45 protein-coding genes and 1 pseudogene are annotated in these 49,679 nt (G+C 70.3%); 29 read left to right on the forward strand and 17 right to left on the reverse strand.

Annotation, left to right across the window (positions count from 1 at the left end; translation table 11 throughout):
* Positions 1 to 42: 42 nt before the first annotated feature.
* Positions 43 to 249, reverse strand: a complete 207-nt coding sequence (locus FE633_RS39120; RefSeq protein ID WP_138049926.1) for a hypothetical protein — start codon at positions 247 to 249, stop codon at positions 43 to 45.
* A 230-nt stretch (positions 250 to 479) separates the two neighbouring features.
* Between FE633_RS39120 and FE633_RS39125 the strand changes: the two genes are divergently transcribed.
* Positions 480 to 1,019 carry a VanZ family protein gene (locus tag FE633_RS39125; RefSeq protein WP_138049927.1) on the forward strand — a complete coding sequence of 180 codons (540 nt, stop codon included), beginning with the start codon at positions 480 to 482 and terminating at the stop codon, positions 1,017 to 1,019.
* 46 nt (positions 1,020 to 1,065) lie between these two features.
* Here the strand turns inward: FE633_RS39125 and FE633_RS39130 are convergent, their stop codons facing one another.
* Positions 1,066 to 1,302 (reverse strand): hypothetical protein, encoded by a 237-nt coding sequence (locus FE633_RS39130; RefSeq protein ID WP_119104152.1) that lies wholly within the window; start codon positions 1,300 to 1,302, stop codon positions 1,066 to 1,068.
* A 180-nt stretch (positions 1,303 to 1,482) separates the two neighbouring features.
* On the opposite strand from FE633_RS39130, the gene FE633_RS39135 reads away from it, so the two are divergent.
* From FE633_RS39135 to FE633_RS48915, 3 genes and pseudogenes are all read left to right on the forward strand, one after another.
* A complete protein-coding gene (locus FE633_RS39135) occupies positions 1,483 to 2,520 on the forward strand; it encodes a PHP domain-containing protein (protein ID WP_138049928.1) in 1,038 nt (345 codons plus the stop codon).
* 99 nt (positions 2,521 to 2,619) lie between these two features.
* Positions 2,620 to 3,285, forward strand: a complete 666-nt coding sequence (locus FE633_RS39140) for an HAD family hydrolase (protein ID WP_138049929.1) — start codon at positions 2,620 to 2,622, stop codon at positions 3,283 to 3,285.
* Positions 3,286 to 3,379: 94 nt separating this feature from the next.
* Positions 3,380 to 3,789, forward strand: a pseudogene (locus tag FE633_RS48915) (aromatic acid exporter family protein); the annotation flags it as partial.
* 380 nt (positions 3,790 to 4,169) lie between these two features.
* Here FE633_RS48915 and FE633_RS39150 read toward each other — a convergent pair.
* Positions 4,170 to 5,144, reverse strand: a complete 975-nt coding sequence (locus tag FE633_RS39150) for a phosphotransferase family protein (protein WP_138049930.1) — start codon at positions 5,142 to 5,144, stop codon at positions 4,170 to 4,172.
* 186 nt (positions 5,145 to 5,330) lie between these two features.
* On the opposite strand from FE633_RS39150, the gene FE633_RS39155 reads away from it, so the two are divergent.
* A complete protein-coding gene (locus tag FE633_RS39155) occupies positions 5,331 to 5,690 on the forward strand; it encodes a hypothetical protein (RefSeq protein ID WP_138049931.1) in 360 nt (119 codons plus the stop codon).
* Between the two features lie 36 nt (positions 5,691 to 5,726).
* Here the strand turns inward: FE633_RS39155 and FE633_RS39160 are convergent, their stop codons facing one another.
* The gene (locus FE633_RS39160) at positions 5,727 to 6,569 is read right to left on the reverse strand and encodes a DUF3626 domain-containing protein (RefSeq protein ID WP_138049932.1); all 843 of its coding nucleotides are present in this window, start codon (positions 6,567 to 6,569) and stop codon (positions 5,727 to 5,729) included.
* Between the two features lie 65 nt (positions 6,570 to 6,634).
* On the opposite strand from FE633_RS39160, the gene FE633_RS39165 reads away from it, so the two are divergent.
* The 4 genes from FE633_RS39165 to FE633_RS39180 all read left to right on the forward strand — a co-directional run bounded on the left by FE633_RS39165 (position 6,635) and on the right by FE633_RS39180 (position 11,124).
* Entirely contained in the window at positions 6,635 to 7,129 is a 495-nt protein-coding gene (locus tag FE633_RS39165) for an FBP domain-containing protein (protein ID WP_119104160.1), read from the forward strand.
* Between the two features lie 144 nt (positions 7,130 to 7,273).
* Positions 7,274 to 8,536, forward strand: coding sequence for an aromatic acid exporter family protein (locus tag FE633_RS39170; RefSeq protein WP_138049933.1), 1,263 nt, complete (start codon positions 7,274 to 7,276; stop codon positions 8,534 to 8,536).
* A 58-nt stretch (positions 8,537 to 8,594) separates the two neighbouring features.
* Positions 8,595 to 9,698 carry a hypothetical protein gene (locus FE633_RS39175; RefSeq protein ID WP_138049934.1) on the forward strand — a complete coding sequence of 368 codons (1,104 nt, stop codon included), beginning with the start codon at positions 8,595 to 8,597 and terminating at the stop codon, positions 9,696 to 9,698.
* Between the two features lie 187 nt (positions 9,699 to 9,885).
* Positions 9,886 to 11,124 (forward strand): lactonase family protein, encoded by a 1,239-nt coding sequence (locus FE633_RS39180; RefSeq protein ID WP_138049935.1) that lies wholly within the window; start codon positions 9,886 to 9,888, stop codon positions 11,122 to 11,124.
* Here FE633_RS39180 and FE633_RS39185 read toward each other — a convergent pair.
* Positions 11,092 to 11,817 (reverse strand): DUF2470 domain-containing protein, encoded by a 726-nt coding sequence (locus FE633_RS39185; protein WP_138049936.1) that lies wholly within the window; start codon positions 11,815 to 11,817, stop codon positions 11,092 to 11,094. The two genes, FE633_RS39180 and FE633_RS39185, sit on opposite strands and share 33 nt — an antisense overlap.
* An 81-nt stretch (positions 11,818 to 11,898) precedes the next feature.
* Positions 11,899 to 12,735 (reverse strand): pentapeptide repeat-containing protein, encoded by an 837-nt coding sequence (locus FE633_RS39190; protein WP_138049937.1) that lies wholly within the window; start codon positions 12,733 to 12,735, stop codon positions 11,899 to 11,901.
* Between the two features lie 207 nt (positions 12,736 to 12,942).
* On the opposite strand from FE633_RS39190, the gene FE633_RS39195 reads away from it, so the two are divergent.
* Entirely contained in the window at positions 12,943 to 13,152 is a 210-nt protein-coding gene (locus FE633_RS39195) for a DUF5999 family protein (protein ID WP_138049938.1), read from the forward strand.
* A 21-nt stretch (positions 13,153 to 13,173) separates the two neighbouring features.
* Here FE633_RS39195 and sigJ read toward each other — a convergent pair whose 3' ends face one another.
* From sigJ to FE633_RS39245, 10 genes are all read right to left on the reverse strand, one after another.
* Positions 13,174 to 14,088: an RNA polymerase sigma factor SigJ gene (gene sigJ, locus FE633_RS39200; RefSeq protein ID WP_138049939.1), complete on the reverse strand. Its 915-nt coding sequence runs from the start codon at positions 14,086 to 14,088 to the stop codon at positions 13,174 to 13,176.
* Between the two features lie 60 nt (positions 14,089 to 14,148).
* A complete protein-coding gene (locus tag FE633_RS39205) occupies positions 14,149 to 14,892 on the reverse strand; it encodes a PIG-L deacetylase family protein (RefSeq protein WP_138049940.1) in 744 nt (247 codons plus the stop codon).
* Positions 14,893 to 14,957: 65 nt separating this feature from the next.
* Complete coding sequence (locus tag FE633_RS39210; protein WP_138049941.1) at positions 14,958 to 16,259, reverse strand: alpha/beta fold hydrolase; 1,302 nt, start codon at positions 16,257 to 16,259, stop codon at positions 14,958 to 14,960.
* A 55-nt stretch (positions 16,260 to 16,314) separates the two neighbouring features.
* The gene (locus FE633_RS39215; RefSeq protein ID WP_138049942.1) at positions 16,315 to 17,340 is read right to left on the reverse strand and encodes a LacI family DNA-binding transcriptional regulator; all 1,026 of its coding nucleotides are present in this window, start codon (positions 17,338 to 17,340) and stop codon (positions 16,315 to 16,317) included.
* A 76-nt stretch (positions 17,341 to 17,416) separates the two neighbouring features.
* A complete protein-coding gene (locus tag FE633_RS39220) occupies positions 17,417 to 18,844 on the reverse strand; it encodes a BNR repeat-containing protein (protein ID WP_138049943.1) in 1,428 nt (475 codons plus the stop codon).
* Between the two features lie 85 nt (positions 18,845 to 18,929).
* A complete protein-coding gene (locus FE633_RS39225) occupies positions 18,930 to 19,250 on the reverse strand; it encodes an L-rhamnose mutarotase (RefSeq protein WP_138049944.1) in 321 nt (106 codons plus the stop codon).
* 29 nt (positions 19,251 to 19,279) lie between these two features.
* The gene (gene rhaS, locus FE633_RS39230; RefSeq protein ID WP_138049945.1) at positions 19,280 to 20,362 is read right to left on the reverse strand and encodes a rhamnose ABC transporter substrate-binding protein; all 1,083 of its coding nucleotides are present in this window, start codon (positions 20,360 to 20,362) and stop codon (positions 19,280 to 19,282) included.
* 105 nt (positions 20,363 to 20,467) lie between these two features.
* Positions 20,468 to 21,457 carry an ABC transporter permease gene (locus FE633_RS39235; protein ID WP_138049946.1) on the reverse strand — a complete coding sequence of 330 codons (990 nt, stop codon included), beginning with the start codon at positions 21,455 to 21,457 and terminating at the stop codon, positions 20,468 to 20,470.
* Positions 21,450 to 22,490 carry an ABC transporter permease gene (locus FE633_RS39240; RefSeq protein WP_138049947.1) on the reverse strand — a complete coding sequence of 347 codons (1,041 nt, stop codon included), beginning with the start codon at positions 22,488 to 22,490 and terminating at the stop codon, positions 21,450 to 21,452. Before FE633_RS39240 ends, FE633_RS39235 begins: the two co-directional genes overlap by 8 nt.
* Complete coding sequence (locus FE633_RS39245) at positions 22,487 to 24,004, reverse strand: sugar ABC transporter ATP-binding protein (protein ID WP_138049948.1); 1,518 nt, start codon at positions 24,002 to 24,004, stop codon at positions 22,487 to 22,489. The genes FE633_RS39240 and FE633_RS39245 overlap by 4 nt, the downstream gene beginning before the upstream one ends.
* A 311-nt stretch (positions 24,005 to 24,315) precedes the next feature.
* On the opposite strand from FE633_RS39245, the gene rhaI reads away from it, so the two are divergent.
* The 14 genes from rhaI (at position 24,316) to FE633_RS39315 (ending at position 43,636) form a co-directional block, all read left to right on the forward strand.
* Entirely contained in the window at positions 24,316 to 25,476 is a 1,161-nt protein-coding gene (gene rhaI, locus FE633_RS39250) for an L-rhamnose isomerase (protein WP_138049949.1), read from the forward strand.
* 149 nt (positions 25,477 to 25,625) lie between these two features.
* On the forward strand, positions 25,626 to 27,665 hold the full coding sequence (locus FE633_RS39255) for a bifunctional aldolase/short-chain dehydrogenase (RefSeq protein ID WP_138049950.1): 2,040 nt from the start codon (positions 25,626 to 25,628) through the stop codon (positions 27,663 to 27,665).
* Between the two features lie 5 nt (positions 27,666 to 27,670).
* Complete coding sequence (locus FE633_RS39260; RefSeq protein WP_138049965.1) at positions 27,671 to 29,107, forward strand: rhamnulokinase; 1,437 nt, start codon at positions 27,671 to 27,673, stop codon at positions 29,105 to 29,107.
* Between the two features lie 115 nt (positions 29,108 to 29,222).
* Positions 29,223 to 29,978 carry a (Fe-S)-binding protein gene (locus tag FE633_RS39265; RefSeq protein ID WP_138049951.1) on the forward strand — a complete coding sequence of 252 codons (756 nt, stop codon included), beginning with the start codon at positions 29,223 to 29,225 and terminating at the stop codon, positions 29,976 to 29,978.
* A 28-nt stretch (positions 29,979 to 30,006) separates the two neighbouring features.
* Complete coding sequence (locus tag FE633_RS39270) at positions 30,007 to 31,494, forward strand: LutB/LldF family L-lactate oxidation iron-sulfur protein (RefSeq protein WP_138049952.1); 1,488 nt, start codon at positions 30,007 to 30,009, stop codon at positions 31,492 to 31,494.
* Positions 31,491 to 32,159, forward strand: coding sequence for a LutC/YkgG family protein (locus FE633_RS39275; RefSeq protein ID WP_138049953.1), 669 nt, complete (start codon positions 31,491 to 31,493; stop codon positions 32,157 to 32,159). The genes FE633_RS39270 and FE633_RS39275 overlap by 4 nt, the downstream gene beginning before the upstream one ends.
* Before the next feature lie 164 nt (positions 32,160 to 32,323).
* A complete protein-coding gene (locus FE633_RS39280) occupies positions 32,324 to 33,283 on the forward strand; it encodes a lytic polysaccharide monooxygenase auxiliary activity family 9 protein (RefSeq protein ID WP_138049954.1) in 960 nt (319 codons plus the stop codon).
* 113 nt (positions 33,284 to 33,396) lie between these two features.
* Positions 33,397 to 34,245: an SAM-dependent methyltransferase gene (locus tag FE633_RS39285; protein WP_171060304.1), complete on the forward strand. Its 849-nt coding sequence runs from the start codon at positions 33,397 to 33,399 to the stop codon at positions 34,243 to 34,245.
* A 252-nt stretch (positions 34,246 to 34,497) separates the two neighbouring features.
* A complete protein-coding gene (locus FE633_RS39290) occupies positions 34,498 to 34,779 on the forward strand; it encodes a hypothetical protein (RefSeq protein ID WP_212747330.1) in 282 nt (93 codons plus the stop codon).
* 245 nt (positions 34,780 to 35,024) lie between these two features.
* Positions 35,025 to 38,228, forward strand: a complete 3,204-nt coding sequence (locus FE633_RS39295) for a glycoside hydrolase (protein WP_138049955.1) — start codon at positions 35,025 to 35,027, stop codon at positions 38,226 to 38,228.
* A 178-nt stretch (positions 38,229 to 38,406) separates the two neighbouring features.
* On the forward strand, positions 38,407 to 39,609 hold the full coding sequence (locus FE633_RS39300; RefSeq protein ID WP_138049967.1) for a GDSL-type esterase/lipase family protein: 1,203 nt from the start codon (positions 38,407 to 38,409) through the stop codon (positions 39,607 to 39,609).
* A 181-nt stretch (positions 39,610 to 39,790) separates the two neighbouring features.
* Positions 39,791 to 41,449 (forward strand): cellulase family glycosylhydrolase, encoded by a 1,659-nt coding sequence (locus FE633_RS39305; protein WP_138049956.1) that lies wholly within the window; start codon positions 39,791 to 39,793, stop codon positions 41,447 to 41,449.
* A 117-nt stretch (positions 41,450 to 41,566) separates the two neighbouring features.
* The gene (locus FE633_RS39310; RefSeq protein ID WP_138049957.1) at positions 41,567 to 42,295 is read left to right on the forward strand and encodes a GAF and ANTAR domain-containing protein; all 729 of its coding nucleotides are present in this window, start codon (positions 41,567 to 41,569) and stop codon (positions 42,293 to 42,295) included.
* 279 nt (positions 42,296 to 42,574) lie between these two features.
* On the forward strand, positions 42,575 to 43,636 hold the full coding sequence (locus FE633_RS39315; RefSeq protein ID WP_138049958.1) for a hypothetical protein: 1,062 nt from the start codon (positions 42,575 to 42,577) through the stop codon (positions 43,634 to 43,636).
* A gap of 486 nt (positions 43,637 to 44,122) precedes the next feature.
* Here FE633_RS39315 and FE633_RS39320 read toward each other — a convergent pair whose 3' ends face one another.
* Complete coding sequence (locus FE633_RS39320) at positions 44,123 to 45,166, reverse strand: alpha/beta fold hydrolase (RefSeq protein ID WP_138049959.1); 1,044 nt, start codon at positions 45,164 to 45,166, stop codon at positions 44,123 to 44,125.
* 367 nt (positions 45,167 to 45,533) lie between these two features.
* On the opposite strand from FE633_RS39320, the gene FE633_RS47925 reads away from it, so the two are divergent.
* The 5 genes from FE633_RS47925 to FE633_RS39345 form a co-directional block, all read left to right on the forward strand.
* Entirely contained in the window at positions 45,534 to 45,743 is a 210-nt protein-coding gene (locus FE633_RS47925; protein ID WP_138049960.1) for a hypothetical protein, read from the forward strand.
* Between the two features lie 131 nt (positions 45,744 to 45,874).
* The gene (locus FE633_RS39330; RefSeq protein WP_138049961.1) at positions 45,875 to 47,269 is read left to right on the forward strand and encodes a dicarboxylate/amino acid:cation symporter; all 1,395 of its coding nucleotides are present in this window, start codon (positions 45,875 to 45,877) and stop codon (positions 47,267 to 47,269) included.
* Entirely contained in the window at positions 47,266 to 48,075 is an 810-nt protein-coding gene (gene cuyB / locus FE633_RS39335) for a cysteate racemase (protein WP_138049962.1), read from the forward strand. Before FE633_RS39330 ends, cuyB begins: the two co-directional genes overlap by 4 nt.
* Positions 48,039 to 48,722: a GntR family transcriptional regulator gene (locus tag FE633_RS39340; RefSeq protein ID WP_138049963.1), complete on the forward strand. Its 684-nt coding sequence runs from the start codon at positions 48,039 to 48,041 to the stop codon at positions 48,720 to 48,722. The genes cuyB and FE633_RS39340 overlap by 37 nt, the downstream gene beginning before the upstream one ends.
* Before the next feature lie 107 nt (positions 48,723 to 48,829).
* Positions 48,830 to 49,679: hypothetical protein (locus FE633_RS39345; RefSeq protein WP_138049964.1), on the forward strand; the 850-nt coding region annotated here is incomplete at its 3' end.

A 49,679-nucleotide genomic window follows, 5' to 3' on the forward strand; every position in this document is an offset into this window, starting at 1 on the left:
CTCCCCCGGCCAGCGCGACCGTCGCCGTGACGGTCCAGCCGTTCACCGCGCGCCCGCCGCCCGGCGCGCGGCACGCGCCGCGACCGCGCCCACCAGGGCGACGGCGGCGCCCAGCACCAGTTCCAGGGCGTCCACCGCCGAGATGAACACCAGCCAGAGGACGGCCAGGACGGCCCACCACGCGAGGACTTCGAACAGCGCGAGGAGGAAGTCGGACAAGGCGTGGAGGAAAGCCGTACGCCGCGTCATGCGCCACCTCCGAAGCTCTGACCTTTTTCAGTCGATATATCCGATACGTCATCCAAACACCGTCCGCCGGCCGTCCGGCGGCGGCGCGCGACACGTATCCGCCCGGAGTGCCCCGCTGTCGCCCGGGAAAACCGGCCGTCCTCGTGTCGGACCCGTCGGTCGTGGGCATCGACGTCCGGTTCGGGGGTAACCATCCTTGACAAGGCGTCAGTTGAACGCTGGAGGGTTGTATGGCCCGTGTCTCGACGTCACGCTCGCGTACGGCGAAGTCGGTCCGTCGGCGGACCGCAGCACCGCCCGGCCGACGACCACTTCCCTTTCTCGTTCGCCTGCTGGTGCTGCTGGTCGCCGTCGCGGCCATGGTGGCGTTCGCCGCCGCGCTGGCCCGGCTCACGCTGCAGCCGTCTCCGGCCTCCGAGTCGCTGACGCACAGCAATCTGCGCCCGGGACATTCGCTGCGGGCCTACCTGGACCAGCCCGAACTCCGCGACGCGGTCAAGCAGATCGGCGGGAATCTCGTCCTGGGCATCCCCTTCGGGATCCTGTTGCCCGTGCTGCTGCCCGGGGCCCGCCGGTTTCTGTGGGTGGTCGCCCTGACCGCGGTGGTGATGCTGCTGGTCGAGCTGGTGCAGGGTGCGCTGATCACCGGGCGCGCCTTCGACATCGACGACGTGCTGCTCAACATCACCGGGGCGATCGTCGGTCATCTGCTCCTGGGCAGGCGGCTGGGCCGGGCCGTGCATCCACGCAAGCGCCGCGGCGCGGCCTGAGCACGGCGGCTCGGGCGCAACAGCCGCCCCGGTTCCGACACGGGCCCTAGTGGACCGTCCAGGTGAGCTTGTCGCCGCCCACCCAGCGGACGACTTCCGGGTCGTCGGCGTCGTGCACCGGGATGCCGTACGCCGCGGCGGCCATCAGGACGTCCGTCAGGGCCTTGGCCTCGCCGATGACATAGCCGTCGATCTCCACGATGCGGAAGGGCGGATTCCCGGGCTGGACGCCCAGCACGGTGATCCGCGGGTGCGAGATGTAGGGGCTTGCGCTTTCGGTCATGATCCCACCGGTTCCACATGCATGCCGCTGGTAAGCCTGCCAAGGCGGCGATGTCAGTCGTCGTGGCCCAGGCCGCGCCGACGTGGTCGGCACCCGAAACGAGGGGCGCACTTCATGGTGGCACAGGGAGGATCAGGTGGCTGCCGCGCGGCCCGGTCCGAGCCGCGCGAAGGTGGAGGCATGGACCCGATCGAGGCCCTGGACCGGATCGCCTTCCTGCTGGAACGGTCGCAGGCCCCCACCTATCGCGTACGGGCGTTCCGTACGGCGGCGGCCGCGGTGGCCGCGCTGCCGGACGACGAGCTGACCCGACGGGCGGCCGCCGGGTCGCTGGAGTCGCTGAGGGGCATCGGGCCGAAGACCGCGCAGGTGGTGCGCGAGGCGCTCGCCGGGCAGCTGCCGGGCTATCTGGAACGGCTGGAGCGGGAGAGCCCGGATCCACTGTCTCAGGGCGGTGAGGGGCTGCGGGCGCTGCTGCGCGGCGACTGCCATCTGCATTCGGACTGGTCGGACGGCGGGAGCCCGATCGAGGAGATGGGGCGGGCGGCGGCCGGGCTCGGACACGAGTGGGCGGTGCTCACCGACCACTCGCCGCACCTCACGGTGGCAAACGGGCTGACCCCCGAGCGGCTGCGGGAGCAGCTCGCCGTGGTGGCGGAACTCAACGCCCGATGGGCTCCTTTCCGGCTGCTGACCGGCATCGAGTGCGACATTCTCGACGACGGCTCGCTCGACCAGGAACCGGAGCTGCTGGAACAGCTCGATGTCGTGGTCGTGTCGGTGCACTCCAAGCTCCGCATGGACGCGGCCGCCATGACGCGCCGCATGGTCGCCGCCGTACGCAACCCGCTGTCCGACGTGCTGGGGCACTGCACGGGCCGGCTCGTCGGCGGTCGCGGGCGGCCCGAGTCGCAGTTCGACGCGGACGCGGTCTTCGCGGCCTGTGCCGACTCGGGAACGGCCGTCGAGATCAACAGCCGTCCGGAACGGCTCGATCCGCCGCGCCGGCTTCTGCGCCGGGCGGTCGACGCGGGCGTCCTGTTCTCCTTGGACACCGACGCCCACGCGCCCGGCCAGCTCGACTGGCAGGGGTACGGGTGTGCGCGAGCCGAGGAGTGCGGGGTACCCGCCGGGCGCGTGGTCACCACTTGGTCGGCGGACGAACTGCTGGCCTGGGCGCGGCATCGCGAGACGCCGCACGGCGTGCGCGGTCCGTGACGACCTACGCGGGATACGCGGGTACGCGGGTACGCGGGTACGCGGGTACGCGGGTACGCGGGTACGCGGGAAGTCTGGCGAGCGGCGAAGGGACAGCCCATGGAACGAGCGGCGGTGTTCGATGTCGACGGCACACTCGTCGACACCAACCACCTTCATGTGACGGCCTGGTGGGAGGCCTTCCGGCAGGCCGGGCACCGGGTGCCGATGCACGCCATCCACCGGGCGGTGGGCCTCGGCGCCCACGACCTCGTCGCGCATCTGCTGGGCGAGAACCGGGACACGGACGAGGACGACACGCTCAGCGCCGCCCACAAGACCCTCTACGGCACGTACTTCGACCGGCTGCCACCCCTGCCCGATGCCGGGGACCTGCTGCGACGCCTGGACCGCGACGGCTGGAGTGTCGTGCTCGCCACCTCCGCCGGCGGGCCGGAGCTCGCAGCGCTGCGCCGCGCCCTCGACGCCGACGAGGCCATCCGGGCCACGGCGAGCGCCGACGAGGTGCGGGCGGGCAAGCCGGCGCCCGAGCCGGTGGAGCGCGCCCTGGAACTCGCCGGGGCACCCGCCGAGCGATCGGTGTTCGTCGGCGACACGGTCTGGGACATGCGCGCGGGAAGCCTGGCGGGTGTCCTCTGCGTGGGCGTCCTGTGCGGCGGCATTCCTCGCACCGACCTGGAGGAGGCCGGAGCTCGTGCCGTCTACCGGGATCCGGGCCATCTGCTGGCGTCGCTGACCGACAGTCCCCTGGCATCGGGCGACTGAGCCGCACCGACCGCTCGGCGACTACTGGGGGTCCCACTACGCGCAATCGTGCCGGGAGGCATGAACCCCCCGTTTCTCCGGCCACCCGCCCCGCATGAACCGTGTGCGTCAGGTCGGGGACCGGGTGCGGGACGAGGCGCGGGCCGTTGTCGGTGCGGCGCGACGGGCCGGGGGTGGACCGGGCAGGGAGCAGGACGTTTTCGTGCAGTCACTCAAAGCCGCCGCGGCGGCTCTGCTCGCATGGACGGCGGCGAGTCAGTGGCTGGGTGGTCCGCTGGCGCTGATGGCGCCCTGGGTGGCGGTGGTGCTGGTGCTGGTGCAGGCCACGGTCTACGGCTCGCTGCGTCAGGCGGGCCGGCAGTTCGCGGCGATCTGCCTCGGCACGCTGCTGGCGTCCGCGGCCCAGGTGGTCACCGGCAACGCGCTTCTCGCTCTCACGCTGTCCGTCCCGGTACTGATGATGCCGGCAACTGGCCTCGCCTCGGCGACCAGGGCATCCACGCCGAGGACGAGCGGTGGAGCCGGATCACCGGGCATGTGGCCGCGCTGCCCCGTGCCCTGACGGTCGCGGTCGACGGCAGCCGGACCGCCGATCCGCAGGGCGCAGGCGGCGATGCGGGAACTGCACAGGACCCTGCAGACGAGCCCGCGCGACCACGCCGGCCTCAGCGCCGCCCGCACGGCGGTCCCGGGCACCTTGCTGCTCCAGGCTTGTGCGGTGCGCGCGGCGCCGGTCGTGACACGGCTCACGGTTGGACGGTCCGGGCCTGGGAACACCCGTCGGTAATTTACCGTTGAATCAGAAGGCCCCGACCGTGATTCCCCCGTCCGGTCGGGGCCTTCTCTCCGCGTGCGGCCCGTCGACGCCTTCCCATGCCACAGATTCACGCCTCGAGTTCGTCCAGGGCAGCCGTGAGTTCCGGGGCGACGGCTTCGTGGAGCCAGGACTCGTGGTCGGTGCCCGACTCGCGCGGGACTGTTTCGGTGAGCATGATCAGGTACAGGTAGCTGCGGTAGAGGGCGAGGCGTCGGCGGGCCGCCGGGGTGAAATCGGCCTGACCGCCCGCCTCTTGATAGCCCGTCAGAAAGGCCTCGTCCTGTTTGATGTCGCCGAGCAGGGCCAGGGAGACGAAGTCCGCCAGTGGATCACCCCAGAACATGCGCTCGCCGTCGATCAGACCGCCGATCCTGGGCGGCCCGGTGCCCTCCGGGCGCTCGACGAGGATGTTCCCCCGCCACAGGTCGAAGTGCACGAGGCAGGGGGCCACAACCTCGTCGAGGGCGTCGTACGCGGACTTCGCGGCCCGTGCCACCTCGTCCACCGGGATGGGCAGCCAGGCGCGATAGCGGCGGGCGTCGTCCAGGACGGCGTCGTAGATCACGGTGAAGGCCGTACGCCAGTCGGCGGCCAACGGCCCGAGCGCGCCGGAGGGATAGCCGAATCCGGGTCCGGACACTCGGTGCAGGCGGGCCACCTGTCGCCCCAACTCCTGGCGGAGCTCGGCCTGTTCGGCGTCCGGGAAGGAACCCCACGGATCGCCCGGACAGGCCGTCATCAGAAGATGACGGCCGGTGGCAGCGGACGCGTCGAGGCAGAGGGCCACGACACGCGGCACGGGCACGTCGACCGTGGCGGCCGCGCGGTAGAACTCCGCCTCGGAGACAAGGAGTTCGCGCTCATGGCTCAGACCGGGCGCGGTGGGCGGGGGCGGGGTCTTGAGTATGTAGCGGCTGCCGTCGGTGAGGACGAGCTCCTCGACGCCGTTGTACGTCCCGCCGCCCAACGGACGGCAGTGGGCCGGCCGCTCCGACGACAGCCCGGCCGCTTCGAGGATCCGTCGGACCCGCTCCTGAGGCATCCCGCGCCCACCCCGTTCCGTTCATCGCCGTGACTGCCCACCTGAACCGATTCAGCGTACGAGAGACACCACACACGCCGCGGGCCGTTCGCGAACACCGTCCGCCGCGCGGAGCCACACGGCCGGCCCGCCGCCACCCGCACCGTTGTGCAACCGGACTTCACGCCGAGCGCTTAGGCTCCGCGCATGGAACAGAGCGAGATCATCCTGCGCGCGATCGGCGTCCTGACCGAGACCCAGGAGATGGTGCGCAGGCTCAACGGGGACGCGGACGTCGACGCGGACGTCGGTGACGCCCAGCTCGGCAGGCTGGTCACGGAGGTGTTCCCGCCGGTCGAGGTGCCTGTCGACGCGACTCCGGCCGAGGCGGGCCAGGCCGTCGTGGACGCACTGATGCCCGCCGCGATCTCCCTGGTGGGCGCCTTCGCGTTCGTCTTCTCCGAACTCGCCGAGGTGCACGACACGGGCCGGTCCGACATCACGAGCACCGAACTCCTGCGGACCCTCGCGCTTCGTCTGTCGAACAGGGACAGCGACGACGAATAGAAGGGAGGGAAAGGGAGGAGGAGCAGCCGGCCGCCATCAGACGGCAGGGGCCCCGAAGCGCGCGAGGCAGTGCCACACCTTCTTCAGGTCCTGCGGGTCGTGGCGGCCCGTGCGGGCGGCGTCGCCGATGATCCGTGGGTCGAGGTGGCCGTCCTCGGAGATCCGCGCGCCCAACTCGACGTACTCCGGACCGCGGAAGTCCGGGTGGCGCCGCAGTTCCTCGACGGAGAGCCGGTATCCGGGATGCCACTCGACCGGGCACGGCAGCAGCTTGGCCGCGGCCTCCACCGGGGTGCCGCGGTAGCAGGGGTCGAGAACCAGGGCCTCCGCGTCTCGGTCCAGTACGACACGTCCGTGCACCTGAGCCTCGATGTAGTCGTCGAGGGCGTCCCGGTCGTCCTCCTCCGCCAGCGGTATGAGGGACATGCCGTCGGCGACTCCGAACGCCGTCGGATCGACGGAACTGTCGGGGTAACAGAACGTGGCACGCCGCAGCACGTCTCCGGTCAGCCGGAAGTGCGCGGAGCCGAACCTCGGTGCGGCGCCCACCACTTGCCGCCGGAAGTTCAGCGCGCCGTACACCGGACGCTCGTGCGCGGCCGCGGCGTCGTACGCCCCGGCGAAGATCCGGCTCTCCCAGCGCCGGCGGTCGCCGCCGGGATGTGCCGTCAGCCCGCCGTTGCTCGTGCCGGTGACGAACTGCGAGTGGTACGTGCCGTCCTCGGCCAGCGCCTCCAGGATCGGCAGCCCGCGCACCAGGCGGTCCGGGTGGAGATTCAGGGTCACCCGTAGTGCAGGATCCACGGCAGGCCCGGACGACATGGTCGCCACATGGCGCAGCGCACGCTCCCGCGGTGAAGGGGTGTTCCCGAAATCCATTCGATCTCCTTCGGCTGGCTAGTTAGCCTAGACGCAAAACTAGAGCCTCTAGGATCGGTTACAAGATGAGAGCACTCACCGAGCAGGACATCCGTAACTCATTTGTCAACTGCTCCAAGGGAGAGGCCAAACGCCTAGCGATACCGCGCGACCTGGCCGAACGCCCCTGGGACGACCTGGACTTCCTCGGCTGGCGCGATCCGGGCGCGCCCGACCGCAGCTACCTCGTGACCGAGCGGGGCGACGGCCTCGTGGGCGTCACCCTGCGCTTTCCGTCCTCGCGGCGCGGCTTCCTGCACCGCAGCATGTGTTCGCTGTGCCTGACGACGCACCCGGGCAACGGCGTCTCCCTGATGACGGCACGCAAGGCGGGTGCGGCCGGCCGCGAGGGCAACTCCGTCGGTGTCTATATGTGCACCGACCTCGCCTGCTCCCTGTACGTACGCGGCAAGAAGACGCCCGAGTCGGGGTCCCGCATGGAGGAGAGCCTCACGACGGAGGAGCAGATCGCCCGGACGACGGGCCATCTGTCCGCCTTCCTGGACAAGCTGTACGCCTGAGCCCACCCGCAGGCCAGGGGGTCGTCGTGACCTTCTCGGCCGTGTCAGACTGACCGCTCGGCCTGTGCGTCCTTGCCGTCGTCTCGGGTGAGCTGCGCCGACTGGACACGTTCGGTGCGGCTGTGAAACGGGAAGTGCCCCAAGATGCGCGATGTACGTGAGACGTGGGCCACCGGTGTGGCCCAGGCCCGGAAGTGGCGCCAGGATCCCGTCGTCGTCCAGTCGGTGCGGTCGGCGGCGGCCGCGACGATCGCGTACGTCGTGGCACTGCAGTTCAGCCCCGAGGCCGCCCCGCTCACCGCTCCGCTGACCGCGCTCCTCGTCGTGCAGGTCACCCTCTACGCCACGCTGACCACCGGCATACGCCGGGTGAACGCGGTGGTGGCCGGTGTCGTCATCGCCATCGGATTCAGCGTCCTGGTCGGACTGACCTGGTGGAGCCTGGCCCTGCTCATCCTCGCGTCGCTGGCCGTCGGGCATCTGGTGCGGGTCAGCGAGTTCGTGCCCGAGGTGGCGATCAGCGCGATGCTCGTCCTCGGCGTCACCAGAGTCGGCGACACCGCCTGGGCCCGGGTGCTGGAGACCTTCATCGGAGCCGTGGTCGGGCTCGGCTTCAACCTGCTCTTCGCTCCTCCGGTGTGGGTGGGCGTGGCCGGTGAGTCCATCGAGGGTCTGGCGCGCCGGATGCGCCAGCTGATGCTGCTGCTCGGCGAGGAGGCGGGCGGTCGCGCCCCCGTGGTGGCGGACGCGACCGAGCGGCTGCACGAGGCGCGCCGCCTCGACCACGACATCGTCGAGGTGGACGCGGCCCTCAAACAGGCCGAGGACAGCCTGCGCCTCAATCCCCGCGTACGCGAAGGGCTGCTGCACCGGGTCGTCCTGCGCACCGGCCTCGACACACTGGAGATCTGCACGGTGGTCCTGCGTGTCCTCGCGCGCACCCTCACCGACCTCGCCAAGGAGCGCGATCCGCAGCCGCTGTTCGAGCGGGAGATCGGCGCGGCACTGGAGCGGCTCCTGGGCGAGGTCGCCGACGCCGTGGTCAGCTTCGCCGTGCTGGTCACCACCGACGTCAGCCGCAGCGCGGAGTCCGCGGAGGCCCGGCTCGCCTCCGAACTGGCCGCGGCGACCGCCACCCGCGACAAGCTGGCCCAGTTGCTCCTCGACGAGGTCCAGCGGGACGTGCGCTCGTGGCAGCTGCACGGCGCGGTCCTCACGGAGGTCACCCGGATCCTCGACGAACTCGACATGGAGCACCGTTCCCAGCGACTCCTCGAGGAACTGGACCGGTGCACGCGGGAAGAGCGCGAACGCATGCCCCGGCTGACCCGCCTGCGCCAGGGGCTGAGCCGGCGAAGGCCCTGGTCGCGGCGGAACCGTCCCACCCCGTCGAATCGTGCTACGTGACGAACACGACAACGGCGCGGGACCGCACGACGAGAACGCCCGGACAAGAGGAGTGCGCATGACCGACAGCACCGTGCGGATCGACGGGAACACGCTGCGGCTGCCGGGCGGCGTGCTGGTCCGGTTCATCCGTACCCTGCGCCTGCCCGAGACGGGAACCCATCCGCTGCCGCCGGGCCTCGGCGAGTTCCCGATACGGCGTGTCGAGGACTTTCCGGACACGGTGCCCCCGGAGTGGCTGGCACGCGGCGGTGTGATGCTGCCGGTGTATCTGCGTGAGGCCATGTGGCTGAGCTTCGCCGGTACGTCGGAGCCGGCCGCCCTGCAGGTGGGCGTCGGCAAGGTGTGCGCGGTCTCGGGAAAGCCGTGGAGCTCCCGCCTGGTGCGGGATCCGCAGAACTATGTGGTGCTGCCGCGCCAGCCGTGGCTCGACGGCATCAACTCCGGGAAGGGCACGGTCCGTCAGTTCGTGGCGGTTCCGCTCGGGCTCGGCGCCACGGTCGAGGGACAGGTCACCGGCGAGGAGGTGTGGGGCGGCGTACAGCTGCAGTCGTTCCCGCTGAATGACACCGCCCTGGCCGCATGGCGGGAGGCGCAGCGGCGTGCGGCGGAGCAGGCGGCACGGCGGCGGAGCATGACGGCGACCGGCGGTTATGGAGCCGCGCTCCCCATGGCCGCGCCCGGTTCTCCTCCCCCGCCTCCGATGGGCGCTCCGATGCCCGCCTGGGCGGGCGGCCCGCAAGGGCCGGCATCCCCTGCGGGCGGCTCGCCGCGGCCCGCGGCGGCGATGGGACTCGGGGTCGGTGGTTCGATGCGCCAGGAGGTCTACCGCGACGACCGCCCCCTCACGGACTGGGCGCAGACGGCGGCGGGGCGTGTGTTCGTGCACCTGGTGACGCCGCCCGAGTGGCGGCGCATCACCGGCGAGGCGGCGCCGCCCTCGCCCGTCGATCGCGCGGCCTACACACGGGCCGGGTTGCCGTGGTTCGACTACTACGACCAGGACGCCGCCGATCTGTCCCCCACGGACGCGCTCGGCTCGGTGAAGCCGGTCGGCGACTGGCTGGGCGACGACCACACTCCCTGGGAGCCGCCGTCGCCCCACCAGGTGAAGCCACTCGGGGACGCACCGGGGAAACCGGTCGGGGACGGGGACTGGTAGCCGCCGGAGACGGAAACTGGTAGCCGCCGGAGACGGGGACTGATAGCCCCCGGAGACGGGGACTGATAGCCGCCGTTGCACTGTGCGCACCTGCCCATGCGATGTTTGCTCTTCACCACCGCGACTTGCCAAGGTGGGGGTCTCGGCTGAGATCGCAGCTGGGGCGACCGACACCAGAGGTGCAGGCATGAGCAGTGGTGAGGAACCGTCGCGGGGAGCGCGCGACGGCGGCTGGAGCAGGCGCCGTTTCTTCGGCGCGCTCGCGGGCGCTGCCGCGGTGACGACGGTACCGGCGTGCGCGGCGTCCGAGACCGACTCCGCGGCCACGTCCACTCCGACGGCGGCCACCACCCCGACGGCGGCCACCCCGACGCCGCCCCGCCGCACCGGCCCCCGCCCCCTGTTCCTCGGCACGTACACCTCGGTCGAGGGCGGCGGCACGGGCATCGGCCTCGCGACCTACGACAGCACGACGGGCCGGATCACCGGGAAGGGAACGCTCACGGGCGTCGGCGACCCGTCCTATCTCGCCGTGCATCCGAACGGGCGCGCGCTCTACGCCGTCAACGAGCGGGAGGACGGCGGCGTGACAGCGGTCCGGCTGTCGACCAGCGGGCGGCACAAGGTACTTGGTACGCGCGGTGCGGGAGGTTCCGGTCCCTGTCATCTGTCCGTACACCCCAGTGGACGCTGGCTGCTGAGCGCCAACTACGGCTCCGGCAGCGTGGCCGTGCATCCCATCGACGCCTCGGGCGCGCTCGGCGAGCGGACGGATCTGGTGACGCATTCCAGCCCGTCACCCGGTCCGGGCCAGGAGGGGCCGCACGCACACCAGTTCATCACCAGTCCGGACGGCGGCCATGTGCTCGCGGTCGATCTGGGGACGGACACCGTCTACACGTATCGTCTGGACGCGTCCGCGGGCACGCTCAGCCCGGTCTCCCAGGCACACACGCGTCCGGGCGCGGGCCCGCGCCATCTCACCTTCCACCCCGGGGGCCGCTTCGCCTATCTGGCGAACGAGCTCGACAACACGGTCACGGTGTGCGCCTACGACCCGGCCACCGGCCGTCTCACGCCGGGCGATCCGCAGCCGACCGGCACGGGCGAGGGCACGAATTACCCGGCGCAGCTGGTCGTCACGCCCAAGGGCTCGTACGCGTATCTCGCCAACCGTGGACACAACAGCCTGACCCGGTACGCCGTCGAGGCGGACGGGCGCCGGCTGCGCCTGCTGGACACCGTGCCGGTGGAGGGCGACTTCCCGCGCCAGATCGCTCTCTCGCCGGGCGGGAACCTGCTGTTCGCGGCGAACCAGAAGTCGAGCACGGTCAGCGTCTTCCGTGTCGACCAGAACTCCGGCGAACTCCAGCTCGCGGACAAGCCGTTCGCGTCACCCGTCGCCGTCTGTGCGCTGCCTCTGTAGCGCGCGGGGGCGGTTGGCGGCGCTCGCCTGGGCGAGCAGGACGTGCATGCGCTCCGACAGTTGCGAGACGTCGTCGGCGGGCCGGTGGAAGGGCAGTCGTACGTCGCCGTGGGTGCGAGCCCGCTCGATGCGCAGCGTCAGTCCGTGCCGGTCGACGGCGAGCGGCTGGACGCGTACCGCGCCGTGCAGGCTGTCGGGCTCGACGAGACGGGTGAGCCGTTCGACCGCGTCCGGGTGGGCGTCGGCGAGATGGGTGAGCAGTCGGGACTCGGCCGTGGCCAGCGGGTCGGGGTCGGCGCCGGCGAACTCGTCGAGGTCGACCACGACCGCACCGCCCGCCTCGCGCAGCACGATGCGCGTCGCCCGGAAGGTCAGATCCCCGCTCTCGGGCGCGAACCAGCCGGCCAGCCAGAGCCGGGCGCGGATGCGGTTGCGCACGGGGACGGGTGCGACGTCCGCGAACTCGAGGACGGCGGACGGCTCTCCGCGCGGCGCGCAGACCGCGGCCGCGGCGAGCAGGCTGTCGTCCGGCAGACGCAGCAGCACGCGGCCGTCCTCGGCGACGGTGTGCGCGCCGATGAACTCCTCGCGACCGCCTTCCGCGGTCACCGCGCAGGACCATGCCGTGGCCAGCACGGTGCGGGCACGCTGCGCCATGGACGGCACGGCGGTCCAGGTGTGACGGTCACCCATCAAAACCTCCCTTAGGTAAGCCTTGCCTAACCTATCGAAGATCAGGGCTCACGCCAACCAGGAGGCCTGCCTCGTGGCCCACTAATTCCAGTGGGCCGGACGCGTCAGTGACGGCGGCAGCCTGGTGCCGGGGCTGCCCTTGGCGGCGTTGAGCTGAGGCTGGGTGAGGAAGATGACGTCGGTCAGGTCGGCGTCCGTGAGGTCGGCGTCGCGCAGGTCGGCACCGATCAGATCCGCACCGCGCAGGTCGGCACCCGTCAGATCGGCGGCGATGAGGTAGGCGCCGCGGAGGTTGGCGCCCTTCAGGTCGGCGCCCTTGAGCCGGGCGCCCATGAGGTCGGCGCCACGGCGTTCCTTCTTCTTGCCCCGGCCGATGCCGGCGCGGGCCAGTTCACTGGTCCGCAGCAGCAGAACGTTGACGTCGGCGCGGACGGCGGACACGTCCAACTCGGCCAGTTCGTCCGGGGTGCCGCGCGTGAGCGCCTCGGTCCTGTCGAGCGCGCGGCGCAGCTCGGAGTGGATCGGGCGAGCGGCGGGCAGCTCCAGGGCCTCGGTGAGATACCAGAGCAGTTCGTGGAGATGGCGAACGACCGGGAACACATCGAACATCCGCCGGGCGTCCGCGCGCGAGCCCGACCGCCAGTCCTCCCCGCCGAAGGTGATCCGCGAGACCTTCTGTCCGGCGCCGAAGCAGTCGTAGACGGTGCAGCCGGTGAACCCTCGCTGCCGCAGCTCCGTGTGGATGCCGCACCGGGAGTCCCTCCGCAGGTTCGGACACGGCTTCCCCGCATCCTTGTCGATCGCGAAGTCCGCCGAGGCGGAGAAGGGCAGCGCGACACAGCACAGCCCGAAGCACCGGGTGCAGTCGGCCCGCAGATCGGTTCGGTCGGGGACGGCCGTGCCGGGTTGTTCTCGCATGCCGTCCACTGTACGCAGCGGGCTCCCCTACACCGGCGGCGGTGTGACGGGCGCTTGGGGCCCTTCAGCGCCCAACTCCCCTGCGAGGAAAGAACTCACCGATGAGTTCGCGCCCCCGGAGGGGTCACTAATACAGCCGAAAACAAACCGAAAACAGACTGCGCTACCACTGAGGAACAAGCCCCGACGCAGCCCAGGAGAGACATCATGTGCACTCACCGGCCGCCGTGCCCGATCGCCGACAGCCCCGACCACCACGCCGCGGTGATCGTGTCCGCCCACCCGGAACAGGGCTGGTATCTGCTCTGCAACGGCACCATCGCGTTCGACGACACGGGCGAACTCCTCCCGGACGGACGGATCGTGAGCCCGCAGCGCACGAGCCCCGCGGCCCGCCCGGAGCTTGTCGCCGCCTGAAGCCCCACCGGGTCAGCTGAGTCAGCTCACGAACTCCGCGAAGTCCAGCCGGGCGAGCCGCTCGGGGTCGGCCAGGATGTCCATGCCGACGATCTTCCCGTCCGCGATCGTGAGCCCCGTGACGGACATCGGCCGACCGTCGACCACCGTGACGACACCCACCGAGCCGTTGACGAGCGCGGGCCGGGCGTACGCGGCGAACTTCCGGAACATGAAGGCGCTTTCCGCCACCGACACGGCGCCACGGACCAGCTTGGACGTGGCCGTGCCGCGGCCGACGAGGGCACCGGCGTCGGCGCGCAGCACGACCTCCGGGTCGAGGACCGCGAGGAGCGCCTCGAAGTCGCCGCCGCGCGAGGCGGCGAGGAAGGCGTCGACGACCTTGCGCTGCTGGGCGAGGTCGGGGTCGGGCGCCGGGGCGGCGCCGCGCACCCGGCGGCGGGCCCGGCTGGCGAGCTGCCGGGTCGCGGCCGAGGAGCGGTCCACGATCGGTGCGATGTCGTCGAAGGGCACCGCGAACATGTCGTGCAGGACGAACGCGAGCCGCTCCGCGGGCTCCAGTGTCTCCAGGACCACGAGGAGCGCGAGCCCCACCGAGTCCGCCTGCAGCATCTCCTGTTCGGGATCGATCCGGTCCAGGGAACCGACGACCGGGTCGGGGACGTACGTGTCCATCGGCTCCTCTCGCCGTGCGGTGCGCGAGCGCAGCATGTCCAGGCAGACCCGGCCGACCACGGTGGTCAGCCAGGCGGCCAGGTTCCTGATCTCGTCCGCGTCGGCACGGCTGAGCTTCAGCCAGGCCTCCTGGAGCGCGTCATCCGTCTCGCTCAGCGAGCCGAGCATCCGGTACGCCACCGCCCTCAAATGGCCGCGATGCTCCTCGAATCGGTTCGCCAGGTCCTCCAGCTGACGTCCGTTCCCGTCCATCCCCGTCATGCCTCTCTACCTTGTCCCTCGTACCGTCATCGGTCATCGGTCGTCGGCGCTCAGCGCGGTCTAGCGGCTGAAGAGCTCAAAGGCCACGGCGGGCTTCCCGCCGAAGCGTTCGCCCGTGGTCTGCGCGTAGCCGGTGAGGAAACCGCGGACGTACGTCTCCGGGTCCTGGTCCGTCAACACCTCGATGTAGGTGCGGTGTTCCAGCAGGGAGCGCACGGCCCGCTCCAGCCCCGGCGTGGCGTCCACCGCGTGTGTGGGGGTCGCCGAACCGGCGACGGCGACCCACCGGACGCCGTTCCAGGGTTCGAGCCCCTGGTCGGCCAGCTCCGGAAAGATCCACCGGTTCCCCGCGTCTCCGGCCGCGTCGAGCGTGGCCCGTCCCACGGCGACGTGATCAGGCGTGTTCCACGCGACTCCGCCCCAGGTGTCCCGGTGGTTGAGGGTGATCACCAGCTCGGGCCGGTGGCGGCGGATGGCCGCCGCGATGTCCCGCCGCAGCGCGGTCCCGTACTCGACGACACCGTCCTTGTGGTCGAGGAACTCCACCTCGGACACCCCGACGACGGCCGCGCTCGCCCGCTGTTCCCGCTCCCGCAGCGGGCCGCACCGGGACGGCTCCAGCGTGTCGATCCCCGCCTCGCCACGGGTCGCCAGCACATAGGTGACCTCCCGGCCGGCGTCCGTCCATGCGGCGATCGCCGCCGAGCAGCCGTACTCGAGGTCGTCCGGGTGCGCCACCACCGCGAGAGCTCGCTGCCAGTCGTCGGGCATGGGCTCGAGCTGGTCTTTCGTCGCCTCCGTCATGGTCCGCACCTTAGTGCGAGCCCGTCGTGCCCGCAGAGCAATAACCGGGGCTGAGCGTCGACCCTTCAGATCTCGTCCCGCGCCAGGGCGATCAGCCGGTCCAGTACGCGCGGACCGCCCGCCCGTACCCCGTCGTGCTCGAACTCGTCCGTGACCCATGTCCGCAGTCCCCGGATGCCGCGAGCCGTCCGCAGCGCGTGCTCCGTGTCGACGTACATGTCGTCGTGGTAGACGGCCGCGGCGACCGGGACCTCGTTGGCGGCGAGGCGGACGGGGTCGTACAGCGGGGCCCAGTCGTCGCGTTCGGCGAGGAGGTCCGCCGTCGCGCGCAGCGGCCGAAGCGCCGGGTCGCAGTCGAAGGTCCACGGGTGCACGGACTCGCCGGTGAACAGCACGGGCCCGTCGCCGGTGAGGGCCTTGGCCGCGTCGAACTGGGGGAACTCGGCGCGGACCCGCTCCGCGGACCAGGCGGTGGGGCGGTCGCCCTGGCCGTAACAGGCCTCGTGCACCAGCGCGTACAACGGGTGGCCCGCGTACGAGAGAACGGACCGGACGTCCTCCTGGAAGGCGTCGGAGAGGGCCGGGCCCTGGGGGGTGCGGACGAAGGCGTGTTCCAGGAGGTAGTGCAGCCGGTGACTGCCCTCGCCGCCGCCGAGCAGGATGCCGAGGGACTGGAAGGCCTCGACGGTGAGCCGGTAGCCGCCGTTCAGCACGGGCTCGTACCGCAGCAGGTACTCGGCGATCTGCCGCGCCCGCTCGACATCCTGCGGGTAACGCCGGTAGTGCGCGGCGACCTTGCGCTCGATGCGCGGGTACGCGGCCCGGTAGACGTCGTCCGCGTGGGCGTCCAGGGAGGGCAGGCCGCCGGTGATCAGTGCGGTGCTCAGGCCCTCGGGCGCGGTCGACAGGTAGTGCACCGTGCAGAAGCCGCCGAAGCTCTGGCCGAGCACGGTCCAGGGGGCGCCACCGGTGACGGCGGGGCGGATCGTCTCGCAGTCGCGGACGATGGAGTCGGCACGGAAGTGCGCGAGGTAGTCGGCCTGCTCCCGGGGGCCGCCGCGCAGCGGCAGGGTCTGGCGGCTCGCGGGCGTGGAGTTGCCGGTGCCGCGCTGGTCGAGCAGCAGCACGCGGTACTCCTTGAGTGCGCGGCCGAGCCAGGCCTGCTTCCCGATGAAGCGGTTGGCGCCGAAGCCGGGGCCGCCCTGCAGATAGACCAGCCAGGGCAGGTCCCACTGTGCCTTGTCGCCCGCGACCACCTCACGGGCGTACAGCTCGATCGTCTCCCCCGACGGGTCGTCGTGGTCGAGGGGCACGGTGAAGTGGCGGTCGGTGAGGACGACACCCGGCTGGCGGTAGCTGACGCTCATGAGGCTCCCGAGACGTACGGACTTCCAGGCTGCGCGTCCCAGTTCAACACATGGGTCAGCGGGGCAGCAGGCTGGAACGGCGTACGACCAGTTCGGGCTGGAGGACGACACGGCGGTGTTCGTGCGGGACGGGCGCCGTCTCGGCCTCCGTCTCCTCCAGCAGGAGTTCCGCGGCGAGCGCGCCCATGGTCACCGCGGGCTGCCTTACGGAGGTCAGCGGAACGGCCGCGGCGGCCGCGAACTCGATGTCGTCGTAGCCGACGATCGCGAGCTCGTCGGGGACGGAGACTCCGGCCGCGAACATGGCCTGCAGAACGCCGAGCGCGAGCAGATCATTGGCGCAGAAGACGGCGGTCGGGCGCTCGGCGAGGCCGAGGAGGCGTGCGCCGGCGTCGCGTCCGGCGGCCACGTCGAGCCGCTCGGTGGGCAGTTCGCGCAGGCAGTCGGGGCCGAGCCCCGCCTCCTCCAGCGCGTTCAGGGCGCCCGTCCGCCGGTCCCTGACCTGGTTCAGTCCCGGCGGTCCGCTCACATAGGCGACGGAGCGGTGGCCCGCGTCGATCAGATGCCGTACGGCCAGCGCGCCGCCCGCCACGTCGTCGACCGAGACCGAGCACTCGGTGGTGCCCTCGGCGACCCGGTCGACGAGCACGAACGGGATGCCGTGACGGCGGAACGCCTCGATGTTCCGCCCCGTCGCGTCGGCGGGCGTGAGCAGCACTCCCCGCACCCGCTGCTCCGCGAAGAGCGACAGATAGTCGGCCTCCTCGCCGGGGCTCTGCGCGCTGTTGCAGACCATCACGCCGAGCCCGGCGTCGCGCGCGGCACGCTCGGCGCCACGCGCCACGTCCACGAAGAACGGGTTGCCCATGTCGAGGACGAGCAAGCCCATGATCCTGCTGCGGCCGGCCCGCAGTTGCCGTGCCGACTCGCTGCGGACGTAACCGAGCCGGTCTATCGCGGACTGCACACGGGCCCGGGTCTCGGAGGCGACCGTCTCCGGCCGGTTGATGACGTTCGAGACCGTGCCGACGGACACTCCGGCGACGCGGGCGACGTCCTTGATACCCACCGACTGGGCCATCGGGCAGGGACCTCCAAGGTGACGGGGTGGCGGGCAAGCCCTCACATTACCGGCATGCCCGCCACGAAAGCTGCGGTCAGGCGGGCAGGCGGAAGTTGAGGTTACGCAGCGCGGAGGGCGTCGTACCGCTGGACTTCTCCTGGTACATGATCGACAGGAAGTTGTCCTGTGCGACCCGTGTCTCGTCGATCACGACCTCGCCGAAGGCGTTCAGCCCGGCGCCGACACCGTCGTACAAGATCGTCCAGTCCGTGTACCCGGAGGCCTTTGAGGCCCCGGCGATACGGCAGAACGGGAAGATCGCGTAGGCGTTGTCGTACTTGTCGAGGATCAGCTTGGTGCGCTGGCTGGAGTTCAGCGGGACCGGTATCTCGGTCTTCTGCCAGGCGCCGGAGGAGTTCTTGCGGACGTGGAAGGCACGGCCGTTGTTCGTCCGGTCGGTGACGTAGTTCGTGGTGCACTGGCCGAAGCGGCCGGGCACATAGCTGATGATGGCGTGCGGCCGGCCCGCCGAGTCCGTGAACTGGCTCTCCTGGTTCATCAGCGAGTGGTCCGGGTTCAGCGCGTCCACGACCAGCCCGGCGTCGGTGACGGCGACCTTGTCGGAGCCGCCGGTGGTGCCGACGACGGTGCCCGCGTTGTTGCGCCAGGTGCGGCCGCGGTCGTCCGAGTAGACATAGCCGGTGTCGTGGTTGGTGATGCCGCCGCTGCTGCACATCACCGCGCCGTTCTGCTCGCGCCAGGTGAAGAACGAGTGCAGTCGCCCGTTCTTGTCGTAGTCGATGCCGTGCAGGTACATGTTGCGGGCCGTGCTGGAGCCGTGCTCGCTGGTGTACGTGCCGGTGGAGCTGGTCCACTCGCCGAGGTTGGTCCAGGACGTGCCGTCGTACTCGGCGAGGGCGTTGCGGCCGTTGCCGGAGACGGCAACGCGGTAGCTCAGCTGGAGCCGGCCCTCGGGCGTCGAGATGAACTGCGGGTAGGTGAACTGCGAGGTGAGCGCGAGGCCATCGAGGGTGGACTGGGGAGCGCCGAAGCGGCTCGCGGTCCAGCTCAGTCCGCCCGGGTTGTCCATGAGGCCGGCCACCGACTTGACGTAGGTGAAGCCGTCGCTGTGGGAGTCCATGTTGAGGTGCAGTCGGCCGTCGACCTTGGAGATGCCCATGGAGATGACGTTGTGGGAGTCGTTGTACCGGAGCGTGTGGCCGACCTTGACCGTGGACCAGGTGTTCGAACCGAGAACACGGCGGCCGACGACGGCATTGCGGTCGGCGGTGTACCAGACGGCGTACTGGTAGCCCTTGTACGTCAACAGCCCGTTCTTCTGGAACGAGTTGTTGTTGACCAGGCCGTCGTAGGAGACGAAGTAGATGGCCTGGGTGTCGAGCGTGGTGCTGCCGGTCAGGGTGAGCGAGGGGCCCGGGTCGGCGGCCCGGGCGATACCGGCGAGGCCGGGGGTCGCCACGGTGCTCAGCAGGGCGGTCGCCAGCAGAGTGCGTCTCTTCATGTCCGGGGGCTCCTGTGCGGGAGGGGGCGAACGAGGGAGGGGGCGAGCTGAAGGGGTCAAGAGACGAGCTGAGGGGGTCGGGGGGTCAGGACAGGTGGAACACTTCGGTGAGCGGCTTCATGGCCTCGTCGGGCCTGGCGCCGTCCAGCGACTCGAAGAACGGCGCCATCTCGGCCTGCCAGCGGGCGTTGACGTCGGTGGCCTCCATGGCGGCCTGGGCCGCCGCGAAGTCCTCGGTCTCCAAGTAACCGACGAGCAGACCGTCGTCGCGCAGGAAGAGCGAGTAGTTGTGCCAGCCGGTGGCCGAGAGCGCTTCGAGCATCTCGGGCCACACGGCGGCGTGCCGCTCGCGGTACTCGTCGATCCGGTCCTCACGGACCTTCAGCAGAAAGCACACGCGCTGCATCAAAGACCCTCCAGGGCCTCGGAGTTGAACTAGAAGTTGAACTGGTCGATGTTCTTGGCGTTGAACACGGTCGGCTTGCCGAGGTTGATCACGCCGTCCTTGCCGATGGTGAACTCACCCATGTCGCCGGCCTTGAAGGTCTCGCCCTCCTTGCCGGTGATCTGCCCGGAGACCAGCGCGACGGAGGTACGCGCGGCCAGCTCGCCGAGCTTCGCCGGGTCCCAGAGCTCGAAGCCCTCGACGGTGCCGTTCTTGACGTACTTGCGCATGTCGTTCGGGGTGCCGAGGCCTGTCAGCTTGACCTTGCCCTTGTACTTGGAGCCGGACAGGTACTGGGCCGCCGCCTTGATGCCGACGGTGGTCGGGGAAATGATCCCCTTCAGGTTCGGGTACTCCTGAAGCAGGCCCTGGGTCTGCTGGAAGGACTGCTGGGCGTCGTCGTTGCCGTACGCGACCTTGACCAGCTTCATGTCCTTGTACTTGGGGTCCTTCAGCTCGTCCTTCATGAAGTCGATCCAGGTGTTCTGGTTCGTCGCCGTCTGCGCGGCGGACAGGATCGCGATCTCGCCCTTGTAGTCGAGCTGTTCGGCGAGCAGCTGCACCTCGGTGCGGCCCAGGTCCTCGGCGCTGGCCTGCGACACGAAGGCGTTGCGGCAGTCGGCCTTGGTGTCGGAGTCGTATGTGACGACCTTGATGTCGTTCTTCATGGCCTGCTTGAGCGCGGTGCACAGGGCGCCCGGGTCCTGCGCGGAGACGGCCATCGCGTCGACCTGCTGCTGGGTGAGCGTGTTGACGTAGCTCACCTGGCCGGAGGTGTCGGTGGCGCTGCTCGGGCCGACCTCCTTGTAGGTGGAGCCCAGCTCCTTGAGGGCCGTCTCGCCGCCCTTGTCGGCGGAGGTGAAGTAGGGGTTGTTGACCTGCTTGGGCAGGAAGCCGACGGTCAGGCCCTTCTTCAGTTCGGCGTTGGGGTTGGCCTTGCCCTCCGAGGCGGCGGAGGCGCTGTCCTTGCTGACGTCCTCCTTGGTGGTACCGCCGCAGGCGGTGACGGCGAGGGCGAGCGAGGTGGCTGCGGCGACGGCCGCGCAGGTACGGCGGAGGGATGACTTGCGCATGACGGGGTCCTTTACAGGGATGAGTGGTGCCGCGCCCCGAAGGGGCGCGGGGCTGTATCGATGTGCGGCTCCGCCGCGTGGGCGCGACCAGCCACATACGGCCCGCTACGAACGGCCTTTCAGCGGAGCGCTTCGCGCTCTCGCGACAGAGATCTGGCGCCCGACCCGCGGGCCGAGCACGGAGACGACGAGCAGAACGCCGGTGACGACGATCTGCGACTGCGCGGAGACATTCACGAGGCTCATCACGTTCTGCAACGCGCCGAGCAGGAAGACCCCCGCGATGGCGCCGCCGAGCGTTCCCCTGCCTCCGTCGAAGTCGATGCCGCCCAGCAACACGGCGGCCACGACGGAGAGTTCGAGCCCGGTGGCGTTGTCATAGCGGGCGCTGGCGTAGTGCAGCGCCCAGAAGATGCCGGTGAGCGAGGCCATCAGGCCGGTCAGCGTGAACAGGATCAGCTTCTGTCGCTTCACGCGGATGCCCGCGAACCGGGCTGCCTCCTCGCTCGCGCCGATCGCGAACAGCGACCGCCCGAACGGGGTGGCGTGCAGCGCGACCACGGCGATCGCGAGCAGCACCAGGAAGGGCAGGAAGGCGTACGGGATGAAGGTGTCCCCGATGCGTCCGGCCGCGAAGTCCAGGTACTGGCTGGGGAAGTCGGTCACCGCGTCCGAGCCGAGCACGATCTGTGCGATGCCTCGGTAGGCGGCGAGGGTGCCGATGGTGACGGCGAGGGAGGGCAGCCCGAGGCGGGTCACCAGCAGGCCGTTGATCAGCCCGCAGACCACACCGAGCAGCAGACAGATGGGGATGATCGTCTCGATCGTCATCCCCTGGTTCCACAGCGCGCCCATCACGGCACCCGACAGACCGGCCGTGGAGGCGACCGACAGGTCGATCTCACCGGAGACCACGAGCAGTGTCATCGGCAGGGCGATCAGCGCGATCGGCAGCGTGTTGCCGATCAGGAACGACAGGTTGAGGGCGTTGCCGAAGCCGTCGACGGTGCCGAAGGACAGCAGGAGTACGACGATGAGGAGGGCGCCGACGACCGTGTCCCAGCGGACGGCGCGCGCGAGGGGCGAGTCAGCCATGGCGGGCGTTCCTCTTCTTCAGGGCGGACGCCACCCGAGTGGCGACCACACGGTCCACGGCTATGGCGAGGATGAGCAGGATGCCGTTGATGGCGAGCACCCAGACGGAGCTGACACCCAGGGCCGGCAGCACGCTGTTGATGGAGGTCAGCAGCAGCGCGCCGAGCGCGGCGCCGTAGACGCTGCCTGAGCCGCCGGTGAAGACGACGCCGCCGACGACCACCGCGCTGACGACGGTGAGTTCGTAGCCGTTGCCGGTTCCGGAGTCGACGTTCCCGAACCGGGCCAGGTACAGCGCGCCCGCGAGACCCGCGAGGGCTCCGCAGAAGGTGTACGCGACCAGGATCCGCTTGCGCACGGGGATGCCGGCGAGCCGGGCGGCCTCGGGGTTGGAGCCGAGCGCGTACAGCTCGCGTCCGCTGCCGAAGTGCTTGAGGTAGTAGGCGGTGGCGACCACCACGGCGAGTGCGATCAGTGCGAGGTACGGCACCGCGGAGATGCCGCCGGAACCGAAGTCCACGAAGCCGTCGGGCAGGTCGGCCGCGGTGATCTGGCGCGAGCCGACCCAGATCGAGTCGATGCCGCGGATGATGTAGAGCGTGCCGAGGGTGACGACCAGCGCGGGCACCTGGCCGAGGCTGACGAGCAGACCGTTCAGCAGTCCGAAGCCGACACCGAGCAGGACCGCCAGGGCCACGGCCACGACCGGGTTGCCGCCGCCCTGGAGATACGTACCGGCCGCGAACGCGCTGATGCCGAGCGTCGAGCCGACCGACAGGTCGACGTTCCGGCTGATCACGACCAGGGACTGGCCGGTGGCCACCAGGACCAGGATCGTCGCGTTCAGCAGCAGGTCCTTGATGCCCTGTTCGGTGAGGAACTCGCTGTTGCCCATCTGAGTGATGACGATCATCACCAGGAAGACGAGCAGGATGGCGAGTTCGCGCATCTTGAAGACGCGGTCGACCAGGCGGGTGCCGCTCGACTTGGGTACCTCGGCGGCGGGGGCGGGGTTGGGGGCAGTCACCGTCACGCGGCGGCCCTCCCGGTGGCTGCGGCCATCACCGTTTCCTCGGTTGCTTCGGAGCGCGGGATCTCGGCGGTGAGCCGGCCCTCGTGCATGACGAGCACGCGGTCGGCCATACCGAGGATCTCGGGCAGGTCGGAGGAGATCATCAGGACGGCGACCCCGTCGGCGGCCAACTCGCCGAGCAGCCGGTGCACTTCGGCCTTCGTACCGACGTCGATGCCGCGGGTGGGCTCGTCGACGATCAGCACCTTCGGGCCGGTGGCGAGCCACTTGGCGAGAACGACCTTCTGCTGGTTGCCGCCGGACAGCGTGGAGACGCTGTCGGCGATACGCGCGTACTTGACCTGGAGCTTGACGGCCCAGTCGAGGGAGCGGCTCCGCTCGGCGCCCCGGTCCATCAGCCCCGCCTTCACGGTCTTGCGCAGTCCGGTGAGCCCGATGTTGCGCTCGATGGACATGCCCATCACCAGGCCCTGGGCGCGGCGGTCCTCGGGGACGAGGGCGAGTCCGGCGGCCATGGCGGTGGACGGCGCGCCGCTCGTCAGCGCCCGGCCGTCGATCTCGACCTCGCCGGCGTCCCACCGGTCGACACCGAAGACGGCCCGGGCCACCTCCGTGCGACCCGCGCCGACGAGTCCGGCGAGACCGACGATCTCGCCGCGCCGGACGTCGAAGGAGACGTCGGTGAAGACGCCCTCGCGGGTCAACCGGCGTACGCTCAGCGCCACTTCGCCTGCCCGGACCTCCTGCTTGGGGTACAGCTCCTCGAGATCGCGTCCGACCATGCGGCGTACGAGATCGTCCTCGGTCATGCCGTCCAGCGGCTCACTGGAGATCCAGGCGCCGTCGCGCAGGGTCGTCACCCGCCGGCAGATCTGGAAGATCTCCTCCAGGCGGTGCGAGATGAACAGCACCGCGGCGCCCTGTTCGCGCAGGGTGCGGACGACTCCGAAGAGGCGCGCCACCTCGCTGCCCGTCAGAGCCGCGGTGGGCTCGTCCATGATCAGGACGCGGGCGTCGAAGGAGAGGGCCTTGGCGATCTCCACGATCTGCTGGTCCGCGATGGACAGGCCGCGTGCCGGGCGCTCGGGGTCGAGCTCGACGCCGAGGCGCTGCATCAGGGCCACCGTGGCGGCGTGGGTGGACTTGTGGTCGATACGGCCGAGAGCACGCCTGGGCTGGCGGCCCATGAAGATGTTCTCGGCGATCGACAGGTCGGGGAAGAGCGTGGGCTCCTGGTAGATCACGGCGATGCCCGCGTCCCGGGCATCGGCCGGGCCGTGGAAGACGGTGGGCTCACCGTCCAGCAGCACCTGGCCGGCGTCCGGTCGGTGCACGCCGGCGAGCGTCTTGATGAGAGTCGACTTGCCCGCGCCGTTCTCTCCGGCGAGTGCGTGCACCTCGCCGGGGAACAGTTCCAGGGACACGTCCCGCAGGGCGCGGACGGCGCCGAAGGACTTCGAGATGTCCCTGAGCGCCAGCACCGGGGTCGGTCCCGTGTCGGACGGGTGGGTCATGAGGGGCTCCTCAGCGACGCGGGGGCGGGGCGGCCTCACGACGTCGTGAAAGGTTTCAACTGGATGGCCGGGACGTTAGGCACGTAACCCAGGTCACGTCAATGGGTGCCGAACGAAAATTTTCGGTAGCGGGAGGTCACAACCCGATCACGGCCAAAGGTCTTCGCGTCGGGGGTTGACAGCTTTTCGGGAGGCTCATAGCTTCGCTCCCTGAATCGTTTCAGCAGATGTGCTTCGCCCAGACCGATGCTCTTCAGACTGATGCCCTTAAGACCGACGTCTTCCAGACCCGAAGTCACAGGAGTCCCGAAGTGACCGAGCTCGCCGCGGTGAAGGCCGCCCTCAAGACCCAGGCCATCGAGACGCCGTCATGGGCGTACGGGAACTCGGGGACCCGCTTCAAGGTGTTCGCGCAGCCCGGAGTCCCGCGCACGCCGCAGGAGAAGCTGGACGATGCGGCGAAGGTCCACGAGTTCACCGGTGCCGCTCCGAGCGTCGCGCTGCACATTCCGTGGGACAAGGTCGACGACTACGCGGCCCTGGCCAAGCACGCCCAGGACCGGGGCGTGAAGCTCGGCACGATCAACTCCAACACTTTCCAGGACGACGACTACAAGCTCGGCAGTGTCTGTCACGCCGACGCGGCGGTGCGCCGCAAGGCCCTGGACCATCTGCTCGAATGCGTCGACATCATGGACGCGACGGGTTCCAAGGACCTGAAGCTGTGGTTCGCGGACGGCACCAACTATCCCGGCCAGGACGACATCCGCGAGCGCCAGGACCGGCTGGCCGAGGCGCTGAGCGCCGTCTACGAGCGGCTCGGCGACGACCAGCGGATGCTCCTGGAGTACAAGTTCTTCGAGCCCGCCTTCTACACGACGGACGTCCCGGACTGGGGCACGGCCTACGCGCACTGCCTCAAGCTCGGCCCGAAGGCACAGGTCGTGGTGGACACCGGCCACCACGCTCCGGGCACCAACATCGAGTTCATCGTCGCGACGCTGCTGCGCGAGCAGAAGCTCGGCGGCTTCGACTTCAATTCCCGTTTCTACGCCGACGACGACCTGATGGTGGGCGCCGCCGACCCCTTCCAGCTGTTCCGGATCATGTACGAGGTGATCCGCGGCGGCGGCTTCACGCCCGACGTCGCCTTCATGCTCGACCAGTGCCACAACATCGAGGCCAAGATCCCGGCCATCATCCGCTCCGTGATGAACGTGCAGGAGGCCACGGCGAAGGCACTCCTCGTGGACCGCGACGCCCTTGCCTCCGCCCAGCGCTCCGGCGACGTGCTGGAGGCGAACGCCGTGCTGATGGACGCGTACAACACGGACGTACGGCCGCTGCTGCGTGAGGTGCGCGAGGAGGTGGGGCTGGACCCCGACCCGGTCGCCGCGTATCGCGCCTCCGGCTGGGCGCAGAGGATCGCTGAGGAGCGGGTTGGCGGACAGCAGGCGGGTTGGGGAGCGTAGCCGCTGCGCTGGGCTTGACCGGTTCACCGCCGTAGGGGTGCGGATGCCGTAACCCTGCGGGCCGCGTGGTGGCTGGTCGCGCAGTTCCCCGCGCCCCTTCAGGGCGCTTCAGTACACGTACACATCATTCGTGAAGGACTGATCACACCATGGCACCCCACCCCCAAGCCGCCGCTCTCCTCGCTCGTTCGCATCGGCTGGGCGCTGACCCCCGTAACACCAACTACGCCGGCGGGAACACCTCCGCGAAGGGCACCGACACCGACCCTGTGACCGGCGGCGACGTCGAGCTGATGTGGGTCAAGGGGTCGGGGGGCGACCTGGGCACGCTCACCGAGGGCGGGCTCGCCGTGCTGCGGCTGGACCGGCTGCGGGCGCTCACCGATGTCTATCCGGGCGTCGAGCGCGAGGACGAGATGGTCGCCGCCTTCGACTACTGCCTGCACGGCAAAGGCGGTGCCGCGCCGTCCATCGACACGGCGATGCACGGCCTGGTGGCCGCGGCCCATGTCGACCATCTCCACCCCGACTCCGGTATCGCGCTCGCGTGCGCGGCCGACGGTGAGAAGCTGACCGCCGAATGCTTCGGCGACACGGTGGTGTGGGTGCCGTGGCGCCGGCCCGGCTTCCAGCTCGGTCTGGACATCGCCGCCGTCAAGGAGGCCAACCCGCGGGCGATCGGCTGCGTCCTCGGTGGCCACGGCATCACGGCGTGGGGTGACACGGCCGAGGAGTGCGAGCGCAACTCGCTGCACATCATCCGGACCGCCGAGAAGTTCCTGGCCGAGCACGGGAAGGCCGAGCCGTTCGGGCCGGTGCTCGACGGGTACGCGGCGCTGGGGGCCGTCGAGCGGCGGGAGCGGGCCGCGGCGCTGGCGCCGGTCATCCGCGCCATCGCCTCGCAGGACCGTCCGCAGGTCGGCCACTTCACCGACTCCGAGGTGGTCCTCGACTTCCTCGCGAGCGCCGAGCACCCGCGCCTCGCGGCCCTCGGCACCTCCTGCCCCGACCACTTCCTGCGGACGAAGGTCAGGCCGCTGGTCCTCGACCTGCCGCCGACCGCTTCCACCGAGGAGGCGATCACCCGCCTCAAGGAGCTGCACGCCGAGTACCGCGAGGAGTACGCCGCCTACTACGAGCGGCACGCGCTGCCCGACTCCCCCGCGATGCGTGGCGCGGACCCCGCGATCGTGCTGGTGCCGGGTGTCGGCATGTTCAGCTTCGGAAAGGACAAGCAGACCGCGCGCGTGGCCGGCGAGTTCTACGTCAACGCGATCAACGTGATGCGCGGGGCCGAGGCCGTCTCGACGTACGCGCCGATCGAGGAGTCGGAGAAGTTCCGCATCGAGTACTGGGCCCTGGAGGAGGCCAAGCTCCAGCGGATGCCGAAGCCCAAGCCGCTGGCCACGCGGGTGGCACTGGTGACGGGGGCCGGCAGCGGTATCGGGAGGGCGATCGCGCGGCGACTCGCGGCCGAGGGCGCGTGTGTCGTGGTCGCGGACCTGAACGCGGAGGGCGCGGCCGCGGTCGCCGAGGAGCTCGGCGGTCCGGACAAGGCCGTCGCGGTCACCGTCGACGTGACCTCCGAGGAGCAGATCGCCGAGGCCTTCAAGGCGGCGGCGCTCGCCTTCGGCGGAGTCGACCTCGTCGTCAACAACGCCGGCATCTCCATCTCCAAGCCCCTGCTGGAGACCTCGGCCCGCGACTGGGACCTGCAGCACGACATCATGGCCCGCGGCTCCTTCCTCGTCTCGCGCGAGGCGGCCCGGGTGATGATCCAGCAGGGCCTGGGCGGCGACATCGTCTACATCGCCTCCAAGAACGCCGTCTTCGCGGGCCCGAACAACATCGCGTACTCCGCGACCAAGGCCGACCAGGCCCACCAGGTCCGGCTGCTGGCCGCCGAGCTGGGCGAGCACGGCATCCGTGTCAACGGCGTCAACCCGGACGGTGTGGTGCGCGGCTCGGGGATCTTCGCGGGCGGCTGGGGCGCGCAGCGCGCCGCCACCTACGGGATCGAGGAGGAGAAGCTCGGCGAGTTCTACGCCCAGCGGACCATCCTCAAGCGGGAGGTGCTCCCGGAGCACGTCGCGAACGCCGTCTTCGCCCTGACCGGCGGGGAGCTCACGCACACCACCGGCCTGCACGTCCCGGTCGACGCCGGCGTGGCCGCCGCGTTCCTCCGGTGACGGCTGTGAAGTCGTACGCCGCGGTCGACCTCGGCGCGTCCAGCGGGCGCGTCATGGTCGGCCGTCTGGGGCCGGACTCGCTCGACCTCACCGAGGCGCACCGCTTCCCGAACCGGCCGGTGCGCACCCCCGAGGGGCTGCGGTGGGACATTCTGTCGCTGTACGCGGGCGTCCTCGACGGGCTGCGTGCGGCCGGGCACGTCGACTCCTTGGGGATCGACAGCTGGGCCGTGGACTACGGGCTGCTGGACGCGGACGGCGCGCTGCTCGGCAATCCGGTGCACTATCGCGACGCCCGCACCGAGGGTGTCGCGGAGAAGGTGTGGGCGACGGTCCCGGCGGACGAGCTGTACGCCCGGACGGGCCTTCAGTACGCGCCCTTCAACACGCTGTACCAGCTGGCGGCGGCCCGCTCTTCGGCGCAACTCGCGCAAGCCGAGCGGCTGTTGCTGATTCCTGACCTGCTGACGTACTGGCTCACGGGCGAGGCGGGCACGGAGCTCACCAACGCCTCGACGACCCAGCTGATCGACCCGCGCACCCGCGACTGGTCGTACGACGTCGCGTCGCGGCTGGGGATCGATCTGAAGCTGTTCGCGCCGCTGCGGCGGCCTGGGGATCCGGCGGGACTGCTCCGTCCGGAGGTGCTGGAGGAGACCGGGCTGACCGGCCCGGTCCCGGTGACAACGGTCGGTTCGCACGACACGGCGTCCGCGGTCGCCGCCGTCCCGGCCACCCGCGGCGAGCGCTTCGCGTACATCTGCACCGGCACCTGGTCGCTCGCGGGCCTCGAGCTGGACGCGCCCGTCCTGACCGAGGCGAGCCGGGCGGCCAACTTCACCAATGAGCTGGGGCTTGACGGCACGGTCCGTTATCTCCGGAACATCATGGGGCTGTGGCTGCTGCAGGAGTGCGTACGGGCCTGGGGGAACCCGGACCTGGCCACGCTGCTCGGCGAGGCGGCCGACGTACCGCCGCTGCGGTCCGTCGTGGACGCCGGGGACGCCGCGTTCCTGGCTCCCGGCCGGATGCCCTCGCGGATCGCCGACGCGTGCCGGGACGCGGGCCTGCCCGTGCCCGAGTCCCCCGCGGAGATCACCCGCTGCATCCTCGACTCGCTCGCCCTCGCCCACCGCCGGGCCATCGCCGAGGCCCAGGCCCTCGCCGACCGCCCCGTCGACGTCGTCCATATCGTCGGCGGCGGCACCCGCAACGCCCTGCTGTGCCAGCTCACGGCCGACGCCTGCGGGCTGCCGGTCGTGGCGGGCCCGCCGGAGGCCGCCGCCCTCGGCAACGTCCTGGTCCAGGCCCGGGCCGACGGCCTGGTCGGTGACCGTGCGGCGATGCGTGAACTGCTGGCGCGTACGCAGCCGCTGACGCGGTACGAGCCGCGGGGCACCACCGCCGTCTGGCAGGTGGCCGAAGAACGGCTCGCCCGGTAGTGAGGCGCGCGCCGGGGCGGGACAGCGCGGGACAGCCGCGGTGCGTGATGTCTCCCGTCCCGCGCACGTCCCGCGTACCCTGCACTCATCCGATGTCCGATCACGAGGAGCCGCGATGCGTGTCGCCCTGTTCCTGACCTGTGTCAACGACACGCTGTATCCCCAAACCGGGCGCGCCGTGGTGAAACTGCTGACCAGACTGGGCGTCGACGTCGATTTCCCGATGGGCCAGACCTGCTGCGGGCAGGCGCACTACAACACCGGCTATCGCCATGAGGCGGAGCCGCTGGCCGAGCATTTCTCCGATGTATTCGGCGAGTACGAGGCGATCGTGACGCCGTCCGGATCGTGCGGCGCGATGGTGCGGGAGCTGTATCCGCGGATGGGTGAGCGCGCACGTGCGGAGGGCCGCGGTGACACGCTCGCGCGGACGCTCGCTCCGGTCGTGCCCAAGACGTACGAGCTCACGGAGTTCCTGGTGGACGTCCTGGGTGTGACGGACGTGGGCGCGTACTACCCGCACACCGTCACGTACCACCCGACCTGTCACGGTCTGCGCTCTCTGGGGCTCGGCGACCGGCCGCTGCGACTCCTCAAGGCGGTCAAGGGACTTGAGCTCCGGGAGCTGCCCGGGGCCGACGAATGCTGTGGCTTCGGCGGCACGTTCGCCGTGAAGAACTCCGATGTCTCGGCGGCGATGGGGGCCGACAAGGTGCGCAACGCCGAGTCGACGGGCGCGGACGCGCTGTGTGCCGCGGACAACTCCTGTCTGATGCACATCGGCGGCACGATGTCCCGCCTCAGGACGGGTATGCGGCCGGTGCACATCGCGGAGATCCTGGCGAGCACGGAAGAGGAGCCCCTGGCATGAGCGGGAGCACGGCAGAGGAGTCGAAGTCATGAGCGGCACCTTCGTGGGCATGCCGGCCTTCCCGAAGGCCGCGCACGAAGCCGTCCACAACGAGACCCTGCGCGGCAATCTGCGGCACGCCACGCACACCATCCGCGCCAAGCGCGCCACCGCGGTCGCGGAGGTGTCCGACTGGGCGGAGCTGCGCGAGGCGGGCAAGCAGATCAAGGACCACACGCTGCGTCATCTCGACCACTATCTGGTGCAGTTGGAGGAGTCGGTCATGGCGGCCGGCGGGATCGTCCACTGGGCCGCCGACGCCGACGAGGCGAATCGGATCGTCACGGATCTGGTCAGGATGAGCGGTGAGACCGAGGTCGTGAAGGTCAAGTCCATGGCCACGCAGGAGATCGGCCTCAACGAAGCGCTGGAGGCCGAGGGCATCCACGCGTACGAGACCGATCTGGCCGAGCTCATCGTGCAGTTGGGCAAGGACCGGCCCTCGCACATCCTCGTCCCGGCGATCCACCGCAACCGTGGCGAGATCCGTGACATCTTCCGCTCCGAGATGGGCGAGTGGGGCCGCCCGGCCCCCGAGGGCCTCACCGACACCCCGGCCGAACTCGCCGAGGCGGCCCGTCTGCACCTGCGTGAGAAGTTCCTGCGCGCCAAGGTCGGCATTTCCGGCGCCAACTTCATGGTCGCCGAGACCGGCACCCTGGTGGTCGTGGAGTCCGAGGGCAACGGCCGTATGTGCCTCACCCTTCCCGAGACGCTGATCTCGGTCGTCGGCATCGAGAAGATCGTGCCCACCTGGCAGGACCTGGAGGTCTTCCTGCAGACACTCCCCCGCTCCTCGACGGCCGAGCGCATGAACCCGTACACCTCCATGTGGACGGGTACGACGGACTCCGAGACGGCCGACGGTCCGCAGACCTTCCACCTGGTCCTGATCGACAACGGCCGCACCGACACACTCGCCGACGAGGTCGGACGCCAGGCGCTGCGCTGCATCCGCTGCTCGGCGTGTCTCAACGTATGCCCGGTGTACGAGCGGGCCGGCGGCCACGCCTACGGCTCGGTCTACCCCGGCCCGATCGGCGCCATCCTCAGCCCTCAACTCCGGGGGACGGCAAGTGAGATCGACGCCTCGCTGCCGTACGCGTCGTCGCTGTGCGGCGCCTGCTACGACGTGTGCCCGGTGGCCATCGACATCCCGGAGGTGCTGGTGCATCTGCGGGAGCGGGTCGTCCAGGGGGGTGTGGTGACCCAGGGGGGCAACAAGGTCAAGCTGAAACCCGCCAGGGGACACGCCGCCGAACGGGCCGCGATGCGCGCGGCAAGCTGGGCGTTCCGTCACCCGGGCGCCCTGCGCACCGGCCAGCGGCTGGCCTCGCGCAGCCGCCGCTTCCATCCCCGTACTCTTCCGGGCCCGGGCAAGGCGTGGAGCGGGAGCCGCGATCTGCCGCCGGTGCCGGCGGAACCGTTCCGCGACTGGTGGCAGCGTACGCACGGCGGAAAGGACACCGGCAAGTGAGCAGCAGGGACCTGATCCTGGGCCGCGTACGGCGCGCGCTCGCCGACGTACGACGGGACGACACGCCGTACGAGCAGGCGGTTCAGCGGGGTTATCTCCGCGAACACGGCGAGCGGAGCGTCGAGGAGACGGTGGATCTGCTGGCCGAGAACCTGGCGGACTACCGGGCGATCGTCCACCGTTGCGCGGACGAGGAGTTGCCGGAGCTGCTCATGCGGCTCCTGGCCGAGCGGGGCTCTCAGACCGTGCTGGTCCCGCCCGGGCTGCCGCCGCACTGGCTCAAGGCGGCCGACCCGACGCGCGTGCACGATCGCGCCGCGAGCACCGCCCACGAACTGGACCGCGTCGACAGTGTGGTCACCGGCTGCGCCGTCGCCATCGCCGAGACCGGCACGATCGTCCTCGACGGCTCCCCCGACCAGGGACGCCGCCGGATCACCCTCGTACCCGACCACCACATCTGTGTCGTACGGGTTCCGGACCAGGTCGTCTCGTCCGTCCCCCAAGCCATGGCGCGGATCGCCCCGACACGCCCGCTGACCTGGATCTCCGGCCCTTCCGCCACCAGCGACATCGAACTCGACCGGGTCGAGGGGGTGCATGGTCCGCGCACCCTCGAGGTGGTGCTGGTGAGGGGGCGGGCCGGCACGGAGGGCGCGCCGTAGGGAAGGGGAGTGGCGCGTATCGGCGGCTCGTACAGGGGGCGTTGAACGGACATCACGTGTGCCCCGTACTTCACGGGAACACCGGGCCGGCCCGTGGCCCGCGGCTCATCCGTCGCGGAACAGCGGACCGACCCCGTTTGCCGTGCCAAGGAGGAACCCGACGGATGTCCGCACACCGCACCGCCGCCCTCGTCGGAGTGGCTCCGCTTCTGCTCACGGTGTGGGCCGCCACGCCCGCCACCGCGCACGGGGCACCTACGAATCCGGTCAGCCGGGTGGTGGCCTGCTCCCCGGGCGGGCAACAGGCGAAGAGCGCGGCCTGCGAGGCGGCCACCGCCTCCGGGATCGCCGCCTTCGACAACCTGCGCCTCGCCAATGTCGGAGGCCGGGACCGGCAGGTCGTTCCCGACGGCAAGCTGTGCAGCGGGGGCCTCGACGCCTACCGGGGGCTGGACCTGGCCCGCGACGACTGGCCCGCGACGAAGCTGTCCGCCGGGGCGGACCTGACGCTCACGTACCGGTCGACGATTCCGCACACGGGCACCTTCAAACTGTTCCTCACCAAGGACGGTTACGACCCCACGAAGCCGCTCAAGTGGTCGGACCTGCCGTCCCGTCCCTTCGCGACCGTCACCGACCCGTCGCTGGTGAACGGCTCCTACCGCATCAAGGCGAAGCTGCCCTCCGACCGGACCGGCCGCCATCTGCTCTACACGATCTGGCAGAACACGAGCACGCCTGACACGTACTACTCCTGCTCCGACGTGGTCTTCCCGGGCGGGAAGGACGGGGCGGCGGCCGAGGACGAGTCCGGTGCCGACGACAAGGCAGGCGCCGAGGACAAGTCCGGCGGCGGCGGGGGCGGGACGGGCGCCGGTCCCGCGAACGACAAGCCGGGTGCCCAGGATGGGGCGGATGCCACCAGCACTCCGACGAAGTCGTCGACGAACGTGACCGGCACGCCCGCGGGCGACTCCCCTTCCGACGTCACCAGCGCGCCCGGTGAGGCGGTGGCCTCCGACAGCTCCGACGACGGCAGTACAGCCCTGCCCCTCGTGGCCGGCGGCGCGGCGGGACTCCTCATCACGGCGGGCGCGGCTTTCACCTTGCGCCGACATCGCTGAGTACGGAACCACCGGCATGCGCCGTACGTTCGGAAGATCACGCGACCGACCACGTACGCCGCCCTCCGGCTCTATGTTGGGTGGCAACAGCCCGGCCAACTCGGAGATGCCCCATGCCTCATGACGTTCCGTTGATCAATAGCAGCGTGCCGCACTCGGCGCGCATCTGGAACTACTGGCTGGGTGGCAAGGACTGCTACGAGATCGACCGCGAGGTCGGTGACCAGATCCGCGAGCTGAACCCGGAGATCGTCCACATCGCCCGCGCCCAACGGGCGTTCCTCAAGCGCGCGGTCACGTATCTGGCCGGTGAGGTCGGTATCCGCCAGTTCCTCGACGTCGGCACCGGACTGCCCACGTTCGACAACACCCACGAGGTCGCCCAGCGGATCAGACCCGAGGCGCGGATCGTGTACGTCGACCACGACCCCATCGTGCTCGCCCACGCCACGGCGCTCCTCACCAGCACCCCCGAAGGCGCCACCGACTACATCGACGCCGACCTGCGCGACCCGGCAGCGATCCTGGAAGGGGCCGGCCGGATGCTGGACTTCGACCAGCCCATCGCGCTGATGCTGCTCGGTATCGCCGCCCATGTACCCGACGACAGCGCCTACGGGATCGTCCAGCGCCTGGTGGACGCCCTGCCGTCCGGCAGTTACCTCGTGTTCTGCGACAGCACCGAGGTGTTCCATCCCAAGGAGATGCGCGCCATGGTCGCGCAGTGGAACCAGGCCAGCGACAACCCCCGCGTGAACCGCAGTCCCGAGCAGCTCGCCCGCTTCTTCGACGGCCTCGAACTCCTGGAGCCCGGCCTGGTGTCCGTCGCCCAGTGGCGCCCCGCGCCGTCCGAGGCCGGCACGGCCGTGGAGGACGAGCCCGAGGCGGAGGACGAGCTGCGGAAAGCCGAGGTCGACCCTCAGGAGGTGGACAGCTTCGGCGGCGTCGCGCACAAGGCTTAGGCCCTGTCGGCCAGGGGGTGTCCTTCGGCGCACGGAACGCGCGAACGCGAACCGGCCCTGCGGCGGCGCTGTTCGGCGTCGCCGCACTCGTCGTCTCGGCGACTCCCGACGGCGCCGCGACGGCAGCGGGGGCACCAGCGCCGAGCCCGGGGCCCGACGGCGATCAACGGCAAGCACGTCTTCTGGCTCCTCCACGAGGGCACGGCAGAAGGCAAGACGGCCCTGCGCCTCGCCGCGCTCGATGGCTCCGGCGTGGTGGACCTCAGCCCGCAGACCGGGCCCGACGCGCTGAACGCGTACGACGTGACGGTCTCCGAGGATGCTGTGACGGTAGGCACCTACATCTCCGGCGCCGAGATCGGCCACGAATCGGTCCCCAAGCTCTACCAGTTCGCCGCGGACGGCTCGCCCGGGGAACCGGACACCCGCAAGGGCCGGGTCTCCTGCAGCCGCGGCGAGCAGGGCTCGGCCGCCGCGTGGCGGGCAGCCAGGTGGTGTGGCTGGACTCGACGACCGGCATCACCGACGTGGTGACCCGCACCCGGCCGACGGGCCGGTGCGGCTGACCCCACCGATCAACACGACAGGGGCGGTGTCCTGCCGGGTGAAGCACCCGGCAGGACACCGGCCCTTGCGCTGGTACCCGAACGCCACGTGGTGGTCCCGCGCCCAACACCGAAGCGTGTGCAATGTCTTGACGTGTTCATTTCCGTCATAAACCATGCCTTCAACCCGATTGGTTCTGGTTGTTTCTGTTCGCCTCTGTGTTGCGGAAGGAAATGCCGTTGTCCAGCAGACATCGCCTCGTCCGGGCGTTGGTGTCAGCAGTTCCCCCAGTGCTCTGCGCGGGTCTCGTCACCGCGCCCGCCGCCACCGCGGAACCGCCGCCCCAGACGCCGCGGAGCGCGGTCACGGTAGGGATCGATCCGTCCTACCAGCAGCAGGAGTTCGAGGGCTGGGGGACGAGCCTCGTCTGGTTCGCCAACGCCACGGGCGGCTACCCGGACCCCATCCGCAAGAAGCTCGTCGACATGCTGTTCGGCGAGGACGGTCTCGGCCTCAACATCGCGCGCTACAACATCGGCGGCGGCAACGCCCCTGACGTCCGCAAGGACTACATGAAGGCGGGCGCGACGATGGACGGCTTCTGGAAGGCCCCCGAGGGGACCACTCAGAAGGACCAGGATTGGTGGGACCCCGAGAACCCCGACCACTGGGACTGGAACGCCGACGCGGGCCAGCGCTGGTGGGTGGACCAGGTCAAGAAGAAGGTCACCCGCTGGGAGGCGTTCAGCAACTCGCCGCCGTGGTTCCAGACGGTCAGCGGGTACGTCTCCGGAGGCTTCGACGCGAGTACCGACCAGATCCGGGCCGACCGCGTCGACGACTTCGCCGCCTATCTGGTGCGTGTGACCGAGCAGTTGGAGAAGAAACACCGCATCAAGTTCGACACCATCGACCCGCTCAACGAGCCCAACACGCCGTACTGGGGCACTCAGCTCGGACCGAACGGCCAGCCCACGGGCGGACGCCAGGAGGGCGCGCACGCCGGACCGGAGCTTCAGCAGAAGGTGGTCCTGGCACTCCGCAAGGCGCTCGACGGCAAGACCTCGACCCACGCCGAGGTCTCCGCGATGGACGAGACCAACCCCGGCATCTTCACCCAGAACTGGAACGCCTACGGCTCCCCGGCGCGGGCCGCCGTCGATCAGCTCAACGTCCACACCTACGGCACGGGCATGCGTACCAGCGCGCGAGACGTCGCCAAGGGTGCCGGCAAGAAGCTGTGGATGAGCGAGGTCGAGGGCACGTGGGGAACGGGCACCGACTTCACGAGCATGGAACCGGGGCTCGGGATCGCCACCCGCATGGTCGACGACATGCGCGAACTGGAGCCGTCGGCCTGGGTGTTCTGGCAGCCCGTCGAGGACTCGATACCGCAGGCGGCGGCGGGCAAGAACTGGGGCAGCATCCACGTCCCGTTCAACTGCAAAGCCGAGGACACGCTCGAGACCTGTCCGATCCGGACCAACTCGAAGTTCAACACCATCCGGAACTTCACCCACCACATCCGCCCCGGCGATCACTTCGTGAAGGTCAGCGACCCGTCCAGCGTCGCGGCGGTGAAGAAGTCCGGCCACGCGGCAACGGTGGTCCATGTGAACGACGGCACCTCATCGCGCTCCGTGACCCTCGACCTCTCGCGCTTCGGCAAGGTGACGCGGAAGGCCACCGTGACACCCGTGGTGACAAGCGCCGACGGCGCGCTCGTCCGGGGGACGCCGGTTCGTGTCACCGACCGGTCGGCCACGCTGTCCGTGCCCGCGAAGTCGGTCACGACCTTCCTGGTCAAGGGCGTCAGCGGTGTCGCGAAGGACGCCGCACTCGTACAGCCCGGCCATGTCTACCGGCTGCAGGGGGCGCAGAGCGGCAAGTCGCTGGCCCCGTCGGACGACGGGAGCGGAGTCGTCATCCGCACGACCGACCCCGGCAGCGCGCGGCAGCTGTGGTCCGTGAAGAAGCTGACCTCCGGTGACGACAACCGCGAGCGCTACGCCCTCATCAACGCGACGACCGGCAAGCGACTCGCCGTACGCGACAACGAAGCCGTCCTCGAGGACCCGGAAGACGGTCCGGCCGGTGACACCGCCCAATGGATCATGTCGACGACCGGCGACGACACCTGGACGTTCGTCAACGCTGCCACCGGCCGCCTGATCGACGTCACCGGGCAGTCCTCCACCGACGGCGCCAAGGTGTCCACGTACACCCCGACCTCGGCGGCGAACCAGCGCTGGGCCGTGACCGACGAGACGGTACTGCGCACCGAGACGGCCGAGGCGTTCACCGTCCCCGGCCGCGCCCCGAAGCTTCCCGAGACAGTGACACCGGTCTTCCGGGACGGCGCCCGAGGCTCCCTCCCCGTGGTGTGGAAGCTGCCCTCGGACCGGAAGTGGCGCGACCCCGGGACGGTACGGGTCACCGGCCGGGCGACGGATCCGCTCGGGCGGCAGATCCCCGCGAAGGCGGTCGTCACCGTCGACACCATCGCCTCGACCCTCCCCGGCCGCGCCAAGACCTATGTGGGCGGAACGCCGGACCTGCCGGGCACGGTCGTCGGTGTCGGGAAGAACGGCGGCAGGGCCGACCTGCCGGTGACCTGGGAGCGGGCGCCTGACGGAGCGTTCGACAAGGCCGGGGTGGTGACCCTGCACGGCACCGCGAAGATCGTCGACGGCAGCACGGTCGACGCGAGCGTGCGCGTGCAGGTCACCGAACCGGCGCAGACCAACATCGCGCCCGACGACGATGTCTCGGTCGACGCCACGTTCACCGAAAGCGGATACTCCGCGGAGCGGCTGCGCAACGGCAACCTGTCCGAGAAGGCCTGGTCCAACTGGAAGCCGGGGAACACCAAGAACCCGTCCGACACCGTCACGTTCACGTTGCCGGCGGCACGCGACCTGGACCGGATCGTGGCGCACTTCTATCGCGACGGGAGCACGGCCTCCTTCCCCGCGAGCCTGAAGGTGCAGGTACGGGCGGCCGGCGACGGTGCATGGGTCGACGCGAGCGACGCCGTCGAGGTCGGGACCGAGGGCACACCGGTGGTCGACGTCCCGCTGACGGCGGGGCCGACGAGCGGAGTGCGTGTGGTCATGACCGCCCGTCCGGGCGGCTACATCACCATGAGCGAGATCGAGGTGTTCGCCAAGAGCCCCGGGGTCTCCTCGGACGCCGCGGCCGCGTCGATCGAGGTCGCCGGCGTGCCGGTCGCCTCGTTCGACCCCGACACGGCCACGTACCGGGTCGTGACCGGCGATCCGAACCGGAGCAAGGTCACGGCGACAGCACGTGACCCCTATGCGACCGTGACGATCGACCGGGCCGACGAGTCCGGCCGGACGGTGACCGTCGTCTCCGTGACCAGTGAGGACGGATCACAGAAACGGCAGTACCAGATCGAACTCGTGCGGCGCTGAGCCGCCATCGGGGAGGGGAGCCGCGGCAGTTGGCTCCCCTCCCCGGATTTTTCTCCGGACCTTCCGCCGGCTCGGCAACCGGCACCTGACCCTTCGCCGACCCCTTGACGTGTCAGCGACAACGGTGGCTTGATGGCGTTATGGGAGCGCTCCCACCTCGTTCGGAGAAGGGAACATGATGCGCAGCACCCCCCACTCACACTTACGGACCTTACGGATCAGTCCGGCTCTCACCTTCCTGACCACCCTGCTCGCCGTGCTCCTGATCATGGGAGCAATCCTCGCGCCGCACGCCGCAGCCGCACCGGCGGCGGAGCCCTCGGCGACGCCGACAGCCGAGTCGGCAGCGTCACCGGCAGCTGAGCGTGCAGCAGCAGCGGCTGCCGTACGCATCATGCCGCTGGGCGATTCGATCACCGGCTCGCCGGGCTGCTGGCGGGCGGTGTTGTGGAACCGGCTGCAGAGCGCCGGATACACGGACATCGACTTCGTCGGCACCCTCGGCCCCCAGGGCTGCGGACAGCCTCACGACGGCGACAACGAGGGCCACGGCGGCGAGTTGGTGACCGACGTGGCGGACCGGAACCTGCTCCCCGGCAGACTGGCCGCCACCCATCCCGACATCGTTGTCATGCACTTCGGCACGAACGACGTATGGAGCAGCATCGCCCCCGACCGCATCCTCGCCGCCTACACCAAGCTGGTGGCGCAGATGCGGGCCGACAACCCGGACATGAAGATCCTCGTCGCGCAGCTCATCCCGCTGAATCCCAGCAGTTGCACGGCCTGTGCGCAGCGCGTCGTCGACCTCAACGCGCGGATTCCCGACTGGGCCCGCGCCACGACCACGAGCCGCTCCCCGGTGACCGTGGTGGACCAGTGGACGGGCTTCAACACGGCCACCGACACCTACGACGGGGTGCACCCCTCCGCCTCCGGCGACGACAAGATCGCCGCCCGCTGGTATCCGCCGCTGGCCGCGCTCCTCGAGGCGGGCCCGCCGGAAGATCCCGACGATCCCGGTGACCCGGGTGGTGGTCAGCCCGCCTGCACCGCCTCCTTCCGGGCCGTCTCCTCCTGGCAGGGCGGCTATCAGGGTGAGGTGACGGTGAGCAACACGTCCGCCTCTTCCCTCTCGGGCTGGACCGTGACCGTCGTACCGGCCGGCGGCGCACGCCTCAGCCAGGTCTGGAACGGCACCCTCACCACGGCCGCCGACGGCTCGGCCGCCGTCACCAACGCGACGTGGAACGGCACCCTGGCGCCCGGAGCGAGCGCCGCCTTCGGCTTCATCGCCACCGCTCCGGCCACGGCCGGCACCCCGTCGGCGACCGTCAAGTGCACGGCGACGGCTGCGGCGGCCGCCTCCTCCTCCCGCTGAGCCCCGACGCGGACAGGGGCCAATGCCCCTTCCAGCGTGGGTCGTTCAGCATCACCCATCCAGCGTCGCCCGTTCCGTTTCGCCCGTTCCGTTTCGCCCGTTCAAGCCCCGTCCCCATGGTTCCCTGCCCCACCCCGAACGCGTTCCCCTCCCCCGTTTCCCGTCCTCTCCTGGAGCCGCCATGAGATCCCGTTCTCGCACCCGAACTCGTACTCGTACCCCCGCCGTCGCACGAGTGGCCGCCGTCGCCGCCGCCCTCCTGGGTCTCCTCCTCCCCATGCTCGCCTTCGGCACGCCGGCCGCCGCGGCGGCGACCGGTTTCCGAATCGAGAACGGCCGGTTGACGGAAGCGTCCGGGAACGACTTCGTGATGCGCGGCGTCAACCACGCCCACACCTGGTATCCGGACCGCATGAGCTCCCTCGCCCACATCAAGGCCAAGGGCGCCAACACCGTACGTGTGGTCCTCTCCAGCGGTGATCGCTGGACCCGTAACGACACCGCCGATGTGGCGAACGTCGTCGCCCAGTGCAAGCAGAACCGGCTCATCTGCGTCCTGGAAGTCCACGACACCACGGGCTACGGCGAACAGAGCGGCGCCGTCACCCTCTCCCGCGCCGCCGACTACTGGATCAGCGTGCAGAGCGCGCTGACCGGCCAGGAGAACTACGTCATCGTCAACATCGGCAACGAGCCCTACGGCAACAACAACTACGCGAGCTGGACGGCCGACACCAAGGCCGCCATCCAGAAGCTCCGTAACGCCGGATTCGACCACACCCTCATGGTGGACGCCCCCAACTGGGGCCAGGACTGGGCGTTCACGATGCGCGACAACGCCGCCTCGGTCTTCGCCGCCGACCCGGACGCCAACACCGTCTTCTCCATCCACATGTACGGCGTCTTCGACACCGCCGCGGAGATCAGCGACTACCTGAATCGCTTCGTCGCCGCCAAACTCCCTCTTGTCATAGGCGAGTTCGGCCACAACCACTCCGACGGCAACCCCGACGAGGACGCCATCCTGGCCGCCGCCCAGCAGCTCGGCCTCGGCTACCTCGGCTGGTCCTGGAGCGGCAACGGCGGCGGGGTCGAATACCTGGACATGGTCACGAACTTCGACCCGAACCAGCTCACCACCTGGGGGCAGCGGCTCTTCAACGGCGCGAACGGCATCGCCGCCACCTCCGAAGAGGCTGACATCTACTCCTCCGGCGGCGGAGACACCACTCCCCCGACCACCCCCGGGACACCGGCCGCCTCGGCGGTGACCTCGTCGTCCGTCACCCTGACCTGGAGCGCCGCCACCGACGCGACCGGCGTCACGGGATATGACGTCGTCCGCGTCAGCGGCGGGGCCGAGAGCGTCGTCACCACCACCGCCCGCACCTCTGCCACCCTCACCGGCCTCGGACCGTCCACCGCGTACACCTTCGCCGTCTACGCCCGGGACGCCGCCGGCAACCGATCGGGGCGCTCCGGCACGGTGGCGGTCACCACGTCCTCCGGCGGATCGCAGGCGGCCTGCGGCATCGGCTACCGGGTGACGAACCAGTGGACCGGCGGGTTCCAGGGCGAGATCATCATCCGTAACACCGGCAGCTCCGCGATCAATGGCTGGAGTCTGCGCTGGACCTTCCCCGACAGCCAGCGCATCACCAACCTGTGGGGCGGCACCGCGACCCAGACCGGCTCCGAGGTGACCGTCAGCTCCGCCTCGTACACCGCGGCGATCCCCGCGGCGGGCTCCGTCACCCTCGGCTTCACGGCCAGCAGTTCGACCGCGAACCCCAGCCCCACCGCCTTCACCCTCAACGGCTCCGCCTGCTCACTGACCTGAGGACCGGCCGACGTCACGACCGCGTACTCCTCGCCCCGCGACCTCGCGGGGCGAGGAGTACGCGGTTCGGCGCATAGTGGAGAGAGGACGGGTGCGAGCCCGGAAGGAATGGGGATCATGGCCCACCAGGCGTCCGCATCACCGGATGCGACCTCCCTGCTGCTGAGCACCCATACGGTCGAGGACTTCCTCCGTGCCCTGGCCGACAGCGCGCTGGCGCTGTATCCGGCCGCGGACGGATGCGGCGTCACCCTGGAGCGGCCCAACCGTCCGCGGACCGTGGTCAGTGCCGGCATCAGCGCCCCCGAACTCGACGAGGCGCAGTACGGGCAGGACGACGGTCCCTGCCTCGAAGCGCTGCGCACGGGTGAGGAAGTCATGGTGGAGGACATGCTCAGCGAGGAACGCTGGGGCCCCTACCCGGCGTACGCCGTGTCCCGTGGTACGCGCTCCTCGCTCTCCCTGCCGATCGCGGCTCGCACCCGCACCGCAGGCGCCCTCAACCTGTATGCGCCCAAACCCGCCGGTCTGGACGACGCCGACCTCACCGGCCTGCGCGCGCTCGCCTCCCAAGCCACCGGCGCCATCGCCCTGGCCCAGCGCATGGCCGACACCGACGAATACGTCGCCGATCTTCAGCGGGCGCTGCGGTCGCGCAGCATCATCGACCAGGCGATCGGCATCGTCATGGGCCGGCAGCGCTGCACCGCCGAGGAAGCGTTCACGACCCTGCGCCGGGCCTCCCAGCACCGCAACATCAAACTCCGCGACCTGTGCGCCGAACTCATCACCAACATCAGCGGAAAGCCGCCCTCCGGCGGCAGGACACTGCCTCCCCGCCCCTGACACACGGACCCTGGTCTGTCGCTCGAACGCGCCGCCACGGTCTCCCGGAAGGGGTCCACCCGGATGGCGGAACGCCCGCGCCGCCGCCCCATGTAGAAGGGCCTGCTCCTGCTGCGCCCGGGCTCGCGGCCGGTCCTGCCCGGGCCTCGCTCAGCGGGTGATCTTGATGCGGGTCCCGCAGGATGGTGCCGGTTGCCCAGCCGCAGGGACAGCAGGGCGGGGCAGCTGTTTCTCCTGCGCGGCGAACTGCCGCCCGATCCCCCCACTCAGGAGCAAGAAATGGCAGTAATGACGGAGACGTTGGTACCGGCGCTGGAGGACGCCCGCCAGGCCCATGCGGCCGTGCTCGACCGGTTGCGGGCAGATGCGGCCGTCACGCCGCCCGGCCCGTACCGGCAGATGCTGGAGCGCCAGGCCGACGACGTTCAGGACAGTGTCCAGCGCATTGAGCACCATGTGCGCGAAATGCGGCCCCGCGGGCTGGTCGGCGGCACGACCGACGTGGCGAGGTTCGCCGCCCGCACCACCGTCCGGGCGGCCATGCTGCCGGTGACGATCGGGCAGCGGATCGTCACGGGGGTGCTCGGCCAGGGCCCGGCCGATGAGCGGCGGCTGCTGAGGAACACCGAGGACGAGTACGCGACGGCGGCCCGGGCGCTGGCGGTCTCCCGGGCAGGCGAGGTCCTCGCCGAGCAGGTCCAGGACCAGACCACCATGGATCTGCTCGCCACGCTCCGCCGCCAGAACCAGGAGCTGCTGGCCACGCTGGAGGACAGCGTCGCCGCGCAGGCCCGGTCCGTGGCCGCCGCGGGCAACGGCAACGGATTCCGCCCCGAGCAGAGCGGGTATGCCGGCCTGCTCGAGGCGGCCACCCGCACGGTGCTGACCGCCGCGGACCGGCTGCGGGACGCGGCCCGGGCCGGGGGACGGCGAACCCGGGGTGCCGCTGAAGGGGCGATGCGGGAGATGCCGGAGGCGACCCGTGTGGCCGAGCAGGTCCAAGGCGCGGTGACCCGGGAGGAAGATCTGCCCATCGCCCGCTTCAGCCAGCTCGGCGCCGATGAGATCCAGCGGCGGCTCCGCTCGCTGTCCCAGTCGGACCTGACGGTGATCGAGGGCTACGAGCGAAGCCACGCCAACCGGCCCGGTGTCCTGGAAGCCATCGAGCAGTTGCGCGGCAACGAGCCCTGGCCCGGCTACGACACCATGGAACCCAGCCGGATCATGGACCGGTTGCAGAACGAACCGCTCAGCGTGGCCCGTCAGGTGCTGGAGCACGAGCGGCGTCACCGCCGGCGGCAGACGATCATCTCCGCCGCCGAAGCACGCGTTCCCGCGTAGTCCTGCAGTCCCCTGCCCCCTGCCCCCTGTGCCCTGCCCCTGCCTGGCCCCCTGCCCGCCCCAAGCTCTCGGGGCGGGCAGATCACGAGTGACCGCCGTCCGTCTTGTCGAGGAGCGTGCGAGTCCCCGTCCCCGCGAGCCCTACGGATGTGAAGATCACGCGGAACAGCTCCCAGGCGGTCGCGTCGCCGAGGGAGCCTGGTGTACTCCCCTCCTCCGCGGCCGCGGGGTGCCGCGGCCGCGGAGGCACCGACCTCGGGTCATCGTGACGAGGCGGATCGACCCGGCGAACTGAACCTCCCAACACGGGCTTCCTCTTCCCTCAGTAGGGGGCCTGTTCGACCCTGTGGCCGGTCACTGAACACACCACCACGCAGAACTGCCGTCGCCACGCTAACGACACCGGCCCTCGTGTTCCTCGTGCGCGCCGCCACGGCCGCCTCGCCGCCACCCGGACAGTGCAACCCTCGGGTCGGCGCAACACGCTCAGAGTTCGTCGGTGGGCACGAGCCCAGCCTGCGCATCCCCTTCCTGCTGCCACGGTTCCGTGGCGTGCAGGATGGTGCGGGCGACCAGTTCGGGCGCGTCGAGCATGGGTACGTGGCCGCAGTCGGTCAGCGCCACCAGGCGGGCGTTCGGAATCATGGCGCGGGCTCGGTCGGCCTGTCTCGGCGGCAGCAGGCGGTCGCGGGTGCCCCAGGCGATGGTGACCGGCACATCGGGGATGTCGCCCGCGAACAGGTCCGGGGCGCGGCCGGCCCGCAGGGTGGCCTGGAATGCCGCCGAGTCGCGCAACGGCCGCAGGGCCGCGACCACCCTCTCCGGTGGGCACAGGTCCGACCGCCCGTACAGGGTGCCGGTCAGCACGGCGCGGGCGGGGGCAGTGGTCACCAGACGGGCCAGGGCCGCCTCCGGCAGCAGCCGCACACCCTGTCGGGCTCCGGTCAGCACCGCGTAGGCGTAGCGCCGCTCGGCGCCGGTCCAGAAGCCGGCGGGGGCCAGCGCCGTCACGCTGCGGGCCAGCCCGGCCTGCCCCAGGCGCAGGGTGATCAGCCCGCCCAGCGAGTGGCCCACCACGTGGGGCCGCTCCACGCCCAGCGCCGCGAACACGGAGCCCAGCCACGCAACGGCCGTCTGCAGGTCACGGGGCACACCGGGGTCGAGGTCGGGGGACTGTCCGAAGCCGGGCAGGTCCATCGCGATGACCTCTCGCCGCCCTGTCAGGAGCGGCACGACCGGATCCCAGGCCTGCCGGTGGCATCCCAGCCCGTGCAGCAGCACCACGGGCTCTCCGGAACCCTGGCGCTCGTACGCCACCGTGACCGGACTCAGGTCCGCCGCCCGGCCCTGGACGAACCAAGCCGCCCGAGGCGGGACGACGACCTGTCCTCGCTCGCCGTCGGGCCCTGCCGCGGGCTCCCGCCGCAGCCAGAGCGCACCCAGCAGGAGACCACGTAGGCCGACCGCGACCCGCAGGGCACGGTCCCCGCCTTGGCCGGCTATGGAAAGAACCTCAGAGAACCAGGCCATCGCGAACACCTCACACACTCCACGACCCATTACGCCACAGAGGCGACGTTTCTGCACTTGAGTCGCAATAGTCTCAATTCCGGACGAAGTGGCGGTAATTCCCTGTTGCAAGGGCAGCGCATGATCGAGCGTGGCGCACGTCGTGTTGTCCGGGTGCGCCGCTGTGGCGCGGCCCCTCGGCATGCGGGTTACTCCGTTCGGGCCCAGACTGAGGGAGGTCGGTCGCCACACGGGGTGGCCCCTGCGGGGCGACCGGCAGACGCGCGGCACCGGCAGATGCGCGGCTGGTGAGGCAGACGTTCTCCAGCGCATCCAGCGGGATCCATCCAGACCGGGAGCCCGATCACATCTTCCTTCGGGAGGTTCCGTGATCTTGATAGCCCTGCTCGTACCGGTACTCATGATGCTTTTGATGCTCGCGATGGAGGCGTTCGAGGACTTCCTCTTCCGCCCTCCCGAGGCCCCGCCGACACCAATCGGCGGTGCTGATGAGCCGTCCAGCCGAAGCGGACCGAAGTCGACCGAGGCAGAACCCCAGGAGGACCGAGCCGGAGCGCGGGCCCTTCGGGACCGCTGAGCAAGCTCTGCATTCCTGCATCCTCCGTCCACCCACAGGTGCGCCATCTTCCGGTGGATCCCCTTGACAGGTCTCCGTGACGAGGTCCAACCTTACGCTCCAATACGCAGAACGCAATATATTGGAGCCTCATGGAGACACCCCACACCCGCGCCGCAACCGCGGACGGGCAAGACGGCACACCTGCCGGATCGGCATCCGCCGCACGGTCAAGGCGTTGGTGGCGACTGCCGATCGGCGTGCAGTCGATCATCGCTGTCGGCCTCGGCGCGCTGATCGGCTCGCTCGCCCCCTCCGCCGGCGAGCAGATGAAGATCTTCGGCGACCTGTTCCTGAATCTCGTGCAGATGGTCGTCCTGCCGCTGGTGTTCCCGCTGATCGTGCTGGGCATCGCCCGCATGGAATCGGTCAAGAAGGTGGGCCGGATCGCCGGAAAGGCCATCCTCTACTTCGAGATCGTCACCACGGTGATCCTGCTCATCGCCGTGGGACTGGCGAAAGTGACCGGCATCGGCAAGGGCGCCCCGGTCGGCGGCGCCGACCCCAAGAGCCTTCAGAACCTGGAGCAGGGCATCGACTTCCACGAGTTGATCCTGCACGCGGTTCCGAAGAACATCTTCGCCGCCTTCACCGAGGGCAACCTGCTCGGCGCGATCGTCTTCGCGCTGCTGCTCGGCGTGGCCATGGCCGCCATCGGCGAGAAGTCGGCCCCGTTCGCCACCCTGCTGGACTCCGTCGCATCCGTCATGTTCAAGGTCGTCGGCTACGTCATCCGCGTCGCGCCCCTGGGCGTGCTCGGCTTCATCAGCTATGACGTGGCGTACTACGGCTTCGCGAACCTCAAGAGCCTGCTCGGCTTCATCACGGTGGTCTACGCGGGCCTGGCCATCGTACTGGGTGTGATCTTCCCCCTCATCGCGGCGATCTACCGCGTCCGCTACGTCGCCCTGCTCAAGGCCGTCGGCGGGCTGGCGGGCATCGCGTTCGTGACCCGCAGTTCCGAGGCCGTACTGGCTCCGCTCATGGGCAGGCTGGAGGCATTCGGGATCACCCGCTCGACGTCGTCGTTCGTGGTCCCCCTCGGCTACTCGTTCAACAGCGACGGCTCGGTCCTCTACCAGGCAGCCGCCCTGGTATTCCTCGCCAACGCCTACGGCGCGGACACCTCCATCCCGGCCCTGCTGGTCATGGTCGGCGTACTGGTGATCCTTTCCAAGGGCATGGCAGGGGTCGCCTCGGCTTCGATCGTGGTCCTCATCGCGGCCGGCAACACCGTCGGCCTCCCCGCCGAGGGCATCGCGCTGCTGCTCGGTGTCGACTTCATCGTCGACATGGCACGTACGGGCGTGAACGTCATCGGCAATTCCCTGGCAGCCGCCGTGGTGGACCGTTCCGAAGCCCGTGGTGAGGCCAAACGAAGGGCCGGGCACGGCTCACCGGACCCCGCCGGGCACGAAGCACCGGACCCCGCCGAGCACGAAGACCACCCGAGCGCGCGGGCCCTGCAGGAGGAGACCGCACGGTGAACGGCTCGACCGGGCCTTCGGAGGTCATCGGCATCCTGGGCGGCATGGGCCCGGCCGCGACTGCGGACTTCTACACCAAGCTGGTGTCGATGACTCCGGTCCGCAGCGACCAGGAGCACCTCAAGACGGTGATCTGGTCCGATCCGACGGTGCCCGACCGAACCGAGGCACTCATGGGCCTCGGACCCGATCCCACCCCGTGGCTGTTGAACGGAAGCCGGGTGCTGCGGGAGGCGGGCGCCACTCTGATCGCGATCCCGTGCAACACGGCCCACGCGTTCATACCGGAGATCGCCGATCAGGTGGGCCTGCCCATCGTTCACATGATCGGCGAAGTGGCCCGGCACCTGACTCGGCTGCGCCCCCGGGTGCGTACCGCCGGACTGCTCGCCACCACCGGCACCATCCGGGCGGGCCTGTATCAGGACTGGCTCGCCCGCGCCGGCATCGACCTCGTCCTGCCCGACCGAGCCGGCCAGGACGACCAGGTGATGCCCGCGATCCGGGCGGTGAAGGCCGGTCAGCGGGGCACCGCCGTGTCCGGACCGCTCGCCCGGGCCGCACGACAACTGGTCGACAACGGGGCCCAGGCCATCATCGCGGGATGCACCGAGATCCCTCTCGGACTCAATCCCCGCATCGTCCCCGTCCCGCTCGTCGACCCGGCCGCCGTACTGGCCGGCGCCCTGGTGCACCGCTCCCGGACCCACGTACCCCGTGAAGCGCCAGGCCGGCCGGCTTCACCCAACAGCGATGTATCGTATGCAATATGTCACTCGACAGCCCAGTCTCCCGGCGCCTCCTGAGCGATGAGGTCTTCCAGCGTCTGCGCGACTCCATCGTGCGCGGCGAGCTGGAACCGGGAGAAAAGGTCAAGGACGGCGAACTGGCCGAGCGCCTCGGGCTCAGCCGCACCCCGGTGCGCGAAGCGCTCGCCCGGCTCGCCGACATCGGACTGGTCGAAGCCAAACCCGGCGTCTATACCCGCATCACCACCCTCAACCGGCGTGACGTCGAGAAAACCCTCGCCGTCCTGCGCTCACTCGACCAACTCGCCGTCGAAACCGCCGTGCCCCTCATGACCGAACAAGACCTCGGGCGGATGCGGGCGGCGAACAGGGATTTCGAGAGGGCCGTCGCCGCGAACGACACCTCCGCCGCCCTGGAAGCCGACGACCGCTTCCACGCGGTGCCCATCACCGTCGCCGACAACCCCGTACTGAGCCGGATCATCGAGCAGTTGCACCCCCAGATCCACCGCATCCTCTACCGGAAGTTCTCCAGCCTGCTCGGCGGCCGCAACACCATCGAACACCACGCGCAGCTCATCGCCGTCTGCGCGACCGGCGACAGCCGTGCCGCGGCCGACCTGTCGGGCCAGCACTGGTCGGAGCTCGGCGGACACATCAACCGGCTCTTCGACACGAACCAACTCGCCGACACCGCCGGCTGAAGCTCCACCGAAGATGCGAGGCCCGGATCGATGCGCATACTCGACTAAAGAGCGAGAAGGTCGATATGTAAGACATGCGAGATATGCGAGACAGCGGAAGGGCACCCGTGGAACTCGATGCTGTCGCCGAGGAGCTGTACGGGGTGCGGCCCGACGAGTTCACCGCCGCCCGCAACCAGCGCGCGGCAGCAGCTCGTAAGGACGGGGACCGCAAGCTGGCCGATCAGATCAAGGCCCTGCGTCGGCCGACCCTGTCGGCCTGGGCCAGCAATCTGCTCGTGCGCGAGCAGCCCGAAGTGGTCGAACCGCTGATCCGCCTCGGTGAGGGCCTGCGTCAGGCCCACCGGAACCTGGACGGTGAGCAGCTGCGGGCGCTCTCCCGTCAGCAGCACGCCCTGATCGCTGCCATGTCGCGACAGGCGCGGCAGTTGGCCGCCGATGCCGGACAGCAGGTCAGCGAGGAGGTCCGGCAGGAGGTCGAGCAGACCCTGCGTGCGGTCCTCGCCGATCCCGAGGCGGCCCAGCAGTGGGCCAAGGGCCGGCTGACCAAGCCGCTCGACCCCACCACCGGCTTCGCCGCAGCCGGCGGCCGCCGACTGCGGCTGGTGACTCCCCCCGCCCCGCAGCCCGAACGCCGGGACCAGGACAAGAAGACCGGCCGGCCCGAGGCGGAGCAACGGCGGCGCAGGCAGGTCGAGGAAGTCCGCCAGGAGGCCGAGGCGGCCGAACGGGAACTGCGTGAGAGCCAGGAGCGTGCGGCGCGGGACCACAGCGCCGCCCAGGACGCCAAGGAACGGGCGGCCGACCTGCACCAGCGCATCAGCGAACTCACCGAGCAGCGCAAGGACTTGGCGGCACAGGCGCGCGAGGCCGAGGCCGAGGAGCGCCGGGTCCGCGACCGGCAGCGCGACAGCGACCGCGCGGCGCGCCAGGCCCAGCGCCGCGCCGACGCCGCGG

It is taken from the genome of Streptomyces montanus (genome assembly GCF_005786655.1).
Classification (GTDB): domain Bacteria; phylum Actinomycetota; class Actinomycetes; order Streptomycetales; family Streptomycetaceae; genus Streptomyces; species Streptomyces sporangiiformans.

Coding starts and splice junctions, on each gene's coding strand:
- FE633_RS39120 (WP_138049926.1), bottom strand. CDS start 249: ATGACGCGGCGTACGGCTTTCCTCCACGCCTTGTCCGACTTCCTCCTC.
- FE633_RS39125 (WP_138049927.1), top strand. CDS start 480: ATGGCCCGTGTCTCGACGTCACGCTCGCGTACGGCGAAGTCGGTCCGT.
- FE633_RS39130 (WP_119104152.1), bottom strand. CDS start 1,302: ATGACCGAAAGCGCAAGCCCCTACATCTCGCACCCGCGGATCACCGTG.
- FE633_RS39135 (WP_138049928.1), top strand. CDS start 1,483: ATGGACCCGATCGAGGCCCTGGACCGGATCGCCTTCCTGCTGGAACGG.
- FE633_RS39140 (WP_138049929.1), top strand. CDS start 2,620: ATGGAACGAGCGGCGGTGTTCGATGTCGACGGCACACTCGTCGACACC.
- FE633_RS39150 (WP_138049930.1), bottom strand. CDS start 5,144: ATGCCTCAGGAGCGGGTCCGACGGATCCTCGAAGCGGCCGGGCTGTCG.
- FE633_RS39155 (WP_138049931.1), top strand. CDS start 5,331: ATGGAACAGAGCGAGATCATCCTGCGCGCGATCGGCGTCCTGACCGAG.
- FE633_RS39160 (WP_138049932.1), bottom strand. CDS start 6,569: ATGGATTTCGGGAACACCCCTTCACCGCGGGAGCGTGCGCTGCGCCAT.
- FE633_RS39165 (WP_119104160.1), top strand. CDS start 6,635: ATGAGAGCACTCACCGAGCAGGACATCCGTAACTCATTTGTCAACTGC.
- FE633_RS39170 (WP_138049933.1), top strand. CDS start 7,274: ATGCGCGATGTACGTGAGACGTGGGCCACCGGTGTGGCCCAGGCCCGG.
- FE633_RS39175 (WP_138049934.1), top strand. CDS start 8,595: ATGACCGACAGCACCGTGCGGATCGACGGGAACACGCTGCGGCTGCCG.
- FE633_RS39180 (WP_138049935.1), top strand. CDS start 9,886: ATGAGCAGTGGTGAGGAACCGTCGCGGGGAGCGCGCGACGGCGGCTGG.
- FE633_RS39185 (WP_138049936.1), bottom strand. CDS start 11,817: ATGGGTGACCGTCACACCTGGACCGCCGTGCCGTCCATGGCGCAGCGT.
- FE633_RS39190 (WP_138049937.1), bottom strand. CDS start 12,735: ATGCGAGAACAACCCGGCACGGCCGTCCCCGACCGAACCGATCTGCGG.
- FE633_RS39195 (WP_138049938.1), top strand. CDS start 12,943: ATGTGCACTCACCGGCCGCCGTGCCCGATCGCCGACAGCCCCGACCAC.
- sigJ (WP_138049939.1), bottom strand. CDS start 14,088: ATGACGGGGATGGACGGGAACGGACGTCAGCTGGAGGACCTGGCGAAC.
- FE633_RS39205 (WP_138049940.1), bottom strand. CDS start 14,892: ATGACGGAGGCGACGAAAGACCAGCTCGAGCCCATGCCCGACGACTGG.
- FE633_RS39210 (WP_138049941.1), bottom strand. CDS start 16,259: ATGAGCGTCAGCTACCGCCAGCCGGGTGTCGTCCTCACCGACCGCCAC.
- FE633_RS39215 (WP_138049942.1), bottom strand. CDS start 17,340: ATGGCCCAGTCGGTGGGTATCAAGGACGTCGCCCGCGTCGCCGGAGTG.
- FE633_RS39220 (WP_138049943.1), bottom strand. CDS start 18,844: ATGAAGAGACGCACTCTGCTGGCGACCGCCCTGCTGAGCACCGTGGCG.
- FE633_RS39225 (WP_138049944.1), bottom strand. CDS start 19,250: ATGCAGCGCGTGTGCTTTCTGCTGAAGGTCCGTGAGGACCGGATCGAC.
- rhaS (WP_138049945.1), bottom strand. CDS start 20,362: ATGCGCAAGTCATCCCTCCGCCGTACCTGCGCGGCCGTCGCCGCAGCC.
- FE633_RS39235 (WP_138049946.1), bottom strand. CDS start 21,457: ATGGCTGACTCGCCCCTCGCGCGCGCCGTCCGCTGGGACACGGTCGTC.
- FE633_RS39245 (WP_138049948.1), bottom strand. CDS start 24,004: ATGACCCACCCGTCCGACACGGGACCGACCCCGGTGCTGGCGCTCAGG.
- FE633_RS39255 (WP_138049950.1), top strand. CDS start 25,626: ATGGCACCCCACCCCCAAGCCGCCGCTCTCCTCGCTCGTTCGCATCGG.
- FE633_RS39265 (WP_138049951.1), top strand. CDS start 29,223: ATGCGTGTCGCCCTGTTCCTGACCTGTGTCAACGACACGCTGTATCCC.
- FE633_RS39270 (WP_138049952.1), top strand. CDS start 30,007: ATGAGCGGCACCTTCGTGGGCATGCCGGCCTTCCCGAAGGCCGCGCAC.
- FE633_RS39280 (WP_138049954.1), top strand. CDS start 32,324: ATGTCCGCACACCGCACCGCCGCCCTCGTCGGAGTGGCTCCGCTTCTG.
- FE633_RS39285 (WP_171060304.1), top strand. CDS start 33,397: ATGCCTCATGACGTTCCGTTGATCAATAGCAGCGTGCCGCACTCGGCG.
- FE633_RS39295 (WP_138049955.1), top strand. CDS start 35,025: ATGCCGTTGTCCAGCAGACATCGCCTCGTCCGGGCGTTGGTGTCAGCA.
- FE633_RS39300 (WP_138049967.1), top strand. CDS start 38,407: ATGCGCAGCACCCCCCACTCACACTTACGGACCTTACGGATCAGTCCG.
- FE633_RS39305 (WP_138049956.1), top strand. CDS start 39,791: ATGAGATCCCGTTCTCGCACCCGAACTCGTACTCGTACCCCCGCCGTC.
- FE633_RS39310 (WP_138049957.1), top strand. CDS start 41,567: ATGGCCCACCAGGCGTCCGCATCACCGGATGCGACCTCCCTGCTGCTG.
- FE633_RS39315 (WP_138049958.1), top strand. CDS start 42,575: ATGGCAGTAATGACGGAGACGTTGGTACCGGCGCTGGAGGACGCCCGC.
- FE633_RS39320 (WP_138049959.1), bottom strand. CDS start 45,166: ATGGCCTGGTTCTCTGAGGTTCTTTCCATAGCCGGCCAAGGCGGGGAC.
- FE633_RS39330 (WP_138049961.1), top strand. CDS start 45,875: ATGGAGACACCCCACACCCGCGCCGCAACCGCGGACGGGCAAGACGGC.
- FE633_RS39340 (WP_138049963.1), top strand. CDS start 48,039: ATGTCACTCGACAGCCCAGTCTCCCGGCGCCTCCTGAGCGATGAGGTC.